General features: G+C 72.8%; 54 protein-coding genes and 1 riboswitch (2 of these 55 only partly in view). Of the genes, 33 read left to right on the top strand and 21 right to left on the bottom strand.

Annotated features, from left to right (window positions below):
- Both ACIF9R_RS05850 and tyrS read left to right on the top strand, forming a co-directional pair.
- Positions 1-158 carry the 3' end of a metallopeptidase TldD-related protein gene (locus ACIF9R_RS05850; protein WP_399974859.1) on the top strand. It extends 1,237 nt beyond the left edge of the window, so the window shows 158 of its 1,395 coding nt (coding positions 1,238-1,395); its start codon lies off the left edge, out of view; its stop codon occupies positions 156-158.
- Positions 159-224: 66 nt separating this feature from the next.
- Positions 225-1,493 carry a tyrosine--tRNA ligase gene (gene tyrS, locus ACIF9R_RS05845; protein WP_399974857.1) on the top strand — a complete coding sequence of 423 codons (1,269 nt, stop codon included), beginning with the start codon at positions 225-227 and terminating at the stop codon, positions 1,491-1,493.
- A 74-nt stretch (positions 1,494-1,567) separates the two neighbouring features.
- On the opposite strand, the gene ACIF9R_RS05840 is transcribed toward tyrS, so the two are convergent.
- The gene (locus ACIF9R_RS05840) at positions 1,568-1,852 is read right to left on the bottom strand and encodes a GlsB/YeaQ/YmgE family stress response membrane protein (protein ID WP_399974855.1); all 285 of its coding nucleotides are present in this window, start codon (positions 1,850-1,852) and stop codon (positions 1,568-1,570) included.
- Between the two features lie 243 nt (positions 1,853-2,095).
- On the opposite strand from ACIF9R_RS05840, the gene ACIF9R_RS05835 reads away from it, so the two are divergent.
- Positions 2,096-2,491, top strand: coding sequence for a DUF3099 domain-containing protein (locus ACIF9R_RS05835; RefSeq protein ID WP_399974852.1), 396 nt, complete (start codon positions 2,096-2,098; stop codon positions 2,489-2,491).
- A 246-nt stretch (positions 2,492-2,737) separates the two neighbouring features.
- The gene (locus ACIF9R_RS05830; RefSeq protein WP_399974957.1) at positions 2,738-2,962 is read left to right on the top strand and encodes a hypothetical protein; all 225 of its coding nucleotides are present in this window, start codon (positions 2,738-2,740) and stop codon (positions 2,960-2,962) included.
- 5 nt (positions 2,963-2,967) lie between these two features.
- On the opposite strand, the gene moaA is transcribed toward ACIF9R_RS05830, so the two are convergent.
- The 3 genes from moaA to ACIF9R_RS05815 all read right to left on the bottom strand — a co-directional run bounded on the left by moaA (position 2,968) and on the right by ACIF9R_RS05815 (position 6,097).
- The gene (gene moaA / locus ACIF9R_RS05825) at positions 2,968-3,957 is read right to left on the bottom strand and encodes a GTP 3',8-cyclase MoaA (protein ID WP_399974849.1); all 990 of its coding nucleotides are present in this window, start codon (positions 3,955-3,957) and stop codon (positions 2,968-2,970) included.
- A 158-nt stretch (positions 3,958-4,115) separates the two neighbouring features.
- Positions 4,116-5,744 (bottom strand): cation acetate symporter, encoded by a 1,629-nt coding sequence (locus tag ACIF9R_RS05820; protein ID WP_399974846.1) that lies wholly within the window; start codon positions 5,742-5,744, stop codon positions 4,116-4,118.
- Positions 5,741-6,097 carry a DUF485 domain-containing protein gene (locus tag ACIF9R_RS05815; RefSeq protein ID WP_399974844.1) on the bottom strand — a complete coding sequence of 119 codons (357 nt, stop codon included), beginning with the start codon at positions 6,095-6,097 and terminating at the stop codon, positions 5,741-5,743. The genes ACIF9R_RS05820 and ACIF9R_RS05815 overlap by 4 nt, the downstream gene beginning before the upstream one ends.
- Positions 6,098-6,371: 274 nt before the next feature.
- Between ACIF9R_RS05815 and ACIF9R_RS05810 the strand changes: the two genes are divergently transcribed.
- The 12 genes from ACIF9R_RS05810 to ACIF9R_RS05755 all read left to right on the top strand — a co-directional run bounded on the left by ACIF9R_RS05810 (position 6,372) and on the right by ACIF9R_RS05755 (position 19,953).
- The gene (locus tag ACIF9R_RS05810) at positions 6,372-7,901 is read left to right on the top strand and encodes a S8 family peptidase (RefSeq protein ID WP_399974842.1); all 1,530 of its coding nucleotides are present in this window, start codon (positions 6,372-6,374) and stop codon (positions 7,899-7,901) included.
- Positions 7,902-7,956: 55 nt separating this feature from the next.
- On the top strand, positions 7,957-9,504 hold the full coding sequence (locus tag ACIF9R_RS05805) for a S8 family peptidase (protein ID WP_399974839.1): 1,548 nt from the start codon (positions 7,957-7,959) through the stop codon (positions 9,502-9,504).
- A gap of 124 nt (positions 9,505-9,628) precedes the next feature.
- Positions 9,629-11,209, top strand: coding sequence for a CoA transferase (locus tag ACIF9R_RS05800; RefSeq protein ID WP_399974837.1), 1,581 nt, complete (start codon positions 9,629-9,631; stop codon positions 11,207-11,209).
- A gap of 97 nt (positions 11,210-11,306) precedes the next feature.
- On the top strand, positions 11,307-12,305 hold the full coding sequence (locus ACIF9R_RS05795; protein WP_399974954.1) for a CopD family protein: 999 nt from the start codon (positions 11,307-11,309) through the stop codon (positions 12,303-12,305).
- Between the two features lie 117 nt (positions 12,306-12,422).
- Positions 12,423-13,406 carry a DEDDh family exonuclease gene (locus ACIF9R_RS05790; protein WP_399974835.1) on the top strand — a complete coding sequence of 328 codons (984 nt, stop codon included), beginning with the start codon at positions 12,423-12,425 and terminating at the stop codon, positions 13,404-13,406.
- A gap of 97 nt (positions 13,407-13,503) precedes the next feature.
- On the top strand, positions 13,504-13,737 hold the full coding sequence (locus tag ACIF9R_RS05785; protein WP_399974833.1) for a hypothetical protein: 234 nt from the start codon (positions 13,504-13,506) through the stop codon (positions 13,735-13,737).
- A gap of 51 nt (positions 13,738-13,788) precedes the next feature.
- Positions 13,789-14,583, top strand: a complete 795-nt coding sequence (locus ACIF9R_RS05780) for an SURF1 family protein (RefSeq protein WP_399974831.1) — start codon at positions 13,789-13,791, stop codon at positions 14,581-14,583.
- 204 nt (positions 14,584-14,787) lie between these two features.
- Complete coding sequence (locus tag ACIF9R_RS05775) at positions 14,788-16,350, top strand: sodium:solute symporter (protein ID WP_399974828.1); 1,563 nt, start codon at positions 14,788-14,790, stop codon at positions 16,348-16,350.
- Entirely contained in the window at positions 16,347-17,015 is a 669-nt protein-coding gene (locus ACIF9R_RS05770) for an RNA polymerase sigma factor (protein WP_399974825.1), read from the top strand. Before ACIF9R_RS05775 ends, ACIF9R_RS05770 begins: the two co-directional genes overlap by 4 nt.
- Positions 17,012-17,377: a hypothetical protein gene (locus ACIF9R_RS05765; protein ID WP_399974822.1), complete on the top strand. Its 366-nt coding sequence runs from the start codon at positions 17,012-17,014 to the stop codon at positions 17,375-17,377. Before ACIF9R_RS05770 ends, ACIF9R_RS05765 begins: the two co-directional genes overlap by 4 nt.
- Positions 17,378-17,389: 12 nt before the next feature.
- Positions 17,390-19,192 carry a glycoside hydrolase family 15 protein gene (locus tag ACIF9R_RS05760; RefSeq protein ID WP_399974819.1) on the top strand — a complete coding sequence of 601 codons (1,803 nt, stop codon included), beginning with the start codon at positions 17,390-17,392 and terminating at the stop codon, positions 19,190-19,192.
- Between the two features lie 5 nt (positions 19,193-19,197).
- Positions 19,198-19,953: an SDR family NAD(P)-dependent oxidoreductase gene (locus tag ACIF9R_RS05755; RefSeq protein ID WP_399974816.1), complete on the top strand. Its 756-nt coding sequence runs from the start codon at positions 19,198-19,200 to the stop codon at positions 19,951-19,953.
- 89 nt (positions 19,954-20,042) lie between these two features.
- Here ACIF9R_RS05755 and amaP read toward each other — a convergent pair whose 3' ends face one another.
- Genes amaP through ACIF9R_RS05730 form a run of 5 tightly spaced genes read right to left on the bottom strand, consistent with a single transcriptional unit; the run spans position 20,043 to position 22,338 of the window.
- Positions 20,043-20,621 (bottom strand): alkaline shock response membrane anchor protein AmaP, encoded by a 579-nt coding sequence (gene amaP / locus ACIF9R_RS05750; RefSeq protein ID WP_399974814.1) that lies wholly within the window; start codon positions 20,619-20,621, stop codon positions 20,043-20,045.
- Positions 20,622-20,623: 2 nt separating this feature from the next.
- Entirely contained in the window at positions 20,624-21,253 is a 630-nt protein-coding gene (locus ACIF9R_RS05745; protein ID WP_399974811.1) for a DUF6286 domain-containing protein, read from the bottom strand.
- Complete coding sequence (locus ACIF9R_RS05740) at positions 21,250-21,633, bottom strand: hypothetical protein (RefSeq protein WP_399974809.1); 384 nt, start codon at positions 21,631-21,633, stop codon at positions 21,250-21,252. Before ACIF9R_RS05740 ends, ACIF9R_RS05745 begins: the two co-directional genes overlap by 4 nt.
- Positions 21,630-21,815, bottom strand: a complete 186-nt coding sequence (locus ACIF9R_RS05735; protein ID WP_399974807.1) for a hypothetical protein — start codon at positions 21,813-21,815, stop codon at positions 21,630-21,632. The genes ACIF9R_RS05740 and ACIF9R_RS05735 overlap by 4 nt, the downstream gene beginning before the upstream one ends.
- Before the next feature lie 25 nt (positions 21,816-21,840).
- On the bottom strand, positions 21,841-22,338 hold the full coding sequence (locus tag ACIF9R_RS05730; protein ID WP_399974805.1) for an Asp23/Gls24 family envelope stress response protein: 498 nt from the start codon (positions 22,336-22,338) through the stop codon (positions 21,841-21,843).
- Positions 22,339-22,424: 86 nt separating this feature from the next.
- On the opposite strand from ACIF9R_RS05730, the gene ACIF9R_RS05725 reads away from it, so the two are divergent.
- On the top strand, positions 22,425-23,201 hold the full coding sequence (locus ACIF9R_RS05725) for a nucleopolyhedrovirus P10 family protein (protein WP_399974803.1): 777 nt from the start codon (positions 22,425-22,427) through the stop codon (positions 23,199-23,201).
- A gap of 370 nt (positions 23,202-23,571) precedes the next feature.
- On the opposite strand, the gene ACIF9R_RS05720 is transcribed toward ACIF9R_RS05725, so the two are convergent.
- The 3 genes from ACIF9R_RS05720 to ACIF9R_RS05710 all read right to left on the bottom strand — a co-directional run bounded on the left by ACIF9R_RS05720 (position 23,572) and on the right by ACIF9R_RS05710 (position 26,681).
- A complete protein-coding gene (locus ACIF9R_RS05720; RefSeq protein ID WP_399974800.1) occupies positions 23,572-24,375 on the bottom strand; it encodes an enoyl-CoA hydratase/isomerase family protein in 804 nt (267 codons plus the stop codon).
- A gap of 104 nt (positions 24,376-24,479) precedes the next feature.
- On the bottom strand, positions 24,480-24,701 hold the full coding sequence (locus ACIF9R_RS05715; protein WP_029385158.1) for a helix-turn-helix domain-containing protein: 222 nt from the start codon (positions 24,699-24,701) through the stop codon (positions 24,480-24,482).
- Positions 24,702-25,082: 381 nt separating this feature from the next.
- On the bottom strand, positions 25,083-26,681 hold the full coding sequence (locus ACIF9R_RS05710) for an ABC-F family ATP-binding cassette domain-containing protein (protein ID WP_399974798.1): 1,599 nt from the start codon (positions 26,679-26,681) through the stop codon (positions 25,083-25,085).
- 245 nt (positions 26,682-26,926) lie between these two features.
- On the opposite strand from ACIF9R_RS05710, the gene ACIF9R_RS05705 reads away from it, so the two are divergent.
- Positions 26,927-27,340, top strand: coding sequence for a VOC family protein (locus ACIF9R_RS05705; RefSeq protein WP_399974795.1), 414 nt, complete (start codon positions 26,927-26,929; stop codon positions 27,338-27,340).
- A 76-nt stretch (positions 27,341-27,416) separates the two neighbouring features.
- Here the strand turns inward: ACIF9R_RS05705 and ACIF9R_RS05700 are convergent, their stop codons facing one another.
- From ACIF9R_RS05700 to ACIF9R_RS05690, 3 genes are all read right to left on the bottom strand, one after another.
- Entirely contained in the window at positions 27,417-28,826 is a 1,410-nt protein-coding gene (locus ACIF9R_RS05700; RefSeq protein ID WP_399974793.1) for a hypothetical protein, read from the bottom strand.
- 147 nt (positions 28,827-28,973) lie between these two features.
- A complete protein-coding gene (locus tag ACIF9R_RS05695; RefSeq protein ID WP_399974791.1) occupies positions 28,974-30,101 on the bottom strand; it encodes an alpha/beta fold hydrolase in 1,128 nt (375 codons plus the stop codon).
- A gap of 191 nt (positions 30,102-30,292) precedes the next feature.
- Complete coding sequence (locus ACIF9R_RS05690; RefSeq protein WP_399974788.1) at positions 30,293-31,015, bottom strand: class II aldolase/adducin family protein; 723 nt, start codon at positions 31,013-31,015, stop codon at positions 30,293-30,295.
- Between the two features lie 158 nt (positions 31,016-31,173).
- Between ACIF9R_RS05690 and ACIF9R_RS05685 the strand changes: the two genes are divergently transcribed.
- The 9 genes from ACIF9R_RS05685 (at position 31,174) to cobI (ending at position 44,150) form a co-directional block, all read left to right on the top strand.
- Positions 31,174-32,418 (top strand): anion permease, encoded by a 1,245-nt coding sequence (locus tag ACIF9R_RS05685; protein ID WP_399974785.1) that lies wholly within the window; start codon positions 31,174-31,176, stop codon positions 32,416-32,418.
- 31 nt (positions 32,419-32,449) lie between these two features.
- Positions 32,450-32,671 (top strand): hypothetical protein, encoded by a 222-nt coding sequence (locus ACIF9R_RS05680; protein WP_399974782.1) that lies wholly within the window; start codon positions 32,450-32,452, stop codon positions 32,669-32,671.
- A gap of 186 nt (positions 32,672-32,857) precedes the next feature.
- A riboswitch (cobalamin riboswitch) is annotated at positions 32,858-33,001 on the top strand.
- Positions 33,002-33,120: 119 nt separating this feature from the next.
- Entirely contained in the window at positions 33,121-34,062 is a 942-nt protein-coding gene (locus ACIF9R_RS05675; protein ID WP_399974780.1) for a cobalamin biosynthesis protein, read from the top strand.
- Positions 34,059-35,570 carry a cobyric acid synthase gene (locus ACIF9R_RS05670; protein WP_399974778.1) on the top strand — a complete coding sequence of 504 codons (1,512 nt, stop codon included), beginning with the start codon at positions 34,059-34,061 and terminating at the stop codon, positions 35,568-35,570. The genes ACIF9R_RS05675 and ACIF9R_RS05670 overlap by 4 nt, the downstream gene beginning before the upstream one ends.
- Positions 35,567-39,223, top strand: coding sequence for a cobaltochelatase subunit CobN (gene cobN / locus ACIF9R_RS05665; RefSeq protein WP_399974776.1), 3,657 nt, complete (start codon positions 35,567-35,569; stop codon positions 39,221-39,223). Before ACIF9R_RS05670 ends, cobN begins: the two co-directional genes overlap by 4 nt.
- A 169-nt stretch (positions 39,224-39,392) precedes the next feature.
- Positions 39,393-41,399: a putative cobaltochelatase gene (locus tag ACIF9R_RS05660; protein ID WP_399974773.1), complete on the top strand. Its 2,007-nt coding sequence runs from the start codon at positions 39,393-39,395 to the stop codon at positions 41,397-41,399.
- A complete protein-coding gene (gene cobO / locus ACIF9R_RS05655; RefSeq protein ID WP_399974770.1) occupies positions 41,399-41,998 on the top strand; it encodes a cob(I)yrinic acid a,c-diamide adenosyltransferase in 600 nt (199 codons plus the stop codon). Before ACIF9R_RS05660 ends, cobO begins: the two co-directional genes overlap by 1 nt.
- Positions 41,992-43,422: a cobyrinate a,c-diamide synthase gene (locus tag ACIF9R_RS05650; RefSeq protein WP_399974768.1), complete on the top strand. Its 1,431-nt coding sequence runs from the start codon at positions 41,992-41,994 to the stop codon at positions 43,420-43,422. Before cobO ends, ACIF9R_RS05650 begins: the two co-directional genes overlap by 7 nt.
- Positions 43,407-44,150 carry a precorrin-2 C(20)-methyltransferase gene (gene cobI / locus ACIF9R_RS05645; protein WP_399974766.1) on the top strand — a complete coding sequence of 248 codons (744 nt, stop codon included), beginning with the start codon at positions 43,407-43,409 and terminating at the stop codon, positions 44,148-44,150. The genes ACIF9R_RS05650 and cobI overlap by 16 nt, the downstream gene beginning before the upstream one ends.
- A 26-nt stretch (positions 44,151-44,176) precedes the next feature.
- Here cobI and ACIF9R_RS05640 read toward each other — a convergent pair whose 3' ends face one another.
- On the bottom strand, positions 44,177-44,905 hold the full coding sequence (locus tag ACIF9R_RS05640; RefSeq protein ID WP_399974764.1) for a ZIP family metal transporter: 729 nt from the start codon (positions 44,903-44,905) through the stop codon (positions 44,177-44,179).
- Positions 44,906-45,003: 98 nt separating this feature from the next.
- Here ACIF9R_RS05640 and cobM point away from each other — a divergent pair, with 98 nt between their 5' ends.
- The 6 genes from cobM to cobC are packed head-to-tail and all read left to right on the top strand — an operon-like array spanning position 45,004 to position 51,288.
- Positions 45,004-45,822 carry a precorrin-4 C(11)-methyltransferase gene (gene cobM, locus ACIF9R_RS05635; protein WP_399974762.1) on the top strand — a complete coding sequence of 273 codons (819 nt, stop codon included), beginning with the start codon at positions 45,004-45,006 and terminating at the stop codon, positions 45,820-45,822.
- Positions 45,819-47,057 carry a precorrin-6y C5,15-methyltransferase (decarboxylating) subunit CbiE gene (gene cbiE / locus ACIF9R_RS05630; RefSeq protein WP_399974759.1) on the top strand — a complete coding sequence of 413 codons (1,239 nt, stop codon included), beginning with the start codon at positions 45,819-45,821 and terminating at the stop codon, positions 47,055-47,057. Before cobM ends, cbiE begins: the two co-directional genes overlap by 4 nt.
- Positions 47,054-48,739 carry a precorrin-3B C(17)-methyltransferase gene (gene cobJ, locus ACIF9R_RS05625; RefSeq protein ID WP_399974757.1) on the top strand — a complete coding sequence of 562 codons (1,686 nt, stop codon included), beginning with the start codon at positions 47,054-47,056 and terminating at the stop codon, positions 48,737-48,739. Before cbiE ends, cobJ begins: the two co-directional genes overlap by 4 nt.
- Positions 48,736-49,329, top strand: coding sequence for a precorrin-8X methylmutase (locus tag ACIF9R_RS05620; RefSeq protein ID WP_399974754.1), 594 nt, complete (start codon positions 48,736-48,738; stop codon positions 49,327-49,329). Before cobJ ends, ACIF9R_RS05620 begins: the two co-directional genes overlap by 4 nt.
- The gene (locus ACIF9R_RS05615) at positions 49,326-50,228 is read left to right on the top strand and encodes a sirohydrochlorin chelatase (RefSeq protein ID WP_399974751.1); all 903 of its coding nucleotides are present in this window, start codon (positions 49,326-49,328) and stop codon (positions 50,226-50,228) included. Before ACIF9R_RS05620 ends, ACIF9R_RS05615 begins: the two co-directional genes overlap by 4 nt.
- Complete coding sequence (gene cobC, locus ACIF9R_RS05610; protein WP_399974748.1) at positions 50,218-51,288, top strand: Rv2231c family pyridoxal phosphate-dependent protein CobC; 1,071 nt, start codon at positions 50,218-50,220, stop codon at positions 51,286-51,288. Before ACIF9R_RS05615 ends, cobC begins: the two co-directional genes overlap by 11 nt.
- A gap of 169 nt (positions 51,289-51,457) precedes the next feature.
- Here cobC and ACIF9R_RS05605 read toward each other — a convergent pair whose 3' ends face one another.
- From ACIF9R_RS05605 to ACIF9R_RS05585, 5 genes are all read right to left on the bottom strand, one after another.
- A complete protein-coding gene (locus tag ACIF9R_RS05605; protein WP_399974746.1) occupies positions 51,458-52,390 on the bottom strand; it encodes an SCO1860 family LAETG-anchored protein in 933 nt (310 codons plus the stop codon).
- A gap of 209 nt (positions 52,391-52,599) precedes the next feature.
- Positions 52,600-53,691: an amidohydrolase family protein gene (locus ACIF9R_RS05600; protein WP_399974744.1), complete on the bottom strand. Its 1,092-nt coding sequence runs from the start codon at positions 53,689-53,691 to the stop codon at positions 52,600-52,602.
- A 21-nt stretch (positions 53,692-53,712) separates the two neighbouring features.
- Complete coding sequence (locus ACIF9R_RS05595) at positions 53,713-54,510, bottom strand: amino acid ABC transporter ATP-binding protein (RefSeq protein ID WP_399974741.1); 798 nt, start codon at positions 54,508-54,510, stop codon at positions 53,713-53,715.
- Entirely contained in the window at positions 54,507-55,343 is an 837-nt protein-coding gene (locus ACIF9R_RS05590; RefSeq protein WP_399974739.1) for an amino acid ABC transporter permease, read from the bottom strand. The genes ACIF9R_RS05595 and ACIF9R_RS05590 overlap by 4 nt, the downstream gene beginning before the upstream one ends.
- Positions 55,344-55,347: 4 nt before the next feature.
- A protein-coding gene (locus ACIF9R_RS05585) for a transporter substrate-binding domain-containing protein (protein ID WP_399974736.1) crosses the window boundary here: on the bottom strand, positions 55,348-56,129 show its 3' portion. Its footprint extends 67 nt past the window's final position; 782 of the gene's 849 nt are visible here — the last part of the coding sequence; its start codon lies off the right edge, out of view — the gene reads right to left on this strand; it ends in the stop codon at positions 55,348-55,350.

Genomic DNA, 56,129 nt, shown 5'->3' with positions numbered 1-56,129 from the left:
TCAACGAGTCGCCGGTGGACCTGCTGGGCCGGGCGAGCGAGGCGGGCCGGACCGAGAAGACGCTGCCCAGGGAGTGGGGCGACTGGTTCACCCGGGCCGCGATGCCCGCGCTGCGCATCCCCGATTTCCATATGAGCTCTGTCAGCCAGGGCGTATAACCTCGTAGGCGTTCGCTCCCGGCCCTCACCCGGCCGGCCGAAGATCATCAAGGAGACACGAGAACCGTGACGGACATCGTCGACGAGCTGAAGTGGCGTGGCGTGATCGCCCTGTCCACTGACGAGGACGCATTGCGCAAGGCGCTCGCGGACGGTCCCGTCACGTTCTATTGCGGTTTCGACCCGACCGCGGCCAGCCTGCACGTCGGCCACCTGGTCCAGGTCCTCACCATGCGCCGCCTCCAGCGGGCGGGCCTGCGCCCGCTGGCGCTGGTGGGTGGCGCGACGGGTCAGATCGGCGACCCGCGGCCGACGGCCGAGCGCACCCTGAACGACCCGGAGACGGTCGCGAACTGGGTGAATAGGCTGCGCGCGCAGATCGAGCCCTTCCTGTCCTTCGAGGGTGACAACGCCGCGACGCTGGTGAACAACCTCGACTGGACGGCCGGCCTGTCGGCCATCGAGTTCCTGCGGGACATCGGCAAGCACTTCCGGGTCAACAAGATGCTGACGAAGGAGTCGGTCGCGCGGCGTCTGGAGTCCGCCGAGGGCATCAGTTACACGGAGTTCAGCTACCAGCTGCTGCAGGGCATGGACTTCCTGGAGCTCTACCGGCGCCACGGCTGCACGCTCCAGCAGGGCGGCAGCGACCAGTGGGGCAACCTCACGGCGGGCCTGGACCTGATTCACCGGCTGGAGCCGCACGCCGGCGTGCACGCGCTGGCGACCCCGCTGATGACCAAGGCGGACGGCACCAAGTTCGGCAAGACCGAGGGCGGCGCGGTCTGGCTCGACCCGGAGATGACGACGCCGTACGCGTTCTACCAGTTCTGGCTGAACGCGGACGACCGGGACATCTCGTCCTACATGCGGATCCTGTCCTTCAGGTCCCGCGAGGAGCTGGAGGAGCTGGAGGAGCAGACGCGGGAGCGTCCGCAGGCCCGGGCGGCGCAGCGGGCGCTGGCGGAGGAGCTGACGACGCTGGTGCACGGGGCGGACCAGACGGCCGCCGTGATCGCCGCGTCGAAGGCCCTGTTCGGCCAGGGCGAGCTGGCGGAGCTGGACGACCGGACGCTGGCGGCGGCGCTCGCGGAGGTGCCGCACGCCAAGGTGTCCGGGCTCGGAGCGGTGGTCGACCTGTTCGCCGAGGTCGGCCTGGTGCCGAGCAAGTCGGCCGCGCGGCGCACGGTGAAGGAGGGCGGTGCCTACGTGAACAACGTCAAGGTGACCGCCGAGGACGCCGTGCCCGCCCCGGAGGACCTGCTGCACGGGCGCTGGCTGGTGCTGCGCCGGGGCAAGAAGAACCTGGCGGCGGTCGAGGTCACGGCCGGCTGAGCCGACGGCTCGCGAGAGGGACGGTTTCCGGCGGGCGCCGGGGGCCGTCCCTCACTCCGTCGTGCGGCGGCGGATCAGGCCCGCTCGCTCCGTTCCTTGTTGCGCTTCATCGTGGTGTACAGCATGTCCACGAAGAAGACGATCACGAGCGCCGCGATCAGCTGGAAGATGTGCCGGCTCCAGTCGATGCCGCTGGTCGCCTCCACGCCGAAGCCGCGTGCCAGGGCGTTGCCCGCGACGGCGCCGACCATTCCGCAGATGGTGGCCAGCCACAGCGGGATGTGCTGCTTGCCGGGGATCAGCGCCTTGGCGATCAGACCGAGCACGAACCCTACGATGATCGCCCACAACCAGCCCATGGGATGCCTCCTTGTACGGCTCGACGCGAGCATTGCGGCCAGTGTCGGCCCAGCGGCGGTACGCCGCATGTCGGGCGCGTCGTACGTGCGACGGCGCAGGCCGTGCGGCCGGGGTGGGGTCCGACCCGGGCTCGTGACCCGTGCGGGGGCGGCGTACCGTGGACGTGTCCGGGCCCGGGTCGGCCGATCCGGGCGCGGGACAGGCAGGGCGGAAGGTCCGATGCGGGCGGATGGTGGAATGTGATGCGGAAGCCGCGTGGCGGCGGCGCCCAGGTGTTCCGGATCACCGGCGCCCGGACGAGCCTCCAGGAGGACGTGCGCGGGCGGCAGCGCCGGTATGTGATCTCGATGCTCGTCCGTACGATCTCGGTCATCCTCGCGACGACGCTGTGGAACGTGGAGCGGCATGTCGCGATCGTGGCGCTGGTGCTCGGCGCGGTCCTGCCGTACATCGCTGTCGTGATCGCCAACGCCGGGCGCGAGAACACGCCGTCACTGCCGTCGACCTTCGTGACGACACCGATGAAGCCAATGATCGCGCCGCCGCGGACGAATGGCGGTTCCGCGGAATCCGATACGGAAGATGTGCCGTCGGAGCCCGCGCCGGGCGAACGAACGGAGCGGCCCGAGCGGTCGTGAAGATCGGGGTGTGAGGGGGAACCGCGGTGAGCGGAAGACACTTCCGAGCCAAGCTCAAGAAATGCTCAGATCAATCATGTGCGTACGGTGCCGGGGGCGGGGTGACCCGTGACATACTTCGTACGCGCTCCGCATCCCCCGTCGGAGCGACTGACCGACGCCGGGCAGCTCCCCCCGTGGCTGCTCGGCGTCGCCTTTTCCCGGTGTCCCTGCGGTGCCGCCGACCGGGTTAGGGTCGGCGGTGTGATGGTCCCTGATCCCGAGACGCCGGTCTGTTCCGCCAAGGGTTGCCGTACCGCCGCCGTGTGGGTGCTGGCCTGGAACAACCCCAAGCTGCACGCTCCCGAGCGCCGTAAGACGTGGCTCGCCTGTGAGGAGCACCGCGAACATCTGTCCCAGTTCCTCGGGGTGCGAGGATTCCTGAAGGACGTCGTCCGGTTCGAGGAGTGGCAGGCGCCGGAGGGAGCCTAGTCTCCTCAGCCGCCGATGGCGGACATCGGCCGGTCCGGCTGGACGAAGGTCGGGTCGTCCAGGCCGGCGCCCGCCTTCTTGCCCCACATGGCCAGCTTCCAGATGCGGGCGATCTCCTCGTCGGAGGCGTCCGAGCGCAGGGCGGCGCGCAGGTCCGTCTCCTCGGTGGCGAACAGGCAGGTGCGCACCTGCCCGTCGGCGGTGAGGCGGGTGCGGTCGCAGGCGGCGCAGAAGGGGCGGGTGACGGAGCCGATGACGCCGACGCGATGCGGGCCGCCGTCGACCAGCCAGCGCTCGGCCGGTGCGGAGCCGCGCGCCTGGTCCCCCTCGGGGGTCAGCTCGAAGCGGGTGCGCAGGGAGGCGAGGATGTCCCCGGCGGTGATCATGCCGTCGCGCTTCCAGCCGTGCTGGGCGTCCAGGGGCATCTGTTCGATGAAGCGCAGCTCGTAGTCGTGCTCCACCGCCCAGGCCAGGAGGTCGGGGGCCTCGTCGTCGTTGAGCCCCGGCATCAGGACCGTGTTGACCTTCACCGGGGTCAGACCGGCCTCACGGGCCGCGTACAGGCCGTCGAGGACGTCGCGGTGGCGGTCGCGGCGGGTGAGGGTCTTGAAGACGTCGGGGCGGAGCGTGTCGAGGGAGACGTTGACCCGGTCCAGGCCCGCCTCCCGCAGGGCGGTCGCGGTGCGCCGCAGCCCGATGCCGTTGGTGGTGAGGGACATCTGCGGCCGGGGCTCCAGGGCGGCGACCCGCTCGACGATACCGACAAGACCGGGCCTGAGCAGGGGCTCGCCACCGGTGAAGCGGACTTCCTCGATGCCCAGGGAGGTGACGGCGATGTCGATGAGGCGGACGATCTCGTCGTCGGTGAGCAGGTCGGGCTTGGCCAGCCACTGCAACCCTTCCTCGGGCATGCAGTAGGTGCAGCGCAGATTGCACCGGTCGGTCAGCGAGACCCTCAGGTCGGTCGCCACTCGGCCGTAGGTGTCAATGAGCACGTGGCCCCCTCCCTCGACGCGGATCGCTCCTGACTCGCACCCGCGAGCCTACGTGACGCCACCGACAACCCGCAGCGACCCGTGCGTCGGAATACGCGGCGGCCGCGTCGCAGGGACCCGGTGAGGTCCTGTGACGCGGCCGCCGTGCGAGGTGTGGATCAGTGGGCGCCGGTGCCGGTGAGGGACCGGACCTCCAGCTCCGCGAACTTCTTGACGTCCGGCTCCTCCTTGGACAGGACGGTGCCGAGCCAGCCCATCAGGAAGCCGAACGGGATGGAGATGAGGCCCGGATTCTGCAGCGGGAACCAGGAGAAGTCGACGCTCGGGAACATCGACGACGCAGAGCCGGAGACCACGGGCGAGAACAGCACCAGGCCGACGGCGACGATGAGGCCGCCGTAGATCGACCACAGGGCGCCCTGAGTGGTGAACCGCTTCCAGAAGAGGCTGTAGAGGATGGTCGGCAGGTTGGCGGACGCGGCGACCGCGAAGGCCAGTGCGACCAGTCCGGCCACGTTCAGGTCGCGGGCGAGAGCGCCGAGGGCGATGGAGACGACGCCGATGAGGACGGTCGCCACGCGGGCCGCCTTCATCTCCTCCTTCTCCGTGGCCTGCCCCTTGCGGATCACGTTGGCGTAGATGTCGTGCGCGAAGGAGGACGACGAGGCGAGGGTGAGTCCGGCGACCACGGCGAGGATCGTCGCGAAGGCGACCGCGGAGATGGTGGCGAGCAGGATCGCACCGAAGGCCGAGTCGACGCCGCCCACGTGCAGCGCGAGCAGCGGCGCCGCCGTGTTGCCCGACGGGTTGGAGGCGATGATCTCCTCCGGCGAGATCAGTGCGGCGGCGCCGAAGCCGAGGGCGATGGTCATCAGGTAGAAGCCGCCGATGATGCCGATGGCCCAGTTGACGGACTTACGGGCGGCCTTGGCGTTGGGCACCGTGTAGAAGCGGATCAGGATGTGCGGCAGACCGGCGGTGCCGAGCACCAGGGCGATGCCCAGGGAGATGAAGTCCAGCTTGGTCATGCTGTCGACGCCGTACTTCAGACCGGGCTCCAGGAAGGCCTCGCCCTTGCCGCTGTTCTCGGCGGCGGTGCCCAGCAGGTCGGAGATGTTGAAGTTGAACTTCAGCAGCACCAGGAACGTAATGAGGATCGTGCCGCCGATGAGCAGCACGGCCTTGACCATCTGGACCCAGGTGGTGCCCTTCATACCGCCGATGGAGACGTACACGATCATCAGAACACCGACGAGGGCGACGATGAGGATCTTGCCCGCGTCCGAGGTGATGCCGAGCAGCAGCGAGACGAGGACGCCCGCGCCCGCCATCTGGGCCAGCAGGTAGAAGATCGACACGACGATGGTGGAGGTGCCGGCGGCGGTACGCACGGGGCGCTGGCGCATGCGGTAGGCGAGGACGTCGCCCATCGTGTAGCGGCCGGAGTTCCGCAGCGGCTCGGCGACCAGGAGGAGGGCGACCAGCCAGGCGACCAGGAAGCCGATGGAGTAGAGGAAGCCGTCGTAGCCGAAGAGGGCGATGGCGCCGGCGATGCCGAGGAAGGACGCGGCCGACATGTAGTCGCCGGAGACCGCAAGTCCGTTCTGGAAGGCGCTGAACTGGCGTCCGCCGGCGTAGAAGTCGGCGGCGTTCTTGGTCTGCCGGCCCGCCCAGACGGTGATGCCGAGGGTCGCGAGGACGAACAGCGTGAACAGGGCGATGATCAGAGGGCGGTGCTGGCTCGCCTCGTTCGCGGCGAGGGTGACGTGGGTGATCGAGGGGCTCATGCGCCACCCTCCATACGGTTCTTGATGGCCTCGGCCTTGGGGTCGAGCTTGGCTGCGGCATGCCGGGAGTACCACCACGCGATGAGGAACGTGGTGGCGAACTGGAGCAGGCCGAAGACGAAGGCGACGTTGATGTTGCCGAACAACTTGGCGCCCATGAAGCCGCCCGCGTAGTTGGACAGCAGGACGTACAGCAGGTACCAGATGATGAAGGCGATGGTCAGCGGGAAGGCGAAGGAGCGGTGGGAGCGGCGCAGTTCACCGAACTCCGCACTCTCCTGCACCTCGGTGAACTCCTCGGGTGTGGGGAGTTTGTACTGATCTGTCGCGGGGGGCGGTGCTTCGGCGGCCACGGAGTCTCCTCGCGTTGCGGTTCTTTTCGGGCGGGGACGAAAGGCGAGTGTCGAGTGTCCTCGGCCTTCCTGCACAAGGGCACGGCGCCACGCGAGGACCGGTTCAACGGTCGGCACTTCTTTTCCCCGGCCGTTTCGCGAAGCCGTTTCCGGCAAATGATTGCTGGCCAGCGGGCGCGCGGGATAGCTTCACCCTGGCACCACCCGTCATGTACCTGCCCGAGCACCACCCGTGTCTCGGGCCGGTTTCTTTTCCGGATGATGTGGAGATCCCATGGCTCATCTGCGTTCCAGACGCCGGCTCGCCCTTGCCGTGCCCGTCGTGCTGTCCCTGACCGCCTCGCTCGGCTTCCTGCCGGCGGCGGCCTCGGCGGCCCCGCGGGCGGTGTCGGCCGAGCAGGCGACGGACGCGCCCGCCCTGGCGTACGTCGTCAACACCAAGGCGGACCGCCGCACGATCGCCTCGGTGAAGCGGGCGATCGCCGCGGCCGACGGGACCGTCGTGGTCACGTACGAGAAGATCGGTGTGATCGTCGTGCACTCGGCGAACCCGGACTTCGGCAAGGAGATCCGTACGGCGCGCGGCGTGCAGTCGGCCGGCGCCACCCGGACCGCGCCGCTGACCCGCGCCGGGACGACGGACGTCGGGGCAGCCGACTACGTGACGGCCGCCGAGGCCGCGCGGACGAAGGCCGTCTCCGCGGAGACTCCCGGGAGCGAGCCGCTCGAGGCCGACCAGTGGGACCTGCGGGCGATCGGTGCCGACGAGGCCGCGAAGATCAACCCGGGCAGCAGCCGGGTGACCGTCGCGGTGATCGACACCGGCGTCGACGACACCCACCCGGATCTCGCCCCGAACTTCTCCGCCTCCCAGTCGGCCAACTGTGTGGGCGGCACGGCGGACACCAGCGAGGGGGCCTGGCGGCCGTACACGGACGACGACTACCACGGCACCCATGTGGCCGGTGAGATCGCCGCGGCCCGCAACGGCATCGGTGTCGCCGGTGTCGCGCCGGGCGTGAAGGTGGCCGGCATCAAGGTCAGCGACCCGGACAACGGCCTGTTCTACCCGGAGAACGTCGTCTGCGCGTTCGTGTTCGCCGCCGACCACGGCGTGGAGATCACGAACAACAGCTACTACGTGGACCCGTGGCTGTACAACTGCATGGACGACCCGGACCAGAAGGCGATCGTCGACGCGGTCAACCGGGCCCAGTTGTACGCGCAGCGCAAGGGCACCCTGCACCTCGCGTCGGCCGGCAACTCCAACCACGACCTGGCCTCGGACGCGATCGACGACGCGTCGAGCCCGAACGACACCACGCCGGTCGAGCGCACCATCGACCCGAGCGAGTGCTACGACCTGCCGACCCAGCTGCCGGGCGTGGTCACGGTCAGCGCGACGGGGGTGCAGAACCTCAAGTCGTACTACTCCACGTACGGCCACGGTGTCGTGGACGTCGCCGCGCCGGGCGGCGACCGCCGCTACCAGCTTCCGGACACGCCGTCGAAGGACGGCCGCATCCTGTCCACGATGCCGAACGGCCAGTACGCCTTCCTGCAGGGCACGTCGATGGCCTCACCGCACGCCGCCGGTGTCGCCGCGCTGCTGAAGTCCAAGCACCCGTGGGCCACTCCGGCGATGCTGCAGACGCTGCTCAAGGTCCAGGCGAACAACCCCGGCTGCCCGGAGTCGTACGACCAGGACGGTGACGGCACCCAGGACGCGACATGCGAGGGCGGGGACCGGGTCAACGGTTTCTACGGGTTCGGCATCGTCGACGCGCTGCGCGCCGTCAAGTGAGCCCGTGGCCCGGCACGTCCCGTACGCCCGCAACAGTGAACGAACTGGAGACTTCATGACAGCGTCTCACCCGCGCCACCGCCGCGCGCTCGCCGTCCCGGCCGGAATGGCCATGGCGACCGCGCTGGCGTTCCTGCCGAACACCGCGGCCACCGCGGCCACCGCCGCCCCTGCCGACGCACGGCCGGCCGCGGTCACCGCCGACGCCGACGCGGACGCGCTCAGCTATGTGGTCAACGTCCGCGGCGGACACGGCGCCCCGGCGCATGTGCGGAAGGCGATCGCCGAGGCCGGCGGCACGATCGTGACGTCGTACGACAGGATCGGCGTCATCGTCGTCCACTCCTCGAACGCCGACTTCGCCAAGACCCTTCGCACGGTGCGCGGCGTGGAGTCGGCCGGTGCCACCCGCAATGCGCCGCTGCCGTCGGCGGCCACCACGGACACGGTCACCCCGAAGGTGCTCAGTGCCTCCGAGGTGGCCGAGGCGCAGGCGGAGGCCGCGGACGGGCAGGACCCGCTCCAGGGGCTGCAGTGGGACCTGCCCGCCATCAAGGCGGACAAGGCCCACGAGAAGTCGCTGGGCAGCCCGAGGGTGACCGTCGCCGTCATCGACACCGGTGTGGACGACACCCACCCGGACATCGCGCCCAACTTCGACCGGGCCGCGTCGGTCAACTGTGTGACGGGCAAGCCGGACACCAGCGACGGCGCCTGGCGGCCGGGCGCGCAGGAGAGCCCGCACGGCACGCATGTCGCCGGTGAGATCGCCGCCGCCAAGAACGGTGTCGGCATGACCGGTGTCGCACCCGGGGTGAAGGTCTCCGGCATCAAGGTGTCCAACCCCGACGGCTACTTCTACACCGAGGCCGTGGTGTGCGGCTTCATGTGGGCGGCCGAGCACGGGGTCGACGTCACCAACAACAGTTATTACACCGACCCCTGGTACTTCAACTGCAAGGACGACCCGGACCAGAAGGCGCTCCTCGAGGCCGTCACGCGGGCCACGCGGTACGCGGAGCGCAGGGGCGCGGTCAACGTGGCCGCGGCCGGCAACGAGAACTACGACCTCGCCGCCGACGAGATCACCGACCCGGTCTCCCCCAACGACGGCACCCCGTCGGACCGGGTGATCGACCCGGCCGAGTGCCTCGACATCCCGACCCAGCTGCCGGGTGTGGTGACGGTCGCGTCGACCGGCGCCAAGGGTCTGAAGTCGTCGTTCTCCAACTACGGCCGGGGTGTCATCGACATCGCCGCGCCCGGTGGCGACTCGACGGCCTATCAGACGCCCGCACCGCCGGCCACCAGCGGTCTGATCCTGGGCCCGCTGCCCGGCGGCAGGTGGGGCTACATGGCGGGTACGTCGATGGCGTCCCCGCATGTCGCGGGTGTCGCCGCGCTGATCAAGTCGACGCATCCGTACGCCCCGCCGGCGCTGGTGAAGGCCCTGCTGTACGCGCAGGCCGACGCCACCGCGTGCACGGACCCGTACGACATCAACGGCGACGGCAAGATCGACGCGGTGTGCGAGGGCCCGAAGAACCGCAACGGCTTCTACGGCTGGGGCACCACCGACGCGCTGGACGCGGTGACGCGGTAGTCCCGCGGGAGGGGTGAGAGCGAGGGGCCGGGCGGACACGCCCGGCCCCTCCGCCGTCCGGGGACACCGCCGTACCGGTCGGGGCGCCGCCGTATCGGAGCGGTCGGTCCCGCATAGTGCGGTCATGACTGAAATCGCGTCCGTCTGGTCTTCCCTGGGCGGCGATCCCGCCCTCCTCAGCCGCGTGTCGGCCGTCGAACGGACCGGTGTGCTGCCCGCCCGGCTGCCGGTACGGGAACTGGCGCGCGCCTGTGTGGGCGCCTGCGCGCTGGCCGCCGCCGAACTCGGAGCGCGGCGGGCTGGCGGCGAGGTGCCGGCGGTACGGGTGGACGACGGGGCGGTGGCGACGGCGTTCGTCAGCGAGCGGCATCTGCGGACCGGCGGGCGGGCGGCGGAGAGCTTCGCGCCGCTGTCACGTTTCTGGCGTACGGCCGACGGGTGGGTGCGCACGCACGCCAACTATCCGCACCACCGGGCCCGGCTGCTCGCCGCGCTGGGTGTGGCGGACGACCCGGACGCGGTGGCGGCGGCGTTCGCGGAGCGGTCCGCGCGGGAGGCCGAGGAGACGGTGTACGCGGCGGGCGGCCTCGCCGTCGCCCTGCGCACGCCCGGGGAGTGGGCGGCGCACGAACAGGCCGCGGCGTTGCGGTCCCGCCCCCTGGTGGAGCTCGCGCGGCTGGACGCGTCCCCCGCGCGGGCGCTCACGCGGGTGGGCCGGGATCCGCTGCTGCCTGCCGCCGGACTGCGGGTGCTGGACCTCACCCGGGTCGTCGCGGGCCCGGTCGCCACCCGCACGCTCACCCTGCTCGGCGCGGACGTGCTGCGCGTGGACGCCCCGTGGTTGCCGGAACTCCCGGACCAGCACGCGGACACCGGGTTCGGGAAGCGGTCGGCGCTGCTGGACCTGGGAGCCGGCCGGGACATCCTCGAGGAGCTGCTGGCCACGGCGGACGTGGTGGTCACCGGGTATCGTCCGGGCGCGCTGGACCGCTTCGGGCTGACCCCGCGGGTGCTCGCCGCGCGGCGGCCCGGGGTGGTGGTGGCCGAGCTGTCGGCGTGGGGCGCGTACGGGCCCTGGGACGGGCGGCGCGGATTCGACAGCCTGGTGCAGGTGGCCACGGGGATCGCCGCGGTCGAGGGGGCGGAGGGGCGGCCGGGCGCGCTGCCGGCCCAGGCCCTCGACCACGGCACGGGGTATCTGCTGGCGGCCGGGGTGCTGCGGGCGCTCACCGGGCAGGCGGACGAGGGCGGGAGCAGGCTCGTACGGGTGGCCCTGGCGCGGACGGCGGGATGGCTGCTGGAGGGGGCAGGAGACGCGGCCGGGCGGACCGCCGACGAGGTGGCTCCCGGGCCCTTCGAAAGGCCCGGACACGCGGACGGGCGGATCGCCGGTGGAACGGCGCCCGGGGCGACCGACGAGACCGGGCTCGCGGCCGCGCGGGCCGCGGGCGAAAGCATGCCCGGGCCGGCCGACGGAACCGAGCACGTGGCCGAACCCACCGCCGGTGGAACGGCGCCCGGGGCGAGGGACGAAGCCGGGTACGTGGCCGTGGGTGAAGTGGATCCCGGGCCGTGGCTGGCGGAGGCGGACAGTCCACTGGGCAGGCTGCGGTACGCCCTGCCGCCGGTGACGTTCGCCGGTGGTCCGCGTGACTGGGCCCGGCCGCCGGGGAGTTGGGGATCCGACCCGGCACGCTGGGACTGATCGGAACCGGCCCGCGCCGACGAGCGGACAATATGCGCGATTCGCCCGGGACTTGCCCCTATCTATGTGATGTTGTGAAGATCCTGGGGTGACGCTGATGAAACCCGGCCCCGGGGGGACCGGTGCACACGGGGGCGCCCGGCGTCCGGGCGCCGGGCGGGCCACCGCCGTACTCGTCCTGGTGGCGCTGGGCGCGCTGATACCGCTCCTCGGCCCGTCCCCTGCGCTGCACGGCACGGGGGAGGCCGACGCGCCCGGCACCGGGGGGACGGCCCTCCTGCGCACGGTGCTGTTCGCGGCGCTGTCCGTACCCGTCGGTGAACTGTTCGTCCGACGGCTGGCCCGCTCCATGCCCGGCGCTCCCGCCGTCCTGCCCCGCAGTTGGTCCACCGCGGCGAACTCCGTCGGCCTCGCGGCCGCCCTCGGCCTCGCCTGCCTCGTGGCCACCGGCAATCTCGTCCCCGGCAGCCTCTCCGACATCGACATCGGCGGACTCCACGGCTCCCGGGACGGCAGACTCGCCCTCCTGGAGGTCAACGGCTTCCTCGCGGCGGCACTGTGCGCCGCCTCCGGCCGTCCCGGAACCCAGGCGTGGCCGCTGGCCGCGATCGTCGTCGCGGAGGCGCTGCGCGCGCACCCGCCGGCCGAGCACAGCCCGCTGATCGGCTCCGGGCTGACCCTGGTCCATCTGACCTGCGCGTCCCTCTGGGTGGGCGGTCTGGTGTACGCGCTGCGCACGCTGGGACTGTGGCGGGAGGCGGCGGCCGGCGGCGCGCTGCTGGGGCGCTACGCGCGCGTGGCGGCCGTTCTGCTCGCCGTCATCACCGCGACGGGAGTGTGCAGTTCGCTGCGCCGGATGCCGTCGGAGACCATCCTGGAACAGCTGACGGACACCGCGTACGGGCGGGTGCTGCTCGCCAAGGTGATCCTCGTGGCCGGTGTCTCCGTCCTCGCGCTGTGGGCGCGGATCCGGCTGGCCCGCGCCGCCGACCCGCTGAGCGCGGGTTCACCCGCGCGAGCGGAGGTGTACGCGCTCGCGCTGGTGGTCGCGGTGTCGGGACTGCTGACGGCACTGCCGGTGCCGATCCGCTGGTGACCGGGGACCGTGGACAGTGCCGGGACCTGTCCTCATCCGTCCGGTATCCGAACGGACCGCCCGCGTGGGGCACCTGACGGACAGCAGTGTCGGACGCGGCCCGTATCCTCATGAACCATGCTCGAAGACCTCACCGCCGCAGCCTCCTCCCCCACCGCGTGGCCGGCCGCGTATCCCCGGGGATACGCGGTCGTCGACGTGGAGACCACGGGGCTGGCCCGGGACGACCGGATCATCTCCGCGGCCGTCTACCGGCTGGACGCACGGGGCGAGGTCGAGGACCACTGGTACACGGTGGTCAATCCGGAGCGGGATCCGGGCCCGGTGTGGATCCACGGCCTGACGAGCGAGATGCTTGAGGGGGCACCCCTCTTCCAGGACATCGCCGCGGAGTTCGCGACCCGGCTTGAGGGCCGGGTGCTGGTCGCGCACAACGCCGTCTTCGACTGGCAGATGATCGCCCGGGAGTACGCCCGCGCGCGCGGCGAGGCTCCGGTGAAGCAGCGGCTGTGCACCATCGCCCTCTCCAAGGAGCTGAGGCTTCCCCTGCCCAACCACAAGCTGGAGTCGCTCGCCGCGCACTTCGGCGTCGTGCAGCGGCGGGCGCACCACGCGCTGGACGACGCGCGCGTGCTGGCGGAGGCGTTCCGGCCCAGTCTGCGGGCCGCGGCGGCGGACGGCGTACGGCTGCCGCTGCACGAGTGCCTGCCGCTGACCGAGTGGACGGACCGGCCCCGCATCGGACAGCAGGCCGGCTACGGCGGCCGGCAGCCGTCCAGTTGGCGCCCGTCCCGGAAACGGCCCGCGTGCCCCCACCCCAACCCGGGACGGTACGAACCGGGCAAGCGACTCAAGCAGGGCATGCGGGTGGCGTTCTCCGGGGACACCACCGTCGAGCGGGACCTGCTGGAGGACCGCGCGACCGAGGCCGGGCTGCATGTCGCCACCAGCCTGTCCCGGCTGACCAGCCTCCTGGTCACCAACGACCCCGACTCGGGGACGTCCAAGGTGGTCAAGGCCCGGCAGTACGGCACACCGGTGGTCGACGAGGCGGCGTTCGGCCAGCTGCTCGGCGACGTCGAGTCCGCGTCGCCGGGCTGAGCGGGCACGGCGTGCGGACCCTGCGGACGGGTGATTGACGGGCGACTCGCCTGCCGCCCACTCGCCCGCGCCGCGCCGACGGCTCACGCTGTGCCCCATGGCGACATGCGAAGTCTGCGGCAACAGCTACGGAATGACCTTCGAGGTGCACGCGCAGGGCGCGGTGCACGTCTTCGACTGCTTCTCCTGCGCGATCCACCGCATGGCCCCGATCTGCGAGCACTGCCGGGTACAGATCATCGGCCAGGGCGTCGAGGCCGACGGGCACTGGTACTGCGGTGCGCACTGCGCCCGCGCGGAGGGAAGGGCGGGGATCATCGACCGGGTGTGAATGGACGTACCCGCCTGAAAGCACCCCGCGGCCGAGTTGTACGGTCGTGGGGTGTACCGCTTTCTGTTGTCCCGCCAGTGGGTGACCATCACCCTGGTCGCCCTGCTCCTCGTCCCCACGATGATCTGGCTGGGCTTCTGGCAGATGGACCGCCACGACGAGCGCGCCGCCCGGAACCAGCTGGTCACCGACGCGCTGGCCGCCGACCCGGTCCCCGTGGAGCGGCTGGCGTCCCCCGGGCACGCCGTGACCCGCGCCGAGCGGTACCGCACGGTGACCGCCACGGGCCGCTTCGAGACGGATGACGAGGTCGTCGTCCGCCGCCGCACCAACGCCGACGACGAGGTCGGTTTCCATGTCCTCACGCCGTTCGTCCTCGCCGACGGCGCGGTCCTGCTCGTCAACCGGGGCTGGATCCCCGCGGACGGGCCGAGCCAGACCGCCTTCCCCGACATCCCCGCACCGCCGCGCGGCGAGATCACGATCCGGGGCCGGCTGATGCCCGACGAGACGACCGAGGCGAGCGGCATCAAGGACCTCAAGGGCCTGCCGGACCGGCAGATCATGCTGGTCAACAGCGAGCTGGAGGCCGAGCGGCTCGGCGCCCGGGTGCTCGGCGGCTATGTGGCGCAGACGGCGCCCGAAGCGGAGGGCGGCACCCCGCAGCAGCTGGCGAACCCCGGCAAGGAGAACGCCGCGCTGAACTACGCCTACGCCGTCCAGTGGTGGCTGTTCGCGGCGGCCGTGCCGGTCGGCTGGGTCGTGCTGGTCCGCCGCGAGAACCGGGAGCGGACCGGGGCGGCGAAGACGCCGGACGCCGAGCAGGCGGAACCCGCGGCCGTGTAGCCCTCCCCGGCGAGGGACACGCGGCGTAGCCGGGAATCACCGGTCCGTGCCGCGACCTGCGCTCCTCTCCCGGTTCGGGGCGCTCTGTGCGAGAGTGACGCGGCGCACCGGACGAACGAGCCGTCCGTCCGGTGTCATCCGGACAGGCCCTCCGCGCAACTCTCCCCCGAGGGCACAGCACACCAGGGACCGGGACGGTGACGCATGGCGGACAGCGCCATGACCGCGACGTTCCTCGCCGTGATCGGCGGGGCGTCGCTGCTCGCCGCCACCGCGCGACGGCTCAGGCCGAGCGACCGGCTGCCCTCGCTGGAGGGCTGGGCACTCGCCGACCGGAGCCTCGGCGCCGGCTGGACCTGGCTGCTGCTCGGCGGGACGATCTACACGGCGTACACCTTCACCGCCGTACCGGGTCTGGCGTACGGCAACGGCGCACCCGCCTTCTTCGCGGTGCCGTACACCGTGATCGTCTGCCCGCTCGCCTTCGTGCTGCTCAGCCGGTTGTGGAGCGTGGCCCGGCGGCACGGCTACATCACCGCCGCCGACTTCGTGCGCGGCCGCTACGGCTCGCCCCCGCTGGCCCTGGTCGTCGCGCTGACCGGGATCCTGGCGACGATGCCGTACCTGGCGCTGCAACTGCTCGGCATCCGCGCGGTGCTCACCGCGGGCGGCCTCTATCCGCACGGCGCCACCGGGGACCTGGTGATGGTGGGGGTGTTCGCGGGTCTCGCCCTGGCCACCTACCGGCACGGGCTGCGGGCGCCCACGGTGATCTCCGCGCTGAAGGCGGTGGCGGTGTTCGTCTCGCTCACCGCCGTCTGCTGGCTGGTCCTGGAGCGGTTCGGCGGCCCCGGCGCGGTCTTCGACGGGGCGGCGCGTGCCCTCGGCGGCACGGACACGGCCCACTCCCCGCTGCTGCTCACGCCGGACCAGCAGCCCGCCTACGCCACGCTGGCGCTCGGCTCCGCCCTGGCGCTGCTGATGTACCCGCATGTGCTCACCGCCGGGTTCGCCGCCGACGGCACGCGCACGCTGCGCAAGGTGTCGGCGGGGCTGCCGGCCTGGACCGCGCTGCTGGCGCTGTTCGGGTTTCTCGGCCTCGCCGCCCTGGCGGCCGGGGTGCGGGCCCCCGAGGGCGGGGCCGAGGCGGCGGTGCCGATGCTGGTCGACCGGCTGATGCCGGGCCCGCTGGCCGGGCTGGTGTTCGGCGCGATCGTCGTGGGCGCGCTGGTGCCGGCGGCGGTGATGTCGATCGCCGCCGCGACCAGCTTCGTACGCAATGTGTACGTCGAGTACGTCCATCCGACGGCCACCCCGAAACGGCAGGTGCGGGTCGCCAAGGCGGTGTCGCTGACCGCGAAACTCGGTGCCGTGGCGTTCGTGTTCGGGCTGCGCGACCAGGATGCCATCAACCTCCAGCTGCTCGGCGGGGTGTGGATCCTGCAGATCTTCCCGGCGGTGGCGGTCGGGCTGTACTCGCGGTGGCTGCATCCGAGGGCGCTGCTCGCCGGGTGGGCGGTGGGCATGGCCTGGGGAACGTATCTGGTGGTGCGCGAGGGGTTCGCCTCCATCGTGCCGCTCGACACGGGCGCCGGGCCGCTGGAGATCTACGCCGGGGTCGCCGCCCTGCTGCTCAATCTGACCGTCGCGGTGGCCGGCACCGCAGCCCTGGCACGGTTCGGTGTCCCGCGCGGCGCCGACGCCACCGACCTGCCGTCCCGCCTGATGGCCGGGCGACGTCCGGAGACGGGAGCGAACAACTCGTGAGACGCAGACAGCACACCCGGACCACACTGCCGCCGGCCCCCGCGGCGCCCCCACCCGCCGCGGTCCCGCACGCCCCGGTCCCGCACGCCGCGGTTCCGGCCGCCGCGGTTCCGGCCGCCGCGGTTCCGGCCGGGCCGCCCGGACCCGTCGTCACCGGCCCGGCCGATCTGGAGCGGGAGGCCGGGGTCGCCCGCCTCTTCGAGCTGCACTACTCCTCGATGCTGCGGCTCGCCGTGCTGCTGGGCGCCGACGACCCGGAGAACGTGGTGGCCGAGGCGTACTACCAGATCTACCGCAAGTGGCGGCGGCTGAAGGACGTGGCCGCGGCGGAGGCGTATCTGCGCTCCACGGTCTGCAATCTGACCCGGATGCGGATACGCCACCTCCAGGTCGCCCGCCGGCACGAGGAGCGTCCGGCGGCCCCGTCCGACCAGACCGTGACCTCCGCCGAGAACACCGCGCTGCTCCGCGACGACCAGCGGGTACTGATCGACGCCCTCCAGCACCTTCCGGCCCGGCAGCGCGAGGCGCTGGTACTGCGGCACTGGCTCGGGCTGAAGGAGAGCGAGATAGCCGCCGCGATGGGCATCACCCGCGGTTCCGTCAAGACCCACACCTCGCGCGGTATCGCCGCGCTGACCCAGGCCATGGAGGCCCGGCGATGACGCATCGAGACGCGACCTGGTCGCGTGGCACCGACCCGGACCGCACGGACCACGACCGGGCCGAGCCACCCCGCCCGGCGGACGCGGAGCGCACCGAACGGGAACTGCGCGACGCCCTCCAGGCGCTGGCCGGCGGTGTACTGCCCGACCCCGACGCCTACCGCACCGCGCGCGGCGAGTGGCTGCGCCGGGAACGCCGGCGGCGGCTCGTCCTCACGGTGCTCGTCGCCGTCGTCTTCACGCTGGCCACGCTGATCGGCCTGTGGGTGCTCAATCAGGCCCCCTCGCATCCCGGAGTCATCTTCTCCGGCAACGGCGCCGCGGCGGCCGACGGCCCGTCACTCCCCCGGCTTCAGCGCTGATTGCGGCACCCGATGGCCGGGAACCCGCACCCCGTGCACCGTATCGAGGACTACGCGCTCATCGGCGACGAACAGACCGCTGCCCTGGTGGGCGCGGGCGGCTCGATCGACTGGCTCTGCCTGCCCCGCTTCGACTCGGCGGCCTGCTTCGCCCGGCTGCTCGGCGACGAGAACAACGGGCACTGGCGGATCGCCCCGGTCGGCGCGGACCGCTGCACCCGCCGGTCCTACCGCGAGGACACCCTGGTCCTGGACACCGAGTGGGAGACCCCCGAGGGTGCGGTGCTGGTCACCGATCTGATGCCGCAGCGTCACCGCGCGCCCGACCTGGTGCGCGTCGTGCAGGGCGTACGGGGTGAGGTGACCGTGCGCAGCACGCTCCGGCTGCGCTTCGACTACGGCTCGGTCGTGCCCTGGGTGCGCAGGTCCGACGGCCACCGGGTGGCGGTGGCCGGACCGGACTCGGCGTGGCTGCGCAGCGTCCCGGAGGTGCCCACCTGGGGCGAGGACCTGGGCACCCACTCGGAGTTCACGGTCAAGGAGGGCGAGCGGGTCGCGTTCGTACTGACCTGGCACCCCTCCCACGAGCCGCGGCCCGCGCTGGTCGACCCGTACGCCTCCCTGCGGCACAGCGTCAAGGACTGGAAGGCGTGGGCCGGGCGCTGCCGTTACGACGGCCCGCACCGGGACGCGGTCGTCCGGTCGCTGATCACCCTCAAGGCGCTCACCTACCGTCCCACCGGCGGTATCGTCGCCGCGCCCACTACCTCGCTGCCGGAGGAGCCGGGCGGGGTACGCAACTGGGACTACCGTTTCTGCTGGCTGCGCGACTCCACGCTGACGCTGAACGCGCTGCTGGCGGCCGGCTACCAGGAAGAGGCGGAGGCCTGGCGCGACTGGCTGCTCCGCGCGGTGGCGGGCGACCCGGCGGACCTGCAGATCATGTACGGGCTCGCGGGCGAGCGGCGGCTGCCGGAGTCCGAGCTGCCGTGGCTGTCCGGTTTCGGCGGTGCCGCGCCGGTACGGATCGGCAACGAGGCGGTCAACCAGCTCCAGTTGGACGTGTACGGGGAGGTCGTGGACTCCTTGGCGCTGGCCCGGAGTTCGGGTCTTTCGGTGAAGCCGGACGTGTGGGCGCTGCAGTCGGTGCTGCTGACGTTCCTGCGCACGGCCTGGCGGCAGCCGGACGAGGGCCTGTGGGAGGTGCGCGGCGGCCGGCGCCACTTCGTGCACTCCAAGGTGATGGTCTGGGTGGCCGCCGACCGCACGGTGCGCGCCATGGAGGAGTCCCCGGATCTGGAGGGGGACCTGGACGGCTGGCGGAAGCTGCGCGACGAGGTGCACCGGGAGGTCTGCGAGAAGGGGTACGACCCCGCGCGGAACACGTTCACGCAGTCCTACGGCTCGCGCGAGCTCGACGCGGCGCTGCTGCTGATCCCTCGGGTGGGCTTTCTGCCGCCCGACGATCCCCGGGTGCTCGGCACCATCGAGGCGATCCGTGCGGAGCTGGGCCAGGACGGGTTCGTGCGCCGCTACACGCCGGACGCCACGGAGCTCGACGGACTGCCCGGACGGGAGGGCACCTTCCTGGTGTGCTCGTTCTGGCTGGCGGACGCGCTGCACCTGACCGGCCGTACGGACGAGGCGCGCGAGCTGTTCGAGCGCCTGCTGGGGCTCGCCAACGACGTGGGGCTGCTGGCGGAGGAGTACGACCCGGTGGGCGAGCGACTGCTGGGGAACTTTCCGCAGGCGTTCAGTCACATCGGGCTGGTGAACACCGCCCTGACTCTGTTCGGCGCCGAGGGGGCAGGATAGAAGCCATGGATCTTGGACTGAAGGACCGGGTGTACGTGGTCACCGGGGCGACGCGCGGGCTGGGCAACGCCTCCGCGCGGGAACTCGTCGCCGACGGGGCGAAGGTGGTCGTCACGGGGCGGGAGGAGACGTCCGTCGCGGAGGCGGCCGCCGCTCTGGGGCCGGGCGCGGTCGGGGTGGCCGTCGACAACGCCGACCCGGCGGCACCGGAGCGGCTGATCGCCACCGCGCGGGAGCGGTTCGGGCGCTTCGACGGCGTTCTCGTCAGCGTGGGCGGGCCGCCGCCGGGGTTCGTCGCCGACACCACCGACGAGCAGTGGCGGTCGGCGTTCGAGTCGGTGTTCCTCGGTGCGGTGCGGATGGCCCGGGCGGCCGCGGGGGAGCTGGGCGAGGGCGGTGTCATCGGGTTCGTGCTGTCGGGGTCGGTGCATGAGCCGATTCCCGGGCTGACGATCTCGAACGGGCTGCGGCCGGGACTGGCCGGGTTCGCCAAGTCGTTGGCGGACGAGCTGGGGCCCCGGGGGATCCGGGTGGTGGGGGTGCTGCCGGGGCGGATCGACACGGATCGGGTGCGGGAGCTGGACGCGCTGTCCGCGGATCCGGAAGCCACGCGGCAGGCGTCGGAGTCGCGTATTCCGTTGCGGCGGTACGGGACGCCGGAGGAGTTCGGGCGTACGGCGGCGTTCTTGATGTCGCCGGCGGCGTCCTATGTGTCGGGGGTGATGGTGCCCGTGGACGGGGGTTTCCGGCACGGGTTCTGACGCGCCGGGGTTCATGGTCGCGCGCGGCCCGCGGGGGGACGGTGTGGCGGGGGCAGGGTTGGGGAGCCTGCGGGGTGGGGGCGGGCGGGTCAGGTGACTCGTTCCGGGCGGTGTTTCACCGCGTGCAGGCGGGCCTCCGTGGGGAGGGTGGCCAGGCCGGTGGATTCGCGGGCGTGGGCGAGGACGCCCGTGGTGAGGGTGTGCAGGGCCGTACCGGGGTCCACGTGGGGTTCCAGGGTGAGGAGTATCCGCGTGCGGGGACCGCCGCGGCGGCCGGTGAGCAGGACATGTGCCTGGGCGACGCCGTCCAGGCCGGCCGCTTCCTCCGCCATGGCGTGTTCCAGTGCCCGGCCGCGCAGTGCCGCGCCCTCGCCGTCACCGGTGTCGATCAGTACCTCGGGCAGTCGCCGCCTGCGCAGCACCGCGATCAGCCACCACAGACAGAGCAGGAACAGTACGGCGAGGGCCGCGATGACGACGGGCCACCACCAGTCCTCGTCCCGCCACCGGGTCCGCTCGGCCTCGTCGAGCAGCACGTCGCCGGGTCCGTCGTGCAGCCACCAGGAGGGGGCCGGCGCCCCCAGGCCGATCGCCAGCACGGAACCGCCGAGGGCGGTCAGCACCAGTCCTGCGATCGCGAGCAGCACGCGGTTGACACTCCTGGGCACCGCTACCGTCCCTTCCGTCCGGGCCGCCGCACGCGCAGCGACAGGGTGGGCGGCCGGTCCAGGCCCAGCCCCGCGACCGCTTCGTCGAGCACCTCGGTCGCGTCGGCCCGTACCTCGTCCGGTTCACGGAAGTGCGACACCGCGCGGACATCGGCGCGGGTCCGCTTCACCGTGACCCGTGCCGACTGCACCCCGGACACCTCCATGACCCGGTCGCGGAGCACCGTCGCGACGGCGTCGCGGTGCAGTGCCGCGCGTACGTCGGGGTGGGTGCGGCGCATCGGGAGCAGACCGCGCAGGCCGGGGGTCACGGCGAGCAGGAACAGCCAGAGCCCGAGCGCGGCCGCGACGCCGGCGCCAATCAGCACCCAGATGTCGTCCAGGGGCCGCTCGGCGAGTTGCCGGGCCAGCTCCTTGCGCCAGCTCATCCCGTCCCGGCCGGCGCGCACGGCGACGATGTCGTAGAGGAACGCGCCCGCGATCACCAGGATCACCAGCGCGAGCAGGCCCGCGGGGACCCGGCGGGCCGACCAGAAGCGCCGGTGCCTTTGGTCGGCGCGGCCGGACCCGGCGGTCCGGCCCTCCGCGGGCGGTGGACTCTGCTCCGCGACCGTGCCGTGGGGTTCGCTCATCGCGTCCTCCCGTGCTCCGCGCCGGACGCGGCCGCCGGGTGCAGCCGTTCCACCTGCACGACGACCTCGGGCACGGCCATGCCCGTCAACGCGCGTACCCGTTCCACCACGTGGCTGCGTACCCGTCGGCACCGGCCGCCGATGTCGCCGGGGTAGTCGAGTTCGATGTGCACGCGGACCCGGGCGGCGTCGTGGTGCACGACCACGCTCGCGTGGGGTGGTGCGGCGCCCGGCGCCGGTGTGCCGATGGCCTCGCGGGCGGCCTGCGTGGCGATCTTCGCCACCACCCGGTCGGCGATCCTGGTCGCCCCGCGCTCGCCCGCCGCGACGGCGGCCGGACCTCCATCGAGTTCGACGGCCCCCGTGCTCACCGCCGTCACCGCCGCCGTTCGTCACGGGGGCGGAAGAAGTCGCCGAGTTCCAGGTCTCCCTCGAGGAACCGTCCGACGACGAAGCCGACGGCGCCCAGGGCAGCCACCAGCAGGAAGGCCCCGAATCCGCCGAAGTATCCGGCGAAGCCCAGTGCCATGCCGGCGATCATGCCGACCACGGCCATTCTCATGGTGCGCTCCTCCGCTCACCGAGCTCTACTGAAGGCGGCTCTCCCGCTGCTCCTCTTCCTCTTCCTCGGGCAGCTTCACGTCGGTCACCGCGATGTTGACCTCGACCACCTCCAGGCCGGTCATCCGCTCGACCGCCGCGATGACGTTCTCCCGTACGTCCCTGGCGACATCGGTGATGGACACGCCGTAGTCGACGACGATCTCCAGGTCGAGCGCGGTCTGCACCTCGCCGACCTCGACCTTCACACCGCGCGTCACCGACTTCTGGCCGCCGGGCACCCGGTCGCGTACCGCTCCGAAGGTCCGCGACAGTCCGCTGCCCATGGCGTGGACGCCGAGCACGTCCCGGGCGGCCAGCCCGGCGATCTTCTCCACGACCCCGTCGGAGATGGTGGTACGGCCACGGGTGGAGGGGTCGCCTCCGCCGCGCCGGGTTGCCTGACCCTTGCGCGGGGCGGTCTCCACGAGGTGCTTCTCCGGGTCGGAGGCCCGTACCGAGCCGTCACCGGTCATGTCGGTCATCGCCGCAACTCCCTTCGAGCGTCCTCCTTCGACCACCGTATGCGTGCTTGCCGTGTACCGCGCCAGGAATGCGGCAGGCTGGAGGAGTGACGGTGGACCGATGGACGCACGCGGTGCGGCAGCAGGTGGGGCTGGGCAGGATCGTGCCCCTGGGCGGACCGCGCGACGGAGCGTGGATCGCCGAGCGGGCGGCGGCGGAGCTGCTGCGCCGCGCGGTGGAGCGGGACGCGCCCGGCGTACGCCTGGACGGTCTGCGGATCGGGCTCGCCGCACCGGAGGACGCGGGTGAGCCGGTCGTGCCGGCCCCGCCGAGCGCGCTGCCGCCGGGTCCGCTGCGGCTGGCCGTGGAGTTCGCGGCCACGGCGGCGCGGCCACTGCCGGTGACGGCGTCCCGTCTGCGTGCGGCACTGGCCGGGGCCGCCACGGAACGGATCGGGCTGGCGGTGACGGAGGTGGACCTGCGGGTGACGGAGCTGCTGGACACCGATCCGCCGGCGCATGCGGCCGCGCCGGCGCCCGAGCCGGCCAAGGCGTCCGAGCCGGCCAAGGCGTCCGAGCCGGCCGAACCAGCCGAACCAGCCGAACCAGCCAAGTCGGCCGGCCCCGACTCGGAAGCGGGCCGGATCGCGGCCGCCGCGCTCGCCGTCCCGGGAGTGAGCCGGCTGACGGGCACGCCGGGCCGCCCGGTCCAGCTGTCCGAACACCACAGCGGCGCGGCCCTGCCCCGCCGCCACGCGCGCGTGGACCTCGCGGTCCGGGTGGATCACCGCCCCCTGGAGGTGGCCCGAGCGGTCCGCGAGGCCGTGTCCGCCGCCCTGCCGGACCGGCCGACGGTGACGGTCCTGGTGACCGCGCTCGACTGACCGCCCCGCCGGGGCCCAGCGGCGCGAGCATCCGGCGGAACACCCCGGGACGGGCCCGCGGCGGGGTCGCGTCCCGCGAGGTGGTGTAAGCGATCACGCGCTTCGCCCTCCGGTACCCGGCTCACGACGATCTGCACGTCGGCGCGGCACGCGAAGTGGCCCGGTCCGGCGCCGGGAGTGCCCCAGCCGGTCGACGTCCCGGCGTGACCTGCGAGTTCCGGTCCGCTGATCGGCTACACCACCCGGCGGGGCGCCATCCGCGGCGGCACCCCGGCACCCGCGCGCGGTGCCGGGGACCTCACCTCACGCGCACGGGCTTCGCGGCGGCCGGGCGACGGGACGGGCCACGCCGGGGCGTGAACCGTGTGCGTTATTCGCCGAGGCCGGCCAGGTCGCGCAGGCGACGGGCCTGGGCGGCTCGTTCGGCGGCGCGCTGCTCCTCGTAGGTGCGGTCCTGAGCGCCGCGCAAAAGGGCCTTCGTCTCGATGACGGCGTCCCGGGGGGCGGCCAGCAGCGCCGCGGCGAGGTCCTGGACGGACGCGTCGAGATCGGCCGCGGGCACCGCGAGGTTGGCCAGGCCGGTGTGCACGGACTCCTCGGCCGTGACGAAGCGCCCGGTCGCGCAGATCTCCAGCGCGCGGGCGTATCCGACGAGGCCCACCAGGGGGTGTGTGCCGGTCAGGTCGGGGACGAGACCGAGGCTGGTCTCGCGCATGGCGAACTGCACATCGTCCGCGACAACACGCAGGTCACAGGCGAGGGCCAGCTGGAAGCCGGCTCCGATGGCGTGTCCCTGCACGGCGGCGATGGACACGATGTCGCTGCGCCGCCACCAGGTGAACGCCTCCTGGTACACGGCGATGGTGGCGTCCAGCTCGGCGTCGTCGGCACGCGCGAGGTCGAGGAACGACGGCTCGCCCTCGATTCCCTCGGGGGAGAGCATCTGCCGGTCGAGGCCGGCGGAGAAGGACTTGCCCTCACCACGCAGCACCACGACCCGGACGGAGCCGGGCAGCAGCCGGCCCGCCTCGGTCAGCGCCCGCCACAGAGCGGGGCTCTGCGCGTTGCGCTTGGCCGGGTTGGTCAGCGTCACCGTGGCGATCGCGTCGTCGACGGTGAGCCGTACGCCGTCCTTGTCGAGTGCAGGACCGAGGTCCTGGGCGGACGAAGCCATGGGGCGCCTCCGATGGGTGCGGTCATCTAAGTGACTGCACAGTAACCACCCGGCCGGTCAGTCGGCCGACCGGGTGGCCACCATCGGGTCTCGTGGCGCCGGGATCAGGCCGACGGGGCCTTTTTGCCCCGTGTCGCCCCGCCACGCCCTCGCAGCGTGACGCCCGACTCGCTGAGCATGCGGTGCACAAAGCCATACGAGCGGCCGGTCTCCTCGGCCAATGCCCGGATGCTCGCACCGGCGTCGTACTTCTTCTTCAGGTCTGCCGCGAGCTTGTCGCGCGCGGCGCCGGTCACCCGGCTGCCCTTCTTCAGAGTCTCGGCCACCCGTGCCTCCTCATGGGAAGTGCGCTCTGGTCTCCTCATGATCACCCCTCCCGGCCCTCATGGCCACCCATTCGGCAAGGTCGATGAGACAAGGTGGTGACGACGGGAGCGCGTCCCCACAACCGGAAGTAGTGATTCCGGGTGGCGTCATCCCTGCTTTTCCTCGACATCTTCTGGGAAACACCAGGTCAGAGAGGCAGGACGGCCGAGCCCCGGTTCGCCGGGGGCTCGGCCGCGAAATCGGTGTAGGACACACCCCGGGATGAGGAGATCTCACACGAATGATGGATCACCGATGGGCCGAATGATCCATACGCAGTGGATCACGCCTTCGATCACCCTGGGCCGACGTCCTGGCTCGCCCCCGGAGGCGGACCCGGATCAGGCCAGGGCGACCAGGTCCGCGTAGTCGGAGCCCCACAGGTCCTCGACGCCGTCCGGCAGCAGGATGATCCGCTCCGGCTGGAGCGCCTCGACGGCGCCCTCGTCGTGCGTGACGAGGACGACCGCGCCCTTGTACGTGCGCAGCGCGCCGAGGATCTCCTCGCGGCTGGCCGGATCGAGGTTGTTGGTGGGCTCGTCGAGAAGCAGCACGTTGGCCGAGGAGACCACGAGGGTCGCGAGCGCCAGACGGGTCTTCTCACCACCGGAGAGGACGCCGGCCGGCTTGTCCACGTCGTCGCCGGAGAACAGGAACGAGCCGAGCGTCTTGCGGACCTCGACGAGGTCGAGGTCGGGGGCGGCGGAGCGCATGTTCTCCAGCACCGTGCGGTCCGGGTCGAGGGTCTCGTGCTCCTGCGCGTAGTAGCCGAGCTTGAGGCCGTGGCCCTCGATGACCTGGCCGGTGTCGGGCTTCTCGGTACCGGCGAGGAGACGGAGCAGGGTCGTCTTGCCCGCGCCGTTGAGGCCGAGAATGACGACACGGGAGCCCTTGTCGATGGCCAGGTCGACGTCGGTGAAGATCTCCAGCGAGCCGTAGGACTTCGACAGCCCCTCCGCCATGAGCGGGGTCTTGCCGCACGGGGACGGCTCGGGGAAGCGCAGCTTGGCGACCTTGTCGGACTTCCGCTCGGCCTCCAGGCCGGCCAGCAGCTTGTCCGCGCGGCGGGCCATGTTCTGCGCGGCGACGGTCTTGGTCGCCTTGGCGCGCATCTTGTCGGCCTGCGAATGCAGCGCGGACGCCTTCTTCTCGGCGTTCTGCCGCTCCCGCTTGCGGCGCTTCTCGTCGGCCTCGCGCTGCTGCTGGTACAGCTTCCAGCCCATGTTGTAGACGTCGATCTGGGCGCGGTTGGCGTCCAGGTAGAACACCTTGTTGACGACCGTCTCGACCAGGTCCACGTCGTGGGAGATCACGATGAAGCCGCCGCGGTAGGTCTTGAGGTAGTCGCGCAGCCAGACGATCGAGTCGGCGTCAAGGTGGTTGGTCGGCTCGTCCAGCAGCAGGGTGTCCGCGTCGGAGAACAGGATCCGGGCGAGCTCGATGCGGCGGCGCTGACCGCCGGAGAGGGTGTGCAGGGGCTGGCCGAGCACGCGGTCGGGCAGGTTCAGCGCGGCGGCGATGGTGGCGGCCTCGGCCTCGGCGGCGTACCCGCCCTTGGTGAGGAACTCGGTCTCCTGGCGCTCGTACTGCTTGAGGGCCTTCTCGCGGGTGGCGCCCTGTCCGTTCGCGATGCGCTGTTCGTTGTCGCGCATCTTGCGGATCAGTACGTCGAGGCCGCGGGCGGAGAGGATCCGGTCGCGGGCGAGGACGTCGAGGTCGCCGGTGCGGGGGTCCTGCGGCAGGTAACCGACCTCGCCGGAGCGGGTGACCGTACCGGCGGCGGGGATCCCCATGCCGGCGAGGACCTTGGTGAGGGTGGTCTTGCCCGCACCGTTGCGGCCGACCAGGCCGATGCGGTCGCCCTTGGCGATGCGGAAGGTGGCGCTTTCGATGAGCACGCGGGCACCGGCGCGCAGCTCGATGCCGGAGGCGGAGATCACGGACAGACTCCAGGGCAGGTATGGGGTGGCGGTGGGCGGCTGAGGACGTTCCCGCCGTCTAATGCGCGAGGAGAATGGCCATGCGAGCCATTCTAACGGGGCCCCGCAAGAGCTTTTTCTGGGCGCGGGGCCGGTGTGCGGACGTCCCGCCGGGACCCGGGGTTCGGCACCGATGTCGGTGCCGGGTGCCAGACTGGGCGGCAACTGGACATTTCGGCGTACGCGAGACACAGGGAAGTGATCGCATGGCTGGCACGGGCGGCGGGCGTCCGAGCGTGGTTCCGACGTTGCTGTACGGGGACGCGAAGGCGGCGATCCGGCAGCTCACGGAGGCGTTCGGCTTCAGGGAACTGTCGGTCTACGAGGGCGAGGACGGCACGGTGATGCACGCCGAGCTGGCGCAGGGCGACGGCGTGGTGATGCTGGGCTCGAAGGGCCGGGGCGGAGCGTTCGACACGGCGATGGAGGGCGCGGGCCCGGCCGGGGTGTACGTCGTCGTGGACGATGTCGACGCACACCACCGGCGCGCGGTGGAGCAGGGCGCGGAGATCCTGATGCCGCCGACGGACCAGGACTACGGCTCACGGGACTACATGGCCCGTGACGTGGAGGGCAACGTGTGGAGTTTCGGCACGTACGCCCCGGAGACGGGGGGCTGAGGCCCGGCCCGTCCCCGGTGCGGTGGCGCTGTCCCGGGGTGACGGCGCGGTCAGCCGCCGGTGTGGACCTGGGCGGTCAGCCGCCGGTGTGGACCTGGAAGGCGGCCCGGCGGACCGCCTTGGCCAGGGCCGGGTCGGGGTGGGCTGCCGCCAGGGCGACCAGGACCTGCACCGTGCGCGGGTGGCCGACGGCGCGTACCTCGCTGAGCAGCGCGGGGACGGTCGGCTGCACCGCGGACTCCAGGTGCCGGACCAGCAGGGGGGCCTCGCCGTGGTCGGCGACGGCGGCGGCCGTGTCCACCCACAGCCAGGTGGCCTCCTCGCGGGTGAGGACCTCGTGGGCGTCCTCGGGATCGGCGCCGTCGTGCTCGGCGAGCCACAGCAGGGCGTACGGCCGCAGCGTCGGTTCGTCGAGCACGGTACGGACCTCGGGCTCCGCGGGAGCGCCGACCACCCGCAGCGCCTCGAAGGCGAGGCCGCGCAGCAGGGCGTCCTCGCCGCGGGCGGCGCGGATGAGCTCGGTGACGGCGCTGCCGACCGGCCGGGCGGCGAGCCAGGCCCGGTACTCGGCGCGGGCCGCGTTGGGGCGCAGTTGGGCGCAGCCGCGCAGCATGTCCTCGGCGCCCTGCTCGATGTTCCCGGCGGGGCTCTGCGCGGCGACGCAGATCTGCTCCAGCTTGACCCACACCGCCCAGCTGCCCAGCGGAGTGAGCGTGGCCTGTCCGTCGCCGTAGGTGAGGGCCCCGACGGAGGCGAGCGCGGACAGTGCCCAGTCGAGCAGCGGCTCGAGCGGGGCGTCGGCCACGGCCGGCTCGGGGAGCGCGGGCCGGGGCACGTCGGGCTGCGGCGCGTAGTCGATCTCGCAGCGTTCCGTACGCAGCTCGGTGACCCGCTGCTGCAGCAGATCGAGGAGCTGCGGCACGGGAACGGGGCCTGCGGACAACTGGAGGAAGGAGAGCACCTGCGGCATCGCCGTGACGACCTCGGCGACGGCGGCGGACTCATACTCCTCGGGTTCGGGATGGGCCAGCGACCAGGCGTCGCACAGGGCCACCCAGCCGCGCAGCACGGCGCTGTCGTCGCGGTTCCAGGCCCGCAGCCGCCAGCCCGGGCGGGCGGTGCCGCCGTGCACCTCGATGAGGCCGGCCAGGCGGGCGGTGTCCCAGTCGGCACGGACCTGAGCCGGGGTCAGGCCGAGTGCCCGGGCCGCCCGTTGCGCGGTCGCGTCGGAGAGGGTGGCCTTGCCGTCGGCGGTGGCGCTGTCCCCGCCGGGGCCGAGAGCCGCGTCGGCCCAGCGGGCGACGCGGGCCGCCGCGGCCAGACCGGAGCGCGCCATTCTGGCCAGCTCCGCCGGTGCGGGGGTGCCTTCCGGGGGGCGTGGCGCGGGGCGGCGCGAGCGCCGCTGGTTGATCGCTGTGGGGGCGGCGGCCAGGGGTCGCGGGCGGACGAGTCGAAGCCTGGAGTCGCGCGGGATACGGGACGTCACGGGTGCAGTCTCGCGGTTGACGGTCCGAAATCCCAAACGGAATGCCGGCGGAGCCGCGGGGACGGCCCGCGACCCGGCCCCGGACGCGGTCGGAGGGAGGGATTCGGGCCAGTGGTGGAGGGCTGAACGGAATCCTCGGCACCGGCTTCACATCAGCGGGGTGAGGAAGCGTCGCAGCGCCTCCTCGTAGGCCTCCTGGTCGACGTTCCACATGGCGGCGTGGGGGGCGCCCCTGACGGTGTGCAGGGTGACGGTGTTCGGGTGGGCCGCGGCGAGGCGGCGGGAGAACCGCCAGGGAGCCACCTTGTCGTCGGGGCCGTGGAAGATGTGCGTGGGGACACCGATGCGGTCCAGGTGGACGGCGCCGGGAGTGCGCTCGCCGTGCAGCCCCGTGCGGCCCTGGGCGGCGCGGACGGCGAGCGGCAGCAGCGCACCCGGGGTGCGGTGGGCCGCGGCGAGGGCGCGCAGGGTCGCCTCCCAGTTGAGGACGGGCGAGTCGAGAACGAGACCGGTGACGCGTTCGCGCAGTTCGGAGCGGGCCGCGGTGCGCAGTGCCATGGTCGCGCCGCTGGACCAGCCGTAGAGGACCACCTTCCGGGCTCCCGCGCTCACCGCGTGGTGCAGCACCGCGTCGAGATCGTGCCACTCGGTCTCGCCCAGGTGGTTGAGGCGGTCCGGGGAGGCCGGTGCGCCCGGGTCGCCCCGGTAGGCGGGGGCGAGCACCGGGAAGCGGTGGCGGTGCAGGAACTGCATGAGATTCATGGTGTGTTCCCGGGTGGTGCCCAGTCCGTGGACGGCGATCACCCAGGTGTCCCGGTCACCCGGCACGAACCACACGGGCAGCGGGCCGAGTTCCCCGGGGACCCCGAGCCCTGTGTGGTCCAGGCCGAGGGCGGTGCCCGGGTCGCCGACGTGGAGGTTCGGGGTGAGCCAGGCGTGGTCGCCGGGCTCCGGGGTTCCGTGCGTGACGCGTTCCAGGCGCCGGACGACGGTGTCGGCGGATGTCGGGGTGTCGGACAGCACGGGCCCGACGACGGCGTGGAAGCCGTCGCCGGTGAGACCGTGGCGGCCGGGGCGCAGCGCGGCGAGGTCCCGGGTGAGGGTCACCTGGCCGGCGGCGGTGGCGTGGACGGTGAGCCGGGGCTCGGTGGGCAGGGGGCCGCCCGGCGGGATCCGGAGGGCGGCGTCGCTGGCGAAGCGGCCGGCGGCGACTGCGGCGACGCCGGCGCCCATCACGGCGGTGACGGCAGCGGCCGTCGCTCTGACAGTGCGCACGCCTCCCAGTGTCGGGGCGGAACGCGGGAGCGGCCAGTGGGCGCGGAGTGAGGGGTGAGGGGTGGTTCTCTCGCCCCCGCCGCCCCTTCCCGTCCCGTCCCTGGGGGCGCCGCCCCCAGACCCCCGTTGCGCAGTTCCCCGCGCCCCCAGCAAGAGCGCCCACGCGGCGGAGTTCGGGTGTGTCGGGTTTGTCAGGTCCGCTGGCCGTAGGTGTGCAGGCGCTCGGCGGCCTCGGTGAGTTGCTCCGGGCTCAGGAGGTGGGGGGAGCGGTCGGGGAGTGATGACGCGGTCAGCCAGAGTCTGCACATCCACTCCAGCTGGGCGGTGCGGTCGTAGGCCTGGGTGAGGGTCGTGCCGTGGGTGACCGTGCCGTGGTTCTGCAGCAGGCAGCCGGTGCGGCCTTCGAGGGCGCGGAGCATGTTCCCGGCCAGTTCGTCGGTCCCGTAGGTCGCGTAGCGGGCGACCCGGACGGGGCCGCCCAGCGCCGCGGCCATGTAGTGGATCAGCGGCAGTTCGTCGACGAGGGTCGAGACAGCCGTGGCGTGCACGGCGTGCGTGTGCACCACGGCGCGCGCGGCGGTGGTGCGGTACACGGCGAGATGCAGGGGCAGCTCGCTGGTCGGGACCAGTGTGCCGAGCACCTGCCGGCCGGTGAGGTCGACGCCGGTCACATCGTCCGCCGTCAGCCGGTCGTACGGCACTCCCGACGGCGTGACGAGAATCACCTCCCCGACCCGTACCGAGACATTCCCGGAGGTACCGACCACCAGTCCGTCGGCGACGGTCCGGCGCGCGGCCTCGACGAGTTCCGTCCAGGCCCGCGCCTCCTCCTCGGCCACCTGCCGGCTCCCCCTCGGGCCCCCGGCGCCCTCCGTCTCCCGCCCGTCCCGCTTGCCCCACCTCTGTTCAGCCATGCCTCGATCCTGCCAAAACGGCCCCCCTGCCGCATGGGCCGCCGGCGGAGCGGCCTCCCCCTCTTACGGTCACCGCGATGCCCATTCCAGTTCATCTTCCGTTCACCCTGGTTACCTACGTTCAACCAGCCAATGACTTCGAACGATTGCCTGGGTAAATGGAAAGCTTCTCGCTGATCCTCGCGATTGTGGTGGTAACCGCACTCGCGTTCGATTTCACGAACGGTTTCCACGACACCGCGAACGCGATGGCAACGACCATTTCGACCGGTGCCCTCAAGCCCAAGGTCGCGGTGGCCATGTCCGCCGTGCTGAACCTTGTCGGCGCATTCCTCTCGGTGGAGGTCGCCAACACGATCTCCAAAGGCCTCGTCGACGAGGCCGGCATCCGTCCCGAGGTCATCTTCGCCGCGTTGGTCGGCGCGATCCTCTGGAACCTCCTGACCTGGCTGGTCGGACTGCCGTCCAGTTCCTCGCACGCCCTCATGGGCGGTCTGATCGGCGCCACCGTCGCCTCCGCCGGCTTCGGCGCGGTGCACGGCGACGTCCTCGTCACCAAGGTGCTGATCCCGGCGATCGCCGCGCCGCTGGTGGCCGGACTGGCCGCGATGCTCGCGACCCGGCTGACCTACCGCATGGGCGGCAAGGCCAACGGCAAGTCCGCCGAGAAGGGCTACCGCGCCGGCCAGATCGCCTCCGCCGGTCTGGTCTCCCTCGCCCACGGCACCAACGACGCCCAGAAGACAATGGGCATCATCACGCTCGCCCTGGTGGCCGGCGGCGCCGTCGCCCCCGACTCCGACCCGCCCCTGTGGGTCATCCTCTCCGCGGGCATGGCCATCGCGCTGGGCACCTACCTCGGTGGCTGGCGCATCATCCGCACCATGGGCAAGGGCCTGACCGACCTCCAGCCGCAGCAGGGCTTCGCCGCCCAGACCAGCGCCGCGACGGTCATCCTGGCCTCCTCGCACCTCGGTTTCTCCCTCTCCACCACGCATTCCGTTTCGGGTTCCGTGATGGGCGCGGGCCTGGGCCGCAAGGGCGGCGTCGTCCGCTGGTCCACCGCGACCCGGATGTTCGTCGCCTGGGGTCTGACACTGCCGGCGGCCGCCGTCGTCGCGGCCCTCGCCGAGTGGATCTGCGGCTTCGGCAGCTGGGGCACCGCCGTCGTGGCCGTCTTCCTGATCGCCTCCAGCGCGGCGATCTGGAAGATCTCCCGGCGCGAGGTCGTCGACCACACCAACGTCAACGACCACGAGGAATCCGGTGAGGAGCCGTCCGGCGTGGTGACGCAGGCCATGGCCGCGGTCACCCCGCCCCCCGCGGGCACCGTCACCGAGGACCTCTCGGCCACGATCCCGGCCCCCGCCGAGCCGGCACCGCCGGCCAAGACCGCCGTCTGACCGCGGCCCGGCACGAAGGAAGAAGAGCACCATGAAGATCGACTGGGCGGCCCTCGGCTCCGTCTTCGGCGTCAGCCTCGTGGTCACGGTGGCCCTGGTGGGCCTGTTCACCCTCGGTATCAGCGGCCTGTCCCGCCGCGAACGGGCCGCCGCGCAGGGCCAGTCCGCCGGCCTGGCGGTCACCGGCGCCTACGTCTGCTTCGCCGCGTGCGCGGCGGCGGTGGCGTACGGGATCTACCTGATCATGGCCTGAGTACCACCTGAACCCGCCGCGGTCGTCATCCGACCGCGGAGCGTCTCCGTCCGACGGGCGGTGCGTGAGCTCCCGGCTCCCGCACCGCCCGTCGGCGTGTGCCCCCGCCGCCCGCCGTTCACCCACTGGAGCCCCGCTGTGGGCCTCAGCACACTTCAGCCCCGCAGGTCAACGGCAGGTTGACGGCCGTTGACGGACCGTGGTGGACTGCCTCAGCCAATACGGCGGCAGAAGAGGAAGCCGGTGCGATTCCGGCGCGGTCCCGCCACTGTCACCGGGGTGGAACACCCCCGGGAGCCAGGAACTCTCGCCGCCGGTCTCGTCGAGCCAGGGCGTGGACACCCTGAGTGAGGACACATCGCCATGCGCGGCAGCCTGCCGAGGTCGATCAGCGACTCCCCACCCCGCTTCGGGGCCGCTCCCTCCGGATCCGTCACCGGCTGAACCCGATGGGTGCCGATCGCGTGTTCGCGTACGGTGCCGCCGCCGGCCTCCTCGGCGACCTGCTGCTCGGCGATCCCCGCCGTGGGCACCCGGTCGCCGGTTTCGGGCGGGCCGCGGCTGCCGTGGAACGGGTGCTGTGGCGGGACGACCGCGGCCGGGGCGCCGTGCACACCGCCGTGTGCGTCGGCTCGGCCGTCGCACTGGGGAGCCTGGCCGCCCGCTGCGTACGCTCCTCCCCCACCGCCTCCGCCGCCCTGACCGGCGTCGCCACCTGGGCCGTCGTCGGCGGGACCTCGCTGGCCCGTGAGGCCCGCGCCATCGGACGGGCGCTGGAGGCGGGGGACGTCGAGGCGGCACGGGCCCGCCTGCCGCACCTGTGCGGCCGGGATCCGCAGACGCTGGACGCGGACCGGATCGCCCGCGCGGTGGTCGAGTCCGTCGCCGAGAACACCTCGGACGCCGTGGTGGGCGCCCTGGTGTGGGGCGCCGCCGCCGGGGTGCCGGGCCTGCTCGGCTTCCGGGCCGTCAACACCCTGGACGCGATGGTCGGCCACAAGTCCCGCCGCTACCGCCGCTACGGCTGGGCATCCGCCCGCCTCGACGACATCGCGGGCTGGCCGGGGGCCCGGCTGACCGCCGTACTCGCCGCGCTCGGCGGTCCGGACCCGCGCGGTGCCGTACGGGCCTGGCGGGCCGACGCGTACCGACATCCGAGCCCCAACGCCGGGCCCGTCGAAGCGTCCTTCGCGGGCGCCCTCGGCGTACGGCTCGGCGGGACCCTCTCCTACGGCGGACGGGTCGAGCACCGGCCCGTCCTCAACAGCGGCGGGCGGGCCGTGACCGTGTCCGACATCGACCGGGCGGTACGGCTCTCACGGCGCGTCGGCTGGCTCGCCCTCGGCGCCGGCGCCCTCGCGCGGAGCGTCGTGAAGGGACGTACGCCATGAGCGGTGGGGGTCTGCTGGTCGCCGGGACCACCTCGGACGCCGGCAAGAGCGTGGTCACCGCCGGGATCTGCCGGTGGCTGGTGCGGCAGGGCGTCAAGGTCGCGCCGTTCAAGGCGCAGAACATGTCGCTGAACTCGTTCGTCACCCGGGAGGGCGCCGAGATCGGGCGGGCGCAGGCGATGCAGGCGCAGGCCGCCCGGGTCGAGCCGACGGCGCTGATGAACCCCGTGCTGCTCAAGCCGGGCGGTGAGCGGTCCAGCCAGGTGGTGCTGCTGGGCAGGTCCGTCGGTGAGATGAGCGCGCGCGGCTACCACGGCGGACGCCAGCAGCGGCTGCTCGGCACGGTGCTGGACTGCCTGGAGCAACTGCGGGACGCGTACGACGCGGTGATCTGCGAGGGCGCGGGCAGTCCCGCCGAGATCAATCTGCGGCGCACGGACATCGTGAACATGGGGATCGCCCGGGGCGCCGGACTGCCGGTTCTGGTGGTGGGCGACATCGACCGGGGTGGCGTCTTCGCGTCGTTCTTCGGCACGGTCGCCCTGCTGTCCCGTGAGGACCAGGACCTGGTCGCCGGGTTCCTGGTGAACAAGTTCCGGGGCGATGTGTCCCTGCTGGAACCGGGCCTCGACATGCTGCGCGGCCTGACCGGACGGCCGGCGTACGGTGTGCTGCCCTTCCGCCACGGGCTCGGCATCGACGAGGAGGACGGGCTCCGGGTCTCGCTGCGCGGCACCGTGCGGGAGTCGGTGGTGGCCGCGCCGGCCGGTGAGGACGTGCTGCGGATCGCCGTGTGCGCGGTGCCGCTGATGTCCAACTTCACCGACGTCGACGCCCTCGCCGCCGAACCGGGCGTCGTGGTGCGGTTCGTGGACCGGCCCGAGGAACTCGCCGACGCCGACCTCGTGGTCGTACCGGGTACCCGCGGCACCGTACGGGCGCTGCGGTGGCTGCGGGAGCGCGGGCTGGCGGACGCGCTGCAGCGCCGGGCGGCCGAGGGGCGTCCCGTGCTCGGGATCTGCGGCGGCTTCCAGCTCCTCGGGGAGCACATCGAGGACGAGGTCGAGAGCCGCGCGGGGCACGTGGACGGACTCGGGATCCTGCCCGTACGGGTGCGGTTCGCCCGCGAGAAGACACTGACCCGGCCCGTGGGCCGGGCCCTGGGAGAGCCCGTCGAGGGGTACGAGATCCATCACGGGGTCGCCGAGGTCCTGGCGGGGGAACCCTTCCTGGACGGCTGCCGGGTCGGACAGACCTGGGGCACGCACTGGCACGGATCGCTGGAGTCGGACGGCTTCCGGCGCGCCTTCCTGCGCGAGATGGCCGCCGCGGCGGGACGCCGCTTCGTACCCGCCCCCGGCACCTCGTTCGCCGCGCTGCGCGAGGAGCAGCTCGACCGGCTCGGCGACCTGATCGAACAGCACGCGGACACGGACGCGCTGTGGCGGCTCATCGAGTCCGGCGCGCCACCAGGACTGCCCTTCATTCCACCGGGAGCGCCCGCATGAGCACGGTGTTGTTGCTGTCGACCGCCGACACGGACCTGCTGGCGGCCCGTGCCTCCGGCGCCTCCTACCGGATCGGCAACCCGACCCGTGTGGACGTGGCGGAGGAACTGCCCGCGCTGCTGGACGGGGCGGACCTCGCCGTCGTACGGCTGCTCGGCGGCAAGCGGGCGTGGGAGGACGGGCTCGCGGCGCTGAAGGCGTCCGGGGTCCCGGCGGTGCTGCTCGGCGGGGAGGCCGTGCCGGACGCGGAACTCATGGCCGAGTCGACGGTACCGGCCGGTGTGGTGGCCCAGGCACTGCGGTATCTCGTCGAGGGCGGCCCGGACAACCTCACCGAGCTGGCCCGGTTCCTGTCGGACACCGTGCTGCTGACCGGTGAGGGGTTCGAGGAGCCACGGAAGATGCCGGAGTACGGCGTCCACGGCGAACGCGCCCTGGAACAGGGCCGTCCGACGGTCGGCGTGCTCTTCTACCGGGCGCACGAACTGAGCGGCAACACCGCCTTCGTGGACACGCTGTGCGATGCGATCGAGGCGCGCGGCGCCAACGCCCTTCCCGTGTACTGCGGTTCGCTGCGCGACGCGGACGCGGGACTGTACGGGCTGCTGGCGCGGGCCGAAGCCCTCGTCGCCACCGTACTGGCGGCCGGCGGCACCCACGCCTCGCGGGCCTCGGCGGGCGGTGACGAGGAGGCGTGGGACATCGGGGCGCTGGCGGAGCTGAACGTGCCGGTGCTGCAAGGGCTCTGCCTCACGTCCTCACGCGCCGCCTGGGAGGAGTCCGACGCCGCGCTCTCCCCCATGGACGCGGCGATGCAGGTCGCCATCCCGGAGTTCGACGGGCGGATCATCACCGTTCCGTTCTCATTCAAAGAGCCTGGCGAGGACGGTATCTTCGTCTACGTCGCCGACCCGGAGCGTGCTGCTCGCGTCGCAGGCATCGCCTATCGGCATGCTCGATTGCGCGGTCTCCGCCGAAGCGGAGGTGATTCGAGGCTCGCGCTGGTCTTCACCGCGTATCCCACGAAGCATTCCCGGGTCGGCAACGCCGTTGGGCTGGACACTCCCGCCTCGGCCCTCGTGCTGCTGAAGGCGCTTCAGGACGCCGGGTACAAGGTGGACGACCTCCCTGCTACGGGCGACGAGTTGATCCACCGGCTGATCGCGGCCGGTGGGCACGACGTGGAATGGCTGACGGAGGAGCAGCTGGCCGCTGCGCCCGCGCGCGTGCCGCTTGCCGACTACCGGGCCTGGTTCGAGAGGCTGGCCCCGGAGCTGCGGGACGGGATGCGGGAAGCGTGGGGCGAGCCGCCCGGGTCGCTGTACGTCGACGGGGACGACATCGTGCTCGCGTCGCTCCGGTTCGGGAACGTCGTAGTGATGATCCAGCCGCCGCGCGGCTTCGGCGAGAACCCGATCGCCATCTACCACGACCCCGACATGCCGCCGTCGCACCACTACATGGCGGCCTACCACTGGCTGCGGAACAGTTTCGGCGCCGACGCGATCGTGCACATGGGCAAGCACGGCACGATGGAGTGGCTGCCCGGCAAGGGTCTGGGGCTGAGTGGCGGGTGCGCGCCGGACGCGGTCCTCGGTGACCTCCCGCTGATCTACCCGTTCATCGTCAACGACCCCGGCGAGGGCACGCAGGCCAAGCGGCGCGGGCACGCGACGGTGGTCGACCACCTCGTCCCGCCGATGGCCCGCGCCGACACCTACGGCGATCTGGCGAAACTGGAGCAACTCCTCGACGAGTACGCCCTCGTCTCCGACCTGGACCCGGACAAGGCCCCGGCGCTGCGGGCGCAGATCTGGACGCTGGTGAAGGCCGCCGAACTCCACCACGACCTGCGGGTGGACGACCAGCCGGACGACGACGACTTCGACTCGTTCGTCATGCACATCGACGGCTATCTGTGCGAGATCAAGGACGTGCAGATCCGCGACGGCCTGCACGTTCTCGGTGGCGGTCCGGTCGGCGAGCCGCGCGTCAACCTGGTGCTGGCGGTGCTGCGCGCCTCGCAGGTGTGGGGCGGGCGGGCGGACGCCCTGCCGGGGCTGCGGGCCGCGCTGGCCGAGCACTTCGGGCTGGTGGAGAAGGAGCTGCTGGCCGAGCCGGGCGCCCCGGTGAAGGTCGCGGTGGAGCTGACGGACCTGGTGGACGGCCCCGCCCGTACCGGCGCCGACGCGATCGACCTGCTGGAGCAGCTCTGCCGGCGGTGCGCCGAGGGTATGGAGGAGCGCGGCTGGGCGGCCGAGGCGGTCCCGGCGCTGGTGCGGGAGGTGCTGGGCACGGAACTCTCCGACGCGGTCGCCGTGTTGCGGTTCGCCTGCGAGGAGGTCGTACCCCGGCTGGCCCGGACGACGGACGAGATCGGACACATCCTGCGGGCGCTGGACGGCGGTTACGTCCCGGCGGGACCGTCCGGTTCGCCCACGCGCGGGCTGGTCAACGTGCTGCCGACCGGGCGGAACTTCTACTCCGTCGACCCCAAGGCGATTCCCTCGCGCTTGAGCTGGGAGGTCGGGCAGGCGCTGGCCGACTCACTGGTCCAACGGTACCTGCGGGACACGGGTGCGTATCCGAAGTCTGTCGGCCTGACCGTGTGGGGTACCTCCGCGATGCGCACCCAGGGTGACGACATCGCCGAGATCCTGGCCCTGCTGGGATGCCGTCCGGTGTGGGACGACGCGTCGCGGCGGGTGACCGGGTTCGAGGTGGTCGGCGTCGAGGAGCTGGGCCGGCCGCGCATCGACGTCACGGTCCGCATCTCCGGGTTCTTCCGGGACGCGTTCCCGCATGTCGTGGGGCTGATCGACGACGCGGTGCGGGCGGTGGCGGAGCTGGACGAGCCCGCCTCGCGGAACTTCGTCCGCGCCCACGCCGACGAGGACACCGCCCGGCACGGCGACCGGCGCCGGGCCACGGCCCGGATCTTCGGCTCGAAGCCGGGGGCGTACGGGGCGGGCCTGCTGCCGCTGATCGACGCCCGCAACTGGCGGTCGGACGCGGACCTCGCCGAGGTGTACGCGGTGTGGGGCGGCTACGCCTACGGGCGCGGGCTCGACGGGCGGGCGGCGCGCGGGGACATGGAGACGGCGTTCCGGCGGATCGCGGTGGCGGCGAAGAACGTCGACACGCGCGAGCACGACATCCACGACGCGGACGACTACTTCCAGTACCACGGCGGCATGGTCGCGATGGTGCGGCATCTGACGGGGGCCAGTCCCGAGGCGTATGTGGGTGACTCGGCCGTGCCTGATCACGTCAAGACCAGAAGTCTTGCCGAAGAGACACACCGTGTCTTCCGGGCGAGGGTGGTCAATCCACGCTGGATGAGGGCGATGCGCAGGCACGGGTACAAGGGTGCTTTCGAGATGGCCGCGACCGTGGACTACCTCTTCGGATACGACGCCACAGCGGGCGTGGTCGATGACTGGATGTACGAAAAGCTGGCCGCTGAGTACGTGTTCTCGCAGGAGAACCAGGACTTCATGAGGAAGTCCAACCCGTGGGCACTGCGCGGCATCACCGAGCGCCTCCTGGAGGCGGCGGACCGGGGCCTGTGGGCGGAGCCGGACCAGGAAACCCTGGACCGGCTCCGGGCGACCTACCTCGCGCTCGAGGGAGATCTGGAGGGAGACGAGTGATCTCTCCGCATATCCCCGCGGGTGCGGGGAGCACCCCAGCACTCCGCCAACGGCAGGGCACACCGCCGGACCATCCCAGCACAAGCCGGGAGCACCTCTCCACGCTGCCTGGCCAGGTCGCGCAATACCACGTTTCCCATGTTGGTTCACTCGTAGGAGGGAACGCCGCGTGAACACGCATTTCCCTTTCACAGCCGTCGTCGGGCAGCAGAACCTGCAACTCGCCCTGCTACTCAACGCTGTCGCACCCACCATCGGCGGGGTGCTGGTGCGCGGCGAGAAGGGCACGGCGAAGTCGACGGCGGTGCGGGCCCTTTCGGCGCTGCTGCCGGAGGTGTCCGTGGTGCCCGGCTGCCGGTTCTCCTGTGACCCCTCGGCTCCGGACCCCGGCTGCCCGGATGGTCCTCACGAGGGCGGCGGCGGTGCCGCGCGACCCGCACGGATGGTCGAACTGCCCGTGGGCGCCTCCGAGGACCGGCTGGTCGGCGCGCTCGACATCGAACGGGCGCTGGCGGAGGGCGTGAAGGCGTTCGAGCCGGGGCTGCTCGCCGCGTCGAACCGGGGCATCCTGTACGTCGACGAGGTCAACCTGCTCCATGACCATCTCATCGACGTTCTGCTGGACGCCGCCGCCATGGGTGCCTCGTACGTCGAGCGCGAAGGTGTATCGGTACGGCACGCGGCGCGCTTTCTGCTCGTCGGGACCATGAATCCGGAGGAGGGCGAGCTGCGGCCGCAACTGCTCGACCGGTTCGGGCTGACCGTAGAGGTGGCCGCCTCACGCGAACCCGACCAGCGCGTGGAGGTCGTACGGCGGCGACTGGCGTACGACGACGACCCGGCCGCGTTCGCCGAGCGGTGGGCCGCTGAGGAGGCCTCCGTACGGGCGCGGATCGTGGCCGCGCGGGAGGCGTTGCCGTCGGTGCGGCTCGGGGACGGGGCGCTGCGGCAGATCGCGGCGACCTGTGCGGCGTTCGAGGTGGACGGCATGCGGGCCGACATCGTGATGGCCCGGGCGGCGACCGCGCTGGCGGCCTGGGCCGGGCGGACGGACGTGCTGGCCGAGGACGTACGGCAGGCGGCGCTGCTCGCGCTGCCGCATCGGCGGAGGCGGAATCCCTTCGACGCACCCGGCCTCGACGAGGAGAAACTCGACGAGACGCTGGAGGAGTTCGGGGGCGGCGACGAGCCCGATACCGATCCGGACGGTCCGGGCGGGCCCGGCGGCGGTGGCGGGCGGCCGCCCGAGGAGGGTCCGGAGGGTCCGGAGGGCGATGGTGACGCGGGGGCGCCGGCCGGGGCCGGGGAGTCCGGTCCGTCGCAGCCCGCCGGGGCCGGTTCCGGTGAGCGGTCGCCCGTGGGCGCGGCCGAGCCGTTCCGGACGAAGGTGCTGAGCGTGCCCGGCATCGGTGAGGGCGCCGCCGGGCGGCGGTCGCGGGCGCGGAACGAGCACGGGCGGACCACCGGCGCCCGCCGTCCCCGGGGGGCACTGACCAAGCTGCACATGGTCGCCACCGTGCAGGCCGCGGCCCCGCACCAGCGGGCGCGGGGTCGCAGCGGGCCGGGTCTTGTGGTGCGCCGGGACGATCTGCGGCAGGCGGGCCGTGAGGGGCGTGAGAGCAACCTCGTGTTGTTCGTCGTGGACGCCTCGGGGTCGATGGCGGCGCGGCAGCGGATGAGCGCCGTGAAGGGTGCCGTGGTGTCGCTGCTGCTCGATGCCTACCAGCGGCGGGACAAGGTGGGTCTGGTGACCTTCCGGGGGTCGGCGGCCGAGGTCGCCCTGCCGCCCACGTCGTCGGTGGACGCGGCGGCCGCCCGGCTGGAGTCGCTGCCGACCGGCGGGCGGACCCCGCTGGCGGCGGGGCTGCTCAAGGCCCACGACGTGCTGCGGGTGGAGCGGTTGCGGGACCCGGCGCGGCGGGCGCTGGTCGTGGTGGTGACCGACGGGCGGGCGACGGGTGGGACGGAGCCGGTCGCGCTGGCTTCGCGTGCGGCGCGGCTGTTCGCCGCCGACGGGGTCGCCTCGGTGGTCGTGGACTGCGAGTCGGGGCCGGTGCGGCTGGGGCTCGCCGGGCGGCTGGCCGGTGAGCTGGGCGGCACTGCGGTGACGCTCGACGGCTTGCGGGCGGACAGCATCGCCGGGTTGGTGAAGGACGTCCGGAGGAGGGCCGCGTAGTGCCGAAGGGACAGCCGAGTGTCGTACCGGACGACGGGCTCACGACCCGGCAGCGGCGCAACCGTCCGCTGGTCGTCGTCCACACGGGTGTCGGCAAGGGGAAGTCGACCGCCGCCTTCGGGCTGGCGTTGCGGGCCTGGAACCAGGGGTGGCCGATCGGGGTGTTCCAGTTCGTCAAGTCGGCGAAGTGGAAGGTCGGCGAGGAGAACGCGCTGCGGGTGCTCGGTGCCTCCGGTGAGGGCGGGTCCGTCGACTGGCACAAGATGGGCGAGGGCTGGTCCTGGGTGCAGCGCGACGCGCAGATGGACAACGAGGAGAAGGCCCGGGAGGGCTGGGAGCAGGTCAAGCGGGACCTCGCCGCCGAGAGGTACCGGCTGTACGTGCTCGACGAGTTCGCCTACCCGATGCACTGGGGATGGGTGGACACCGATGAGGTGGTGTCCGTGCTGCGGGAGCGGCCGGGGACGCAGCATGTGGTGATCACGGGGCGGAACGCGCCGGAGAAGCTGGTCGAGGCCGCGGATCTCGTGACCGACATGTCCAAGGTCAGACATCCGATGGACGCCGGGCAAAAGGGGCAGAGGGGCATCGAGTGGTGAGCTCCGTCCCGCGGCTGGTGATCGCCGCACCCTCGTCGGGCAGTGGCAAGACCACGGTCGCCACCGGGTTGATGGCCGCGCTGGCGGGGCGGGGGTTCGCCGTGTCCCCGCACAAGGTCGGGCCCGACTACATCGATCCCGGGTACCACTCACTGGCCACCGGGCGGGTGGGACGGAACCTCGACGCGTATCTGTGCGGCCCCGAGCTGGTGGCTCCGCTGTTCGCGCACGGTGCGCGGGGGTGTGACATCGCCGTCGTCGAGGGAGTGATGGGGCTGTACGACGGGGCGGCCGGTGAGGGGGAACTGGCGTCCACCGCGCAGGTTGCCAAGCTGTTGCGGGCGCCGGTGGTACTCGTCGTCGACGCGTCGGCGCAGTCGCGGTCGGTGGCGGCGCTGGTGCACGGGTTCGTGAGCTGGGATCCGGAGGTGCGGGTCGGGGGCGTGATCCTCAACAAGGTCGCGTCCGATCGGCACGAGGGGTTGCTGCGGGAGGCGTTGGAGTCGGTCGGGGTTCCTGTGATGGGGGTTCTGCGGCGGGCCGCGCGGGTGGAGACGCCTTCTCGGCATCTGGGGTTGGTGCCGGTTGCCGAGCGGGGGGCGCAGGCTGTGGGCGCCGTGGACGCGATGGCCGCGCTGGTGGCCGCCGGGTGTGACGTGTCCGGGTTGGTCGCGCTGGCCCGGAGTGCGGGGCCGTTGCAGGGTGCGGGGTGGGACGCGGGTGAGGCCTTGGTTTCTTCGCCCCCGCCGCCCCTTCCCTTCCCGTCCCCGGGGGCTTCGCCCCCGGACCCCCTTTGCGCAGTTCCCCGCGCCCCTTCGGGGGCTGTCCGGGTCGCCGTTGCGGGTGGGCGTGCGTTCACGTTCTCGTATGCCGAGCATGCCGAGTTGCTCTCCGCCGCCGGGGCCGAGGTGGTCACCTTCGATCCGTTGCGGGACGAGGAACTGCCCGAGGGGACCGCCGGGTTGGTCATCGGGGGTGGTTTCCCCGAGATGTACGCCGCTGAGCTGTCCGCCAACGAGCCGATGCGGAAGGCCGTTGCCGAACTCGCCCTCACCGGTGCTCCCGTCGCGGCCGAGTGTGCGGGGCTGCTGTATCTGTGCCGGGAGCTCGACGGGCTGCCCCTGTGCGGGGTGCTGGATGCCTCCGCGCGGATGTCGGGGCGGCTGACCCTGGGGTACCGGGACGCCGTGGCCGTGAGCGACAGCGTGCTGGCGGTCGCCGGGACGCGGATGCGGGGGCACGAGTTCCACCGGACCGTCGTCGATCCGGGGGCCGGGGACGCTCCCGCCTGGGGGATGCGGGCGCCCGAGCGGCGTGTCGAGGGATTCGTACAGCGCGGTGTGCACGCGAGCTATCTGCACACGCACTGGGCGTCCGTGCCCGGTGTCGCCCGTCGGTTCGTGGAGAGGTGCCGGACATCGTGAGCAGCAGGCTGGTCGGGGTCGGGGTGGGGCCCGGGGATCCGGAGCTGGTGACCGTCAAGGGGGTCAACGCGCTGCGGGCCGCGGCGGTGGTCGTCGTACCGGTGATGGACAGTGGCGAGCGCGGGCGTGCCGAGGCGACCGTGCTGCACTATGTGCCCGCGGAGAAGGTCGTCCGGGTGGTGTTCGCGCTGAACGAGCGGACCGACCGGGCGCGGCGCGAGGCCGCCTGGGACGCGGCCGGTGGGCGGGTCGCGGAGCTGCTGCGGGAGCACGGCTCGGTCGCCTTCGCGACGATCGGGGACCCCAATGTGTACTCGACGTTCACCTATCTCGCCCAGACCGTCGGCGAGTTGGTGCCGGGAACCGTGGTCGGGACGGTGCCGGGGATCACCGCCATGCAGGATCTGGCGGCGCGGTCCGGTGCGGTGCTGACCGAGGGGACCGAGCCGCTCACGCTGGTGCCGGTGACCGCCGGGGCGGCCGTGCTCAGGGACGCGCTGGCCGGGCCGGGGACCGTCGTCGCGTACAAGTTCGGCCGGCGGGCCGGTGAGGTGGCCGAGGCGCTGCGGGAGGCCGGGCGGATCGGTGACGCGGTGTGGGGGTCGGCGCTCGGCCTGCCCGGGGAGTCGGTGCGGCCGGCCGCCGAGTGGGACGGGTCGCCGCTGCCGTATCTGTCGACGCTGATCGCGCCGCCGCGGCGCGACGGCGGGCGGGGCGGGAAGCTGTGAACCGTCCGGGCCCCCGCGGGTCGCGCTCAGTGCGCGGCGCCCACCACCAGCCAGATGAACAGCACCCCGGCGACCGTGCACAGCAGGGTGGAGCGGGTCGGGTGTGCGTGGTGGGCCTCGGGCAGGATCTCGGCCGCCGCCAGGTAGAGGAGCGCTCCACCGAACACGCCCAGGTAGCCGCCGAGCAGGGGCTCCGGGATCGTGAGGAAGAGCGTGGACGCCGCACCGACGACCGGTGCCGCCGCGTCCGCGAACAGCATCTTCAGCGCGCGGCGGCGGGCGTTTCCGTAGACGCGGGTGAGGGTGTACGTGTTGAAGCCGTCCGCGAAGTCGTGGGCGATGACGGCCACCGCCACGGCGGCGCCCATGGTGCCGTCGACCTGGAAGGCGGCGCCGATCGCCACGCCGTCCATGGCGCTGTGGCCGACCATCGCCGCGGCGGCGGTGAGGCCCACCTCGGGAGCGCGGCCGTTCCTCTCCTCGGCGCCGTGGGCGGCCTGCCGGTGGGCCAGCAGGCGTTCCACCAGGTGGGCGAGCAGGAAGCCGCCGACGAAGAGCAGCAGGGCCGCCGGTACCCCGTGGAACTCGGTGCCGGCCGCTTCCAGGGACTCCGGGAGGAGTTCCAGGCCGACGACGCCGAGCATCAGTCCGCCCGCCAGGCCCAGCACGAGGTGGCGGCGATCGGTCACCCGGTGGGCCGCCCAGCCGCCGGCCAGCGTCATCAGGAACGCGCCGAGCGCGACGAGAACCGCCATGTGCCTTTCGTACCGGATCGGCGGCCGGACGCGCACGCGTGACAGCCGCCCACCGCCCACTTCTTGATCCCGTGAACCGCAGGAGAGGACCACACCCCATGGCCGACGCACCCACCGGCAAGGTGACCTTCGTCGGGGCCGGGCCCGGCGCCGCCGATCTGCTGACGTTCCGTGCCGCGCGGGCCATCGCCGAGGCCGATGTGGTCATCTGGGCCGCCAGCCTGGTGCAGGAGGAGGTGCTGCGGCACGCGCGCGCGGACGCGGAGATCCTGGACTCGGCGACGATGTCCCTGGAGGACGTCGTCGCCGTGTACGCCCGGGCCCGCGCGGAGGGGCTGAGGGTCGCGCGGATCCATTCGGGCGACCCGGCGCTGTGGGGCGGCACGCAGGAGCAGGCCGACCGGTGTGCGGAGCTCGGCATCGCGACCGAGATCGTGCCCGGTGTGTCGTCGTTCTCCGCCGTCGCGGCGCTCGCGGGGCGCGAGCTGACCATTCCCGAGGTGGCGCAGTCCGTCGTCCTGACCCGGCTGGGCGGCGGCAAGACGCCGATGCCGCCCGGTGAGGAGGTCCGCGAGTTCGCGCGGCACGGCACCACCATGGCGGTCTTCCTGTCGGCCGCCCGCAGTGGGCAGTTGGTACGGGAGTTGCTGGAGGGCGGCTATCCGACGTCCACGCCGGTCGTCGTCGCCCACCAGGCGACCTGGCCGGAGGAACTGGTCGTGAAGTGCACGGTCGGCACGCTGGAGGAGACGGTCAAGGAGCACAGGCTGTGGAAGCACACGCTGTTCCTGGTCGGTCCGGCGCTCGACGCCCACGGCACCCGGTCGCATCTGTACCACCCCGGTCACTTCCACGGGTTCCGCAAGGCCGACCCCGAGGCGCGGCGGGCGTTGCGTTCGCGGGGTGCAAGCACGTGATCACCGTCGTCGGGACGGGGGTGGGAGCGCCGGCCGACGCCCTGGTGGTGGCGGCCGGGGCGGAGCTGGTCGTGGGCGGACGCCGGCATCTTCGGGCCGTTCGGCTGCCGGAGGGGGCCGAGCGGGTCGAGCTGGGGCCGCTGGCGCCCGCGCTCGACATCATCGAGAAGTACGCCGCCGAGGAGCGGCCCGTGGTGGTGCTGGCGTCGGGGGATCCCGGGTTCTTCGGGATCGTGCGGGCGCTGGCGGAGCGGTTCGGGCCGGAGCGGCTCGAGGTGCGGCCGGGTGTTCCGTCCGTGGCCGCCGCGTTCGCGCGGGTCGGGCTGGCGTGGGACGACGCCGTGGTGGTCAGCGCGCACGGCAGGGATCCCCGGACGGCGGTGCAGGTGTGCCGGGCGCATCCGAAGGTCGCCGTGCTGACCGGGCCGGGGGCCGGTCCGGCCGAGCTGGGGGCCGCGTTGCGGGGTCATCCGCGGGTGCTGGTCGTCGCCTCCGCGCTCGGTGACGCCGGGGAGCGGGTGGAGCGGGTGACGCCCGCCGAGGCGGCCGGCCGGGACTGGGGTGCGGCGGTGAACGTGGTGCTGTGCCTGGACGAGGCGCGGGCGCTCGGTCCGGCGCGTACGGTCGCGGGTCTGCCCGTGGGGCCTGCCGGGTGGGCGCTGGAGGAGGCGGAGTTCGCCCACCGCGACTCGATGATCACCAAGTTCGAGGTGCGGGCGCTGGCCCTGGCCCGGCTCGGGCCGCGCCCAGGTGAACTGGTGTGGGACGTCGGCGCGGGGTCGGGGTCCGTGGCCGTGGAGTGCGCACGGCTCGGTGCCGCCGTCACGGCGGTGGAGAAGACGCCGGACGGGGTGGAGCGGGTCCGCGCCAACGCCGTCGCGCACGGCGTCGACGTGCGGGTGGTGCACGGGGCGGCTCCGGAGGTGCTGCCCGGGCTCGAGGACGATCCCGACGCCGTTTTCGTCGGCGGGGGCGGGCGGGAGCTGCCCGCCGTCGTCACCGCGTGCGCGCGGCGGGCCCGGCGGACCGTCGTGGTCGCCCTGGCCGCGCTCGACCGGGTGCCGGCCGTGCGCGCGGCGCTGACCGAAGCCGGGTTCGGCTGTGACGGGGTGTTGCTGCAGTCGTCGAGGCTGGCACCGCTGCCGGGGGACGTGACCCGGCTGGCGGCGGCCAATCCGGTTTTCCTGCTGTGGGGCGTCCGGCCCCGCGGCCGTAACGAAGGAGTCCCCCAGTGATCGGCCTCATCTCCGCCACGGCGGCGGGAGCGGCGGCGCGGGACCGCCTGGCCGCGGCGTGGCCGGATCGCACGCGCGTGTACGAGGGGCGTCCCCTGGCGGACGCCGTACGGGCCGCGTGCGCCGAGTGCGAGCAGCTCGTGTGCTTTCTCGCCACGGGGGCCGTGGTGCGGCTGGTGGCGCCGCTGCTCGGCGACAAGGCGAGCGATCCGGGTGTGGTCTGTGTCGACGAGGGCGGACGGTTCGCGGTGTCGCTGGTGGGCGGGCACGCCGGCGGGGCGAACGAGCTCGCCCGTGCGGTCGGCGAGGTGCTGGGCGCGCGGCCCGTGGTGACGACGGCGACGGACGCGGTCCACCTGCCGGGTCTTGACACGCTCGGCCTGCCGGTGGAGGGCGACGTCGCCGCCGTGTCCCGGGCCCTGCTGGACGGCGAGGCGGTCGCGTTGCGCGCCGAGGTGAGCTGGCCGCTGCCGCCGCTGCCGGTCGCCGACGAAGGGGCGTACACCCTCCGTGTCACGGACCGGCTGGTCGAGCCGGGCGCGCGGGAGGTGGTGCTCCGGCCGCCCACCCTCGTCGTCGGGGTGGGTGCCTCGAAGGGCGCGCCCGTCGAGGAGGTGCTCGGCGTGATCGAGGGGGCCCTGCGCGAGGCGGGGCTGTCGGCGGCGTCGGTCGCCGGGCTGGCCACCGTGGACGCCAAGGCCGGCGAGCCCGGGATCGTGGCGGCGGCCCGGCGGCTCGGGGTGCCCGTGGTGACGTACGCCGCCGGGGAGTTGGCGCGGGTCGAGGTGCCCAACCCGTCCGGGGCGCCGCTGGCCGCCGTCGGCACCCCGTCGGTCGCGGAGGCCGCCGCGCTGCTGGGCGGGGGTGAACTCCTGGTGCCCAAGCGGAAGTCGGCGGGGCGGCCCGCGACGGCGACCTGTGCCGTCGTACGGCGTCCCGGGCGGGGGCGGCTGGCGGTGGTCGGTCTGGGGCCGGGCGCGCGGGATCTGCTCACCCCGCGGGCGAAGGCCGAACTGCGGCGCGCCTCCGTGCTGGTGGGACTCGACCAGTACGTCGACCGGATCCGTGATCTGCTGCGGCCGGGCACGCGCGTGCTGGAGTCCGGTCTGGGTGCGGAGGAGGAGCGGGCCCGTACGGCCGTCGCCGAGGCGCGGCGCGGGCAGGCGGTCGCGCTGATCGGCAGCGGGGACGCGGGGGTGTACGCGATGGCGTCCCCGGCGCTCGCGGAGGCGTCCGACGACATCGACGTGGTCGGGGTGCCCGGTGTGACGGCGGCACTGGCGGCCGGGGCGGTCCTGGGGGCGCCGCTGGGCCACGACCATGTGTCCATCAGCCTGTCCGACCTGCACACGCCGTGGGACGTCATCGAGCGGCGGGTGCGGGCGGCGGCGGAGGCGGACCTGGTGGTGACGTTCTACAACCCGCGCAGCCGGGGCCGTGACTGGCAGTTGCCGAAGGCTCTCGGGATCCTCGCGGAACACCGCGAGCCGGTGACGCCGGTCGGGGTCGTGCGCAACGCGTCCCGGGCGGACGAGTCGAGCCGGCTCACGACACTGGCCGCGCTGGATCCCGCGACGGTCGACATGATGACGGTCGTGACCGTGGGCAACACCGCGACCCGTGAGATCGCGGGGCGCATGGTCACCCCCCGTGGCTACCGCTGGCAGGAGGGGGCACGGTGAACCGCGTGGTGCACCCCATCGAGCAGGAGTCCTTCCGGCGGCTGCGGGCCCGCCTCGACACCTCGCACCTCCCGCCGCTGACCCGGGCGGTGGTGGAGCGGATCGTCCACTCCGCGGCCGACCTGGAGTACGCCGGCGATCTCGTGATGAACGAGGGCGAGTTGGCGCAGGCCCATGCCGCGCTGCACGCCGGGGCGGCGGTCGTGGCGGACGTGGAGATGGTCGCGGCCGGGATCACCCGCCGGGAGACCGTGTGCCGGCTGCGGGACGCCAGGTCCGGGCCGGGGCTCACGCGTTCGGCGCACGCCGTGCGGCTGGCGTACGAGGAGGTCGGGCCCGGTGCCCTGTGGGTGATCGGCTGCGCGCCGACCGCCCTCGAGGAGCTGCTGACGCTGGACGCCTCCCCCGCTCTCGTCATCGGGCTGCCCGTCGGTTTCGTCGGGGCGGCCGAGTCCAAGGCCGCGTTGCGGGAGAGCGGGCTGCCCGCGGTGAGCAACGTGTCCGAGAAGGGCGGGTCGGCGGTCGCGGCCGCCGCGCTCAACGCCCTGCTGTACCACCCCGTTCCACCCGAATCCGAGGAGAGCCTGTGACCACCCCGCCCGCCCTGCTCATCGCCGGCCACGGCACCCGGGACGACGCCGGGGCCGAGGCCTTCCGTGCCTTCGTCCGGGAGCTGGGGCGCCGCCATCCCGGGCTGCCCGTCGCCGGGGGGTTCATCGAGCTGTCCCCGCCGCCGCTGGGCGAGGCCGTCGCCGAGCTGGTGGAGCGGGGGGTGCGGCGGTTCGCGGCCGTTCCGCTGATGCTGGTGTCCGCCGGACACGCCAAGGGGGACATCCCGGCGGCGCTGGCCCGGGAGAAGGAACGCCACCCGGGTGTCACGTACACCTATGGCCGTCCGCTGGGTCCGCACCCCGCGCTGCTGAGGGTGCTGGAGCGGCGGCTGGCGGAGGCGGTGGACCCGTCCTGGGACCCGTCCGAGGTGACGGTGCTGCTGGTGGGGCGCGGGTCCACGGACCCGGACGCCAACGCCGAGGTGTTCAAGGCGGCGCGGCTGCTGTGGGAGGGGCGCGGCTACGCGGCCGTGGAGACGGCGTTCGTGTCGCTGGCGGCGCCGGACGTGCCGAGCGGGCTGGAGCGGTGCGTGCGCCTGGGTGCCCGGCGGATCGTGGTGCTGCCGTACTTCCTGTTCACCGGGGTCCTGCCGGACCGGGTGCGGCGGCAGACGGTGCGGTGGGCGGCGGCGCGTCCGGAGACCGAGGTACGGTCGGCGGACGTCATCGGGCCGGAACCGGAGCTGCTGGATCTGGTGACGGAACGGTACGAGGAGGCCGTGCAGGGTGATCTCAGGATGAACTGCGACTCGTGTGTGTACCGGATCGCGCTCCCCGGCTTCGAGGACAAGGTGGGTCTCCCCCAGCAGCCGCACTTCCACCCCGATGACGACGGCCACCACCACGGGCACGGGCACGCCCCCTCCCATGCGCACTGATCCGGTGAGCGGCGGCGGGCACGACCTGCGCCACCACGGGGACGCCGAGGTCCGCGACGACGGTTCCGCGCTGGCCGACCTCGCGGTGAACGTCCGCACGGGCACGCCTCCCGCGTGGCTGCGGGAGCACATCGCCGCGTCGCTGGCCGGGCTCGCCGCCTATCCGGACGGGCGGGCCGCGCGGGCCGCGGTGGCGCGGCGGCACGGGCTCGAGGTGGAACGGGTCCTGCTGACGGCCGGTGCGGCGGAGGCGTTCGTGCTGCTGGCGCGGGCGCTGAAGGTGCACCGACCGGTGGTGGTGCATCCGCAGTTCACGGAGCCGGAGGCGGCGCTGCGGGACGCGGGGCACATGGTGGACCGGGTGCTGGTGCGGGAGGCGGACGGTTTCCGGCTGGACCCGGCCGCGGTGCCCGAGGACGCGGACCTGGTGGTGATCGGCAACCCGACGAACCCGACGTCGGTGCTGCACCCGGCGGCCACCGTGGCCGGGCTGGCCCGGCCCGGGCGGACGCTGGTGGTGGACGAGGCGTTCATGGACGCGGTGCCGGGCGAGCGGGAGGCGCTGGCCGGGCGTACGGACGTCCCCGGTCTCGTCGTCCTGCGCAGCCTCACCAAGACGTGGGGTCTTGCGGGGCTGCGGATCGGCTACGTCCTGGCGGCCCCGGAGACGGTCGCGGCACTGGAGCGCGCCCAGCCGTTGTGGCCGGTGTCCTCACCGGCGCTGGCGGCGGCGGAGGCGTGTGTGGGCCCCCGGGCACTCGCGGAGGCGGCGCGGGCGGCGGACCGCGTCGCGGCGGAGCGGGCGTATCTGATCGCGGGGCTACGCGACTTCGCCGGGCACGGGCTGCGGGTGGTGGAACCCGCCGAGGGCCCGTTCGTCCTGCTCCGGCTGCCGCGGGCGGCGGCGGTACGACGCCGGCTGCGGGCGTGCGGCTACGCGGTTCGCCGCGGGGACACGTTTCCCGGCCTGGGCGAGGAGTGGCTGCGGCTGGCGGTACGGGACGGGGAGACGGTGGACGGTTTCCTGGACGCGCTGCGGCGGGCGCTGAGCACAGCCTGACCCGCCCCCGCCGCCCCTTCCCGTCCCGAAACTGGGGCTCCGCCCCAGACCCCGCTCCTCAAACGCCGGAGGGGCTGGCATTAGCCCCTCCGGCGTTTGAGGAGCGGGGGTCCGGGGGCAGCGCCCCCGGGGGACGGGAACGGGAAGGGGCGGCGGGGGCGAGAAAACCTCAGTTCGCGCGCCCCCGCCGCGACAGCGCCACCGCTCCGCCACCCGCCGCCAGGAGAGCGACCGCACCGGCGGCGATGTACGGCGTCATCGAGTCACCGCCCGTCTCGGCCAGGCCGGCCTCACCGGGCGCGGCCTGCTCCGCCCGCGCTCCCTGCGCCTGGACGCCGGCGCCCTCCGGCGTGTCCGCGGCATCCGGGGCATCCGCGGCATCCGGGGCCGCGTCCCCGGCCCCGGCCGGCGCCTCGCACCCGGCCTCGGCCAGGGTCAGCGTCCCGTCGACCGCGGCCACGCCGAGCTTCAGCGGGTCGACGGAGACCTTGAGCCGCAGCGCGGTAGCCGCGGCCGTGGTCGATGTGGTCTCGGTCAGGGACAGGTCCAGCCGGACCTCGCCGACACCCGGTACCTCGACCTGGATGGGACCGCCGGCGGTCAGCGCCACGCGTTTGCCGAGGACCGTCACCGCGGCCGGCAGGGTCACCGAGGCGTGCGGGCCCTGCCCGGCCTCGCAGACCGCCCTGGAGCTCACCGCCTCGATCTCGACGACCGGCAGCAGCGGCAGACCCGGCACATGCAGCCGGGCCTTGGCGAGGGTGGTGGAGGCCTCCGCCCGGTCGCCGTCGACCGTCGCCTTCGCGTCGGCCACCTCCGCCCGCAGCACGCTGAAGGGCTTGCCGCCGTCGACACCGTCAAGGGTGGCGGTGAGGGCCGTCTTCCGCGCGCTCTGCGGTGCCCGGACCTCGTTGAGGGTGACGGCGAGGGGGGCGTGCACGGTCTTGTTGAGCAGGGACACGTCGAGTCCGGTGCGCAGCACGGCGGCGCTCGCGCTGCCGTGCCCCTCGGTGGCGTGCGCGGAGCCCGCGCCGGCCAGCGCGGCGGGACCCGCGGTGAGGGCGGTGGCCGCGGCAACGGCGGCCCAACGGCGTGCGGACATACGGAAGTTGATGGTGTACAAGATGGTGGGACCCCCACGAGACATGACTGGGACCCGGAAAGAATGTCCACGCGCACACCGGAACGTCAGCGATCCGCCGACTCTTCACTCCTTCGAGGCGGTTCGGTGAATCCGTTCGAATCCCGTGGCACGGCTGTTCCCTCCCATCACCCTCCCGTCACCCTCGTGGGTCCCCCAGGGCGCGCGCCCTATCCGACCACGCGCCCGTTCAGCACCACCCGGCGCGGATCCGCCAGCACCCGTACGTCCGCGCGCGGGTCGGAGTCGTAGACCACCAGGTCGGCCGGGGCGCCTTCCTCCAGGCCGGGACGGCCGAGCCAGGTCCGGGCCGCCCAGGTGCCCGCGGCCAGCGCCTCGACGGGCGGGAGGCCGGCCTTGACCAGTTCCGCGACCTCGTCGGCCGCGAGACCGTGCGGGAGCGACCCGCCGGCGTCCGTGCCGACGAAGACGGGGACGCCGGCGTCGTAGGCGGAGCGCACGGTGTCGTAGCGGCGTTCGTGGAGTCGGCGCATATGGGCGGACCAGCGCGGGAACTTGGACTCGCCGCCGTCGGCGAGCGCGGGGAAGGTGGCGATGTTGACGAGGGTGGGGACGATCGCGACACCCCGTTCGGCGAAGAGCGGGATCGTGTCGTCGGTGAGGCCCGTGGCGTGCTCGACGCAGTCGATGCCGGCCTCGACCAGGTCCCGCAGGGAGTCCTCGGCGAAGCAGTGCGCGGTGACGCGGGCGCCCAGCCGGTGCGCCTCGGCGATGGCCGCCTCGACGGCGCCGCGCGGCCAGCAGGCCGACAGATCGCCGAGGTCGCGGTCGATCCAGTCGCCGACCAGCTTCACCCAGCCGTCGCCGCGCCGGGCCTCCTGGGCGACGTACGCGGTGAGGTCCTCCGGCTCGACCTCCCAGGCATAGTTCCGGATGTAGCGGCGGGTGCGGGCGATGTGCCGCCCGGCCCGGATGATCTTCGGGAGGTCGTCGCGGTCGTCGGTCCAGCGGGTGTCGGAGGGCGAGCCGGCGTCACGCAGCAGCAGGGCGCCGGCGTCACGGTCGGTGAGCGCCTGCTTCTCGGCGACGTCGGCGGGGACGGCGCCGTGCCGGTCCAGGCCCACATGGCAGTGGGCGTCGACAAGGCCGGGCAGCACCCAGCCGTCGACGGTACGGATGTCGCGGGCGCCGACGGGGCGGTCGTACGAGATCCGTCCGTCGACGACCCACAGCTCGCTCCGTACCTCGTCCGGGCCGACGAGGACCCGCCCCTTCACATGCAGCACCGCGCGTTCGCTCATACCCGGCACCCTAGTGAGGCGCTACGACGACGTGCCCACCTGGTCGGAGGTCTCCTCCTCGACGTCCGCCATGGCGGGGTCCAGCAGGCGGGAGAGGAAGTGCCGGGTGCGTTCGTGCCGCGGCTTGCCGATGACCTGCCCGGGGGTGCCGTCCTCGACGATCACGCCGCCGTCCATGAAGACGACCCGGTCGGCGACCTCGCGGGCGAAGGTCATCTCGTGGGTGACGACCATCATCGTCATGCCCTCGTTCGCGAGCATGCGCATCACGGCCAGGACGTCGCCGACCAGCTCCGGGTCGAGCGCCGAGGTCGGCTCGTCGAAGAGCATCACCTCGGGACCCATCGCCAGCGCCCGGGCGATGGCGACGCGCTGCTGCTGGCCGCCGGAGAGGGAGGACGGGTAGGCGTCCGCCTTCTCCGCCAGGCCCACGCGCCGCAGGTTCTCGGCGGCGACCTTCGCGGCCTCCGCCTTGCCCCGGCGCAGCACCCGGCGCTGCGGCAGCGTGAGGTTCTCGGTCACGGTGAGGTGCGGGAACAGGTTGAACTGCTGGAAGACCATGCCGATACGGCGGCGTACGGCATCGATGTCGACGTCCGGGTCGGTGAGTTCCGTACCGCCGACGTGGACCTCGCCCTTGGTGGGTTCCTCCAGGAGGTTCACGCACCGCAGGAGGGTGGACTTGCCGGAGCCGGACGGGCCGATGACACAGACCACCTCGCCCTGGCCGATCTCCAGATCGATGCCGCGCAGCACCTGGTTGTCGCCGAAGGACTTGTGCAGGCCGCTGACGCGGATCTCGGGCGGGCTCACGGTCATGTCACGGCCTCCTGGGCCTTGGCCTCCATCCGGCGCACGACGAAGCCGAGCGGGATGGTGATCAGCAGGTAGCAGAGGCCGGCCACCAGGATGGGGGTGGAGTTGGCGGTCTGGCTGGCCAGGTCGCGGCCGTACTTGGACAGTTCGCGCTCCTCCAGGGTGACGCCGAGGAACAGCACCAGCGAGGAGTCCTTGAAGAGCAGGACGAGTTCGTTGGTGAGCGGCGGGAGAATGATCCGGAAGGCCTGCGGGACGATGATCGAGACCATGGCCCGGGCCGGCGAGAAGCCGAGTGAACGGGCCGCCTCCATCTGCCCCTTGGGCACGGCCTGGATGCCGGCCCGGATGGTCTCCGCCATGTACGCGGCCGCCACCAGGCCGAGCGCGAGGGCGACCTTGCCGTAGGTACCGCCGATGATCTCCGTGCCGGGGAAGGCCAGTGGTACGGCGACGCCGATGAAGATGAAGATGAGCAGGGCGGGCAGGCCGCGGAAGATCTCGATGTAGATGCCGGCCAGCCAGCGGTACGGCCCGACGGACGACAGCCGCATCAGCGCGATCACCATGCCGAGGGCGAGCCCGACGGCGAAGCCGGTCACCGTGAAGAGCACGGTGTTCTTCAGCGCCAGCGTGATGACGTCCGGGAACATCCGCTCGGCGATGTCGACCTGCGCGAACTGGTTCCGCAGCCGGTCCCAGTCGGCCGCGACCGCGAAGGCGATCACGGCCGCGACGAAGACCGTGTACTGGATGCCGCGCGACAGACTGCGCTTCTGCCGCCTGCTCAGCCCCTTCCGCTTCGGCTGAACCGGCGCCTTCTCCGTGTCGGTCATCGGATCAGGACGCGGCCGGCGAGGCGGCGGACTCGTCGTACGGGCCGATCCACTGCTCGTACAGCTTCTTGTAGGTGCCGTCGGCCCTGGCGTCCGCGAGCGCCTTGTTGATGGCCTCGCGCAGTGCCGTGTTGCCCTTCTTCACCGTGACGCCGTACTCCTCACCGGTGTCGATCTGCTCGGCGACCTCGAAGGCGTCGGCGTTGGCCTTGTCCTTCAGCCAGCCCTGGACGACGGGGTAGTCGATGACGACGGCCTTGACCTGGCCGGTGCGCAGGCCGTTGAGGACGGCGTCGGAGGACTCGAAGGAGACCGGGTCGAAGCCCTCCTCCTTGACGTGGTCCTCGCCGGTCGTCTGCGCCTGGGCTCCGAGCTTGACGCCCTGCGACTTCACGTCGGCGAGGGAGGTGACACCGTTGTCCTTGGCGACGAGGACGGCCTGCGTGGCGTTGAAGTACGGGTCGGAGAAGTCGACGTTCTTCTTCCGCTCCTCGGTGATGGTCATACCGGCCGCGGCCAGGTCGCACTCGCCGGAGTTGAGGAAGGCACCGGTCTTGAAGTTCTCGAAGGGCGTGTCGAGGATCTCCTGCTGCACACCCAGGTCCTCGGCGACGAGGTCGATCAGCGCGACGTCGAAGCCCTGCACCTTGCCGTCGATCTCCGACTGGAAGGGCGGGTACGGGAGGTGGGTGCAGGTGGTGAGCTGCCCCGCCTTGACGAGTTCGACACCGCCGGCGGCGGTCGCAGAGCTGCCCCCGTCGTCGCTGGAGGTGCAGGCGGTCAGGA

Source organism: Streptomyces sp. NPDC086080 (assembly GCF_044540255.1).
Taxonomy (GTDB): domain Bacteria; phylum Actinomycetota; class Actinomycetes; order Streptomycetales; family Streptomycetaceae; genus Streptomyces.
This window is presented reverse-complemented; position numbering and strand designations above follow the sequence as displayed.

What these genes read in the sequence shown, in the direction of transcription:
- ACIF9R_RS05840 (WP_399974855.1), bottom strand. Translation starts at nt 1,852, where the DNA reads ATGGGCTGGTTGTGGGCGATCATCGTAGGGTTCGTGCTCGGTCTGATC.
- ACIF9R_RS05835 (WP_399974852.1), top strand. Translation starts at nt 2,096, where the DNA reads ATGCGGAAGCCGCGTGGCGGCGGCGCCCAGGTGTTCCGGATCACCGGC.
- ACIF9R_RS05830 (WP_399974957.1), top strand. Translation starts at nt 2,738, where the DNA reads ATGGTCCCTGATCCCGAGACGCCGGTCTGTTCCGCCAAGGGTTGCCGT.
- ACIF9R_RS05820 (WP_399974846.1), bottom strand. Translation starts at nt 5,744, where the DNA reads ATGAGCCCCTCGATCACCCACGTCACCCTCGCCGCGAACGAGGCGAGC.
- ACIF9R_RS05810 (WP_399974842.1), top strand. Translation starts at nt 6,372, where the DNA reads ATGGCTCATCTGCGTTCCAGACGCCGGCTCGCCCTTGCCGTGCCCGTC.
- ACIF9R_RS05805 (WP_399974839.1), top strand. Translation starts at nt 7,957, where the DNA reads ATGACAGCGTCTCACCCGCGCCACCGCCGCGCGCTCGCCGTCCCGGCC.
- ACIF9R_RS05800 (WP_399974837.1), top strand. Translation starts at nt 9,629, where the DNA reads ATGACTGAAATCGCGTCCGTCTGGTCTTCCCTGGGCGGCGATCCCGCC.
- ACIF9R_RS05795 (WP_399974954.1), top strand. Translation starts at nt 11,307, where the DNA reads ATGAAACCCGGCCCCGGGGGGACCGGTGCACACGGGGGCGCCCGGCGT.
- ACIF9R_RS05790 (WP_399974835.1), top strand. Translation starts at nt 12,423, where the DNA reads ATGCTCGAAGACCTCACCGCCGCAGCCTCCTCCCCCACCGCGTGGCCG.
- ACIF9R_RS05785 (WP_399974833.1), top strand. Translation starts at nt 13,504, where the DNA reads ATGGCGACATGCGAAGTCTGCGGCAACAGCTACGGAATGACCTTCGAG.
- ACIF9R_RS05775 (WP_399974828.1), top strand. Translation starts at nt 14,788, where the DNA reads ATGGCGGACAGCGCCATGACCGCGACGTTCCTCGCCGTGATCGGCGGG.
- ACIF9R_RS05765 (WP_399974822.1), top strand. Translation starts at nt 17,012, where the DNA reads ATGACGCATCGAGACGCGACCTGGTCGCGTGGCACCGACCCGGACCGC.
- ACIF9R_RS05760 (WP_399974819.1), top strand. Translation starts at nt 17,390, where the DNA reads ATGGCCGGGAACCCGCACCCCGTGCACCGTATCGAGGACTACGCGCTC.
- ACIF9R_RS05755 (WP_399974816.1), top strand. Translation starts at nt 19,198, where the DNA reads ATGGATCTTGGACTGAAGGACCGGGTGTACGTGGTCACCGGGGCGACG.
- ACIF9R_RS05745 (WP_399974811.1), bottom strand. Translation starts at nt 21,253, where the DNA reads ATGAGCGAACCCCACGGCACGGTCGCGGAGCAGAGTCCACCGCCCGCG.
- ACIF9R_RS05735 (WP_399974807.1), bottom strand. Translation starts at nt 21,815, where the DNA reads ATGAGAATGGCCGTGGTCGGCATGATCGCCGGCATGGCACTGGGCTTC.
- ACIF9R_RS05730 (WP_399974805.1), bottom strand. Translation starts at nt 22,338, where the DNA reads ATGACCGACATGACCGGTGACGGCTCGGTACGGGCCTCCGACCCGGAG.
- ACIF9R_RS05720 (WP_399974800.1), bottom strand. Translation starts at nt 24,375, where the DNA reads ATGGCTTCGTCCGCCCAGGACCTCGGTCCTGCACTCGACAAGGACGGC.
- ACIF9R_RS05705 (WP_399974795.1), top strand. Translation starts at nt 26,927, where the DNA reads ATGGCTGGCACGGGCGGCGGGCGTCCGAGCGTGGTTCCGACGTTGCTG.
- ACIF9R_RS05690 (WP_399974788.1), bottom strand. Translation starts at nt 31,015, where the DNA reads ATGGCTGAACAGAGGTGGGGCAAGCGGGACGGGCGGGAGACGGAGGGC.
- ACIF9R_RS05685 (WP_399974785.1), top strand. Translation starts at nt 31,174, where the DNA reads ATGGAAAGCTTCTCGCTGATCCTCGCGATTGTGGTGGTAACCGCACTC.
- ACIF9R_RS05680 (WP_399974782.1), top strand. Translation starts at nt 32,450, where the DNA reads ATGAAGATCGACTGGGCGGCCCTCGGCTCCGTCTTCGGCGTCAGCCTC.
- ACIF9R_RS05675 (WP_399974780.1), top strand. Translation starts at nt 33,121, where the DNA reads ATGGGTGCCGATCGCGTGTTCGCGTACGGTGCCGCCGCCGGCCTCCTC.
- ACIF9R_RS05670 (WP_399974778.1), top strand. Translation starts at nt 34,059, where the DNA reads ATGAGCGGTGGGGGTCTGCTGGTCGCCGGGACCACCTCGGACGCCGGC.
- cobN (WP_399974776.1), top strand. Translation starts at nt 35,567, where the DNA reads ATGAGCACGGTGTTGTTGCTGTCGACCGCCGACACGGACCTGCTGGCG.
- ACIF9R_RS05640 (WP_399974764.1), bottom strand. Translation starts at nt 44,905, where the DNA reads ATGGCGGTTCTCGTCGCGCTCGGCGCGTTCCTGATGACGCTGGCCGGC.
- cobM (WP_399974762.1), top strand. Translation starts at nt 45,004, where the DNA reads ATGGCCGACGCACCCACCGGCAAGGTGACCTTCGTCGGGGCCGGGCCC.
- cobC (WP_399974748.1), top strand. Translation starts at nt 50,218, where the DNA reads ATGCGCACTGATCCGGTGAGCGGCGGCGGGCACGACCTGCGCCACCAC.
- ACIF9R_RS05605 (WP_399974746.1), bottom strand. Translation starts at nt 52,390, where the DNA reads ATGTCCGCACGCCGTTGGGCCGCCGTTGCCGCGGCCACCGCCCTCACC.
- ACIF9R_RS05600 (WP_399974744.1), bottom strand. Translation starts at nt 53,691, where the DNA reads ATGAGCGAACGCGCGGTGCTGCATGTGAAGGGGCGGGTCCTCGTCGGC.
- ACIF9R_RS05595 (WP_399974741.1), bottom strand. Translation starts at nt 54,510, where the DNA reads ATGACCGTGAGCCCGCCCGAGATCCGCGTCAGCGGCCTGCACAAGTCC.
- ACIF9R_RS05590 (WP_399974739.1), bottom strand. Translation starts at nt 55,343, where the DNA reads ATGACCGACACGGAGAAGGCGCCGGTTCAGCCGAAGCGGAAGGGGCTG.